Genomic DNA, 55,728 nt, shown 5'->3' on the forward strand with positions numbered 1-55,728 from the left:
CGATCATGCCGGAACGGCCCAGCGGTTCGCGAGCAGCCGGTAGCCGGGGAGCGCGTCCCACGACTGCATCGACTCGTAGGTGCGGACGTACCCGATGTGGGACATCCGCCAGACGCCGTCGTGGTCGCGGCGGTAGGTGTCCTCGTAGAACGCGGCGCCTTCGATGATCACCTTGTGGTCGGGCACGATGACCTTGTCGGTGAACGACCACCGCCCGGTCGCGGTGTCGCCGTCGACGTCGATCTCGGGCTGACCTGCGTGGTGCACCGTGATGATGCCGTTGCCGAGGCTCTGGGTGAGGAATCCGACGATGGCGTCGCGGCCTTCGAACTGCTTCCCGTCGCCCCCCACGGCGTGCGTCCCGTAGTTCGCGGTGGCGTCGGCGGTGAAGGTGCCGGCCACCTCGTCCCAGAGTTTCAGGTCCACCCCGCGCAGGTACCGGTACTTCAGCCGCTTGATCTCTTCGAGTACGACCAGGTCCATGCCACTAGCGTCCCGCACCGCTTGACCGATGACAAGAACATGTTCTACTTTTTTCCGGTGTCCGTGACCTCGTACGAGCTCTCGCACCTGGCCGCGCTCGAAGCGGAGGCCGTGCACGTCTTCCGCGAGGTCGCGGCGACCTTCGAGCGCCCGGTCCTGCTGTTCTCCGGCGGCAAGGACTCGGTGGTGATGCTGCACGCCGCCGCGAAGGCGTTCTGGCCCGCTCCCCTGCCGTTCCCCGTGCTGCACGTCGACACCGGGCACAACTTCGACGAGGTCATCCGGTTCCGCGACGAGACCGTCGCCGCCCTAGGCCTGCGCCTGGAGGTGGCCAGCGTGCAGGACGACATCGACGCCGGCCGCGTCGTCGAGGAGACCGGGCCGCGGGCCAGCCGCAACCGGCTGCAGACGGTGACGCTGCTGCGGGCGATCCGCGAGGGCGGGTTCGACGCCGTGTTCGGCGGCGCCCGCCGCGACGAGGAGAAGGCCCGCGCCAAGGAGCGCGTGTTCAGCTTCCGCGACGAGCACGGCCAGTGGGACCCGCGGGCGCAGCGCCCGGAGTTGTGGAACCTCTACAACGGGCGGCACCGGCGCGGCGAGCACATCCGCGTCTTCCCGCTGTCGAACTGGACCGAGCTGGACGTCTGGCAGTACATCCGGGACGAGCGGATCGCGCTGCCGCCGCTGTACTACGCGCACCGGCGCCCGGTGGTCCAGCGCGACGGCATGCTGCTCGCGGCCACCCGCTTCCTGTCCCTTGTGGACGGCGAGACGCCGTACGAGGCGACCGTGCGCTTCCGGACCGTCGGCGACGCCACCTGCACCGGCTGCGTCGAATCCTCCGCGTCGACACCGTCCGAAGTGGTCGCCGAGGTGGCGGCCACCCGGGTCACCGAACGCGGGGCCACGCGCGCCGACGACCGGATTTCCGAGGCGGGCATGGAAGACCGCAAGCGAGAGGGTTACTTCTGATGCAGCTGCTGCGGATCGCCACCGCCGGGAGCGTGGACGACGGCAAGTCCACCTTGATCGGCCGGCTGCTGTTCGACTCGAAGGCGATCTTCACCGACCAGCTCGCCGCCGTCGAGCGCGCCAGCCGGGACCGCGGCGAGGACTACCCCGACCTCGCGCTGCTCACCGACGGCCTGCGCGCCGAGCGCGAGCAGGGCATCACCATCGACGTCGCCCACCGCTACTTCGCCACGCCCAAGCGGAAGTTCATCATCGCGGACACGCCGGGACACCTGCAGTACACGCGGAACATGGTGACCGGCGCGTCCACCGCCGACCTGGCGCTGATCCTGGTCGACGCGCGCAAGGGCGTGCTGGAGCAGTCGCGGCGGCACGCGTTCCTGGCGTCGCTGCTCGGGATCGGGCACCTCGTGGTCTGCGTGAACAAGATGGACCTCGTCGGGTGGTCGCAGGAGCGGTTCGACGAGATCCGCGAGGACTTCCGCCGGTTCGCGATGAAGCTCGACGTCGCCGACCTGACGTTCGTCCCGGTTTCGGCGCTGCACGGCGACAACGTCGTCCACCGCAGTACCAGCATGCCCTGGTACGAAGGCACTTCGTTGCTGCACCAGCTCGAAGAAGTGCACGTCGCCTCCGACCGAAACCTGATCGACGCGCGGTTCCCGGTGCAGTACGTCATCCGCCGGTCCGACTTCCGCGGCTACGCGGGCACCATCGCGGGCGGGGTGTTCAAGCCGGGTGACGAGGTCGTGGCGCTGCCGTCCGGGTTCACGTCGAAGGTGCTCGCGGTCTGGGGCCCGGGCGGGCAACCCCTGGAAGAGGCGTTCACCGGACAGGCGGTGGCGGTCGAGCTGGCCGACGACCTCGACCTCGGCCGCGGGGCCATGCTGTGCCGCCCGGGCAACCGCGCGGAATCGGCCCGCGAGGTCGACGCCCTGGTCTGCTGGTTCTCCGAGCGCGCGGCCCTGACGCCGGGCGCGACCTACGCGGTGCGGCACACGACCACCGAGACGCGGGGCACGGTGGAGAAGCTGGAGTACCGCCTCGACGTCACCACCCTGCACCGCGACGAGACGGCGGAGGCGTTGCGGCTCAACGACATCGGCCGCATCCGGCTGCGGACGCGCAGCGCACTGCTGTTCGACCCGTACCGCCGCAACCGCGCCACCGGCGGCTTCCTGCTGGTCGACGAGCACACCGGCGACACGGTCGCGGCGGGCATGATCACCGGCGCGGTCGCCTCCCCGGTGGTCTGGCACACGGCGGCGGTGCGGCGCGAGGACCGCCCGACCCGCGGCGCGACGGTGTGGCTCACCGGGCTGTCGGCGTCGGGCAAGTCGTCGGTGGCGGTCGAGCTGGAGCGCCGCCTGGTCGCGGCGGGCCGCCCGGCGTACCTCCTCGACGGCGACAACCTGCGGCACGGGCTCAACGCCGGGCTGGGGTTCAGCCCGGAAGACCGGGCGGAGAACGTCCGGCGGGTGGCGGAGGTGGCGCGGCTGTTCGCGGACGCGGGCGTGGTGGCGATCGCGTCGCTGATCAGCCCCTATGCGGCGGACCGCGCCTCGGCTCGCGCCATCCACGACGGGCTGCCGTTCGTGGAGGTCTTCGTCGACACGCCCCTGGAGGTGTGCGAAGCCCGCGACCCGAAGGGGATGTACGCGAAGGCCCGCGCCGGGGAGATCACCGGCTTCACGGGCATCGACGCGCCTTACGAGCGTCCGTCGTCGCCGGATCTGGTGCTGCGCCCGGGCGACGGCGACCCGGCGGCGATGGCCGCGGCGATCCAGGCGCTGCTCGACGAGCTCGGCTGAAACCCGCTTGCCCGCGCACCTTAGGGTGGGCCTCATGACGACGGTCAGGAAGGTCCAGATCACCTTCGACTGCGCGGAGCCCGAGCGCGTCGCCCGGTTCTGGAGCGAGGTGCTGGGGTACGAACTGCACAGCTCGGGGCTGGCCTGCAGCGACCCCACGGGCGTGGGGCCCCGCCTGTACTTCCAGCGCGTACCGGAAGGCAAGGTCGTGAAGAACCGCGTGCACCTCGACGTCCGGGTCGGCACGGGCCTCGTCGGCGAAGCGCGGCTCGCGGCGCTCGAGGCCGAGTGCGCCCGGCTGGAGAAACTCGGCGCGGTCCGCGGGCAGCTCCTGCTCGCCGACGAGGAAAACGAGTCGTGCCAGAACATGCAGGACGTCGAGGGCAACGAGTTCTGCCTGGACTGACTCCTACTCCGCCGCCAGGACGAAGAACAGGAAGCTCGGGAAGGTGTCGAGGATTTCGAAGTCGCCTGGGAACAGCTCCCGGGCGGCCGGCACCGGGTGCGGCTCGCTGATCACCGCGATCCGGAACCCCGCCGCGGTGAAGGCGTCGGTCATCGCGTGCAGCGGCTTGTTCCAGAACGTCATGCGCGCCTTGCTGCCGTGCAGTTCGAACTCGTCGGTCCAGGTGTACCGCTCGAAGTAGTCCGGGCGGGGCCCTTCGGCGCGGTGCGTCAGGTTGACCATCATCGGGTGGTTGACCGACGCGATGAGCCGGCCGCCGGGCTTCAGGACGCGCCGCACCTCGGCCAGCGTCGGCGTCCAGTCCCGCAGGTAGTGCAGCACCAGGGACGCCACGACGTCGTCGAACTCCGCGTCGCCGAAGGGCAGCGGCTCGGCCAGGTCGGCGACCCGCAGGTCCGCGCCGTCGCCGAGGCGCCGCCGGGCGTGCGCCAGCATGCCCGCGCTCTGGTCGATCCCGGTGACGGCGGCGCCCCGCTCCCGCAGGGCCGCGAACAGCGGGCCCGAGCCGCAGCCGGCGTCCAGGATCCGCCGTCCGGCCACGTCCCCGGCCAGCGCCAGGGCCGCGGGCCGCTCGTAGTAGGCGTTCATCAGGCTGTCTTCGTTCTCGGCCGTGTACGCCTCGGCGAAGTCGTCGTATGCGGCAGTCATGCGGTCCATCCTGCCCGAATCAGCCGGACGGCGTCACGAAGCCGGAATCGTACGCCCGGACCACCGCCTGGGTCCGGTCGCGCGCCCCGAGTTTCGCCAGCACGTTGCCGACGTGCGTCTTCACCGTCTGGACACCCAGGTACAGCTCGCCCGCGATCTCCACATTGGACAGTCCGGCGGCCATCAGCCGCAGCACTTCGCGCTCGCGCTCGGTCAGCCCGGCCGACGCCAGGCCGTCGCCGGCCGGGGCGGGCGCGTGCTGGGCGGCCAGGCGGCGGATCGCGGCCGGGAACAGCAGCGACTCACCAGCCACGACCGTCCGGATCGCCGCGACGATCTCCTCCGGCCGGGCCCGCTTGAGCAGGAACCCGCTCGCGCCGGCGACGAGGGCGTCGTAGACGTAGTCGTCGTTCTCGAAGGTGGTCACCACGATCACCTTCGGCGGCTCGTCCACAGTGGACATCAGGTGCGTGGTGGCGCGGATCCCGTCCACCGCGGGCATCCGCACGTCCATCAGCACGACGTCCGGGCGCAGCCGGGCCACCAGCCCGGGCACCTCGGCGCCGTCGGCGGCCTCACCCACGACCTCGAGCCCGGCTTCGCTGTCGACGATCGCGCGCAGCCCGGCGCGGATCAGCGGCTCGTCGTCGACCAGCAGCACGCGCACGCTCATCGCCCGCTCCCCCACGGCACCCGCACCACGACCTCCCACCGCTCCCCCACCGGCCCGGCCGACAGTTCGCCGCCGAGCACCGCCACCCGCTCGGTCATCCCCCGCAGGCCACGGCCGCCGCCGGTCCGGTCCGGCCCGTTGCCCAGCGGGTTGCCGACCCGGGCGGTCAGCTCGTGCGCGCCGACGCCGACGACCACCGTCACCGGGACCCCACCGGCGTGGCGGACCGCGTTGGTCAGGCATTCCTGCAGGATCCGGTACACCTCGCGGGACACCACCGGCGGCACCGCGGCCAGGTCGCCGCCGATGTCGGCGGTGACCTCGGTGCCGGCCAGGCGGGTCGTTTCGAGCAGGGCCGGCAGCGCGGTCAGCGCCGGCTGCGGTGCCCGGCCCGCTGGTTCCTCGCGCAGCAGCCCGAGCACGTGGTCGAGGTCGTCGAGCGCGGTGCGCGCCGACTCCTCGATGGCGGTCAGCGCGCGCTCGGTGAAGGCCGGGTCGGTGTGCAACGTCCGCCGCGCGGCGCCCGCCTGGATCGTCACGACGCTCAGCGCGTGCCCGACCGAGTCGTGCAGCTCCCTGGCCAGGCGGTTGCGTTCGGCGAGCTGCTCGGTCCGCCGTTCGAGCCGGGCGATCCGGTCGGCGGCGGTCGTCCCGAGCAGGACGGTCGCGGCCCGGCGCAGCAGCCCGCCGACCACCCGCACGGCGTACACGAGCAGCACCAGGCCGCACAGGAAGGCGACCGGCAGCCACACCGACGCCCAGCCGGTCGGCACGGTGACCTGGTCGCCTTCGCCTGTCTGGAACAGGTGGCCGGTGAAGACGGCGCTGACCGACAGCCCGATCGCGACCGGCGCGGCGAGGCTGAAGAAGCTGACGGCGCACCCGGCGACGACGTGCAGCACGAACATCGCCGCGGCGCGCCGCCGCCCCGGCCGGGTGGGCGGTTTGGCGGGCGCGTCCGGCACCGGGTCGTCGAGCAGCTCGCGGACCGCGGTCGACTCCAGCACGTGAACCGCGGGCAGGAACGCCGTCCCGGCGAGGATGGTGAGGGTCAGCAGGCCGCCGACGACGGTGGCCCGCCCGAGGGTGGTGACGAAGGGCAGCAGCGACGGCACGGCGACGGCGGCGAACAGGATGTAGGGCACGCTGATGGCGCCGCCGAGGACGAGGTAGACCCAGCGGCGGTAGGTCGCCTTGCTCGTCAGGATGCGCACCGGCCGATCTTCGCAGCCCGGCACCCCGGCGCGCCTCCCTCCCGCGGTGGAGCCGGATCAGTCCCCGGATTCGGCCGGGGTGACCACGGTGCGGCGGAAGTGGGTGAAGATGACCGACGTCCGGACGTCGACGATCTCGCGGCGCTGGGTCAGCCGGTCGAGCACGAACCCGCTCAGCTGGTCGTTGTCGGCGACGGCGATGTGCAGCAGGAAGTCGTCGCTGCCGGACATGACGAAGACCGACAGCACCTCGGGCAGGCCCTCGACGAAGGCCCGGAAGGATTCGATGACGGCCCGGTCGGGCGGCCGCAGCCGCACGGCGACCATCGCCTGCACGGGCCGGCCGATCTTCTTCAGGTCGACGTCGACGGTGTGCCCCCGCACGACCCCGCGCCGGGTCAGGTCCCGCACGCGTTCGAGGCAGGTCGACTGCGCGATGTGCAGCCGGCGGGCAAGTTCCTTGTTGGTCTGCTTGGCGTCCTCCTGGAGGAGGGTCAGCAGCGCCGTGTCAAGTTCGTCCATCGCGCTCCTGCTCCCGGGCGTCGGCTCGTATTATTCGCCTTTTTGGCTTGATTGCCGAATCTAGCACGGCTTTACCCGGAAGGTTCCTGTTCGCTGGCTACCTTCAGCGGCATGATCACCGATTCCCCGCGCACTCGCCTCGCGGTGCCCGCGGTCCTGGGCGCCGCGCTGATCTGGAGCAGTTCGTTCGCGGTCACCAAGGTGGCGCTGGCGGAGGTCCCGCCGATGACGCTGGGCGCGCTGCGGTTCACCCTGGCGGCGGCGATCCTCGGCGTGGCGGTGCACGCGGGTCCGGGCCGGCAGCGCCTGCCGACGCTCCGGCAACGCGGGTTCATCGGCTTGACCGGGCTGCTGGGGATCACGGCGTACTTCGCGCTGGAGAACGTGGGCGTCGACCTGGCGACGGCGTCGGACGCCACGCTGATCGTGGCGTCCTACCCGATCGTGACGCTGGCGTTGTCGGGCCGCACGGCGTTTTCCGCGGTCCGGCTGACGGGCATGCTGGTGGCGATCGCGGGAGTCTGGCTGGTGGTCGGCGACCGGGACAGCGGACATTCCCTGTGGGGCGACGTGCTGTTGATCGCGGGCGGCGTGGTCTGGGCGGCGTACAACATCCTGGCCCGGCGGGACGGCTCGGGCGCGTCGCCGATCGTGGTGACGTACTACCAGACCCTCGCGGGGGCGGCCGGGTTCGTCCTGCTGTCACTGTCCGAAGTGGACCAGTGGGGTGTACCGAGTGGAGGGACCTGGCTGCGGGTCGGGTTCCTGGCGGGGCTCTGCTCGGTGGCGGCGTTCCTGTTGTACAACCACGGGCTTCGCGGGCTGGAGCCGAGCGTGGCGGTGAACCTGCTGAACGTCGTGCCGGTGGCGGGGCTGGGGTGGGCAGTGGTGCTGGCGGGCGAGACGCTGACGGCGACGCAGGTCCTCGGCGGCGCGGTCGTCATCGCCGGGGTGACGCTGAGCCTGCACGGGAAGAAAGCTAACGCTTGAGTTCCATCGCATCCGACAGAGCTTCGGCGTTCTCTCCTGGGAACAACTGCTTGATCCCGGCGATCGCGATGAGCCGGTTGCGCATTTCGGCGTCGCCGAGCAAGTCGAGGACTTCGAGCGCTCGCTGCAGGTTGTCGCTCTCCTTGAGGTTGTCGCCCGCTTTCTCGAACCACGAACTGGCTCGCTTGTCCGCAACATCAGAGCGCTGGTACAGGAGCGCCGCGATCGACGTGTTCACGACACCGGCCACGCCGGAGACGATCGACGCGTCCAAGCTGGCGAAGTACGCCATGACCGCACCCGCCAGAATGGTCGCGAAGCCCATCGCGCCGAGCACGAGACTGAACCAGAACGCGATCTTCGACCGGCTCAGCGCCTCATCGGCATAACGGGTATACCGGTTCACGTCACGAGAGGCTGCATCTACGGCGTTCGCGACGATTTCCGCCGCCACACTCTTCAGGCGAACCTGCTCGCCCCCTGGCGGGCCGGGCAATCCTCCGGCCCCATCGGGAACCTGCTGATGACGCTCGTCCGCAGCGGAAACGCGCTCCGACGTCCAGCGTTCCGCGTTTTCCTTCGCTTCCGAGACCTTGCTCGCGGCCTGCTCGCGTAGTTCGATACCGAGCCGACTCTCCAGGCCACTGTCGCGACTCTGCCGCCGCGCGAAGATGAGCGCCAACAGGAGCCCGACAAGGGGCACCGCCGCAGAGGACAAGAGTGTGGAGTAGCTCATGTCTCTCCTTGGCCGGACTCTCGTTCTGACGACAGTCAGTCGTCAGCGCAGGAAGAGCCGTTACAAGGCAAAGGGGTGGCCCCCGAACCGGAGGCCACCCCGAACCCGATCAGTAAGCCACCGCGCGGCTCTCCGCCGCGGCCACCAAACCGTTCACCCACAACGACTGCACCTTCGCCGCCTCCGCAGCCGACGGCTTCGCGTTCTTGCACGCCGTCCCCGGACCGTGGCCCGACATCAGCTCCGTGCACGGTCCGCTGTAGTGGTCCGGCAGCCCGAGGTTGTGGCCGAGCTCGTGCGCGGCGATGCGGGTCGGGTCGAAGCCCTCCGCCACCTGGCTCGTGTCCAGGTAGATCTGGCCGCGGCCGTGGCCGTTCGTGTTCGTGTACGAGCCGCCGCTGCTGATCTCGTGGAACACGATGGTGGCGCTCGTGTTCCGCTTGACCAGCTTCACGTCGGTGACCGCCGCGTTCCAGTTCGCCGCGCCCTGGTCGATCTGGGCGAGGTAGTCCGGCGCGCCCGAAGAGCTGTAGTACAGCGTCGTGACAGCCGCCGCCGAAGCGGCCGGGGCGGTGGCCAGCCCCAGGCCCAGCGGGGCCGCGACCGCCGTGGCCAAGGCCACGACCCGGCCGATCACGCGTCCGTTCATCGTGTCTCCTTCGTCCGGTTCAGGGAGCACTTCACCGTGGTTCGCGCGATCAGGTTAGAAGGCCACCACCGGCGCGGCCACGGCCGAAAGTCGTTCCCTCGCGGGAGGGAGCCCCCTCCCGCGGCCGGTTGAGCCGCCGGGCCCGGCCGCCGTGGTCTGCTCGGTCCCGACGGAAGGGAACCGATGGACATCCTGCTGGGCCTGCTGACCCTCCCCCTGTACGTGCTCCTGCTGTGGCCGCTGGTGGCCGCGTCGCGGCGGGTGCTCGGCGTCCGGATCGGCGCCGTCCGCGCCCTGTGCGCCGCCGCGTTCGGCTGGCTCGTCGCGGGCGGTATCGGGCAGGCGTTCCCGGTTTCCCTGCTGCACCACGGCGGCGCGGCGCTGGGCCTGCTGATTCCGTTGGCGGGCAGCGCTTTCCTCGCGACGCTGATCTTCCTGTTCGTCGCCGAGCTGGCCCTGCCGCACGGCATCGGGCTCGGCCGGCTGCGGGGCCGGCTCTCCCGCACCCGCCGGTACGCGCAGATCAGCCGGATCGCGGTCAAGCACGGCCTCGGCCGCTACCTGACCGGCCGGCGCGAACCCGGCCTCGCGCCGGGACGGCACGCCAAGCTCGCGCGGTCATTGCGCCGGGCCCTCGAGGAGGGCGGCGTGACGTTCGTGAAGCTCGGCCAGCTGCTCTCCACCCGCGCGGACCTGCTGCCCCCGGTGTTCGTCGACGAGCTCGGCCGGCTGCAGGACCAGGTCGCACCCGCCCGGGCCGAGGCCGTGTGGGCCGTCCTGACCGACGAACTCGGCGGCTCCCCCGACGACGTCTTCGCCGAGTTCGACCCGGAACCCCTGGCCGCCGCGTCGGTCGCGCAGGTCTACCGCGCCAAGCTGCGCAGCGGCGAGGACGTCGTCGTCAAGGTCCAGCGGCCGGGCGTGCGCGAGCAGGCGGACCGCGACATCGCCATCCTCCGGCGGGTGGCCGCGGCGCTCGAGGACCGCGCGGACTGGGCGCGTTCGCTCGGCGTCGCCGAGCTGGCCGACGGGTTCGCCGCGGCGCTGGCCGAGGAGCTCGACTTCACCATCGAAGCCCGCAACCTCACCGCGATCGCCGCCGCGGGCCGCCAGGACATCGCCCTCCCGAAGGTCCACAAAGGACTTTCGACCGAGCGCGTGCTGGTGATGTCCCGCCTGCACGGCCGACCGCTCGCCACGGCGAAAGACACCCTGCCGGCCGCCGAGCGCACCCGCCTGGCGCGCTCGCTCCTGCGCTGCCTGCTCGACCAGGTGCTGATCGGCGGCGTCTTCCACGCCGACCCGCACCCGGGCAACCTCATGCTGCTGGCCGACGGGCGGCTGGGCCTGCTCGACTTCGGCTCGGTCGGCCGGCTCGACACCGGCCTGCGCGGCGGCCTGCAGAACCTGGTGCTCGCCCTGGACCGCGGTGACCCGGCGGGCCTGCGCGACGGGCTCCTCGAAATCGTCGACCGCACCGGCGAGATCGACGAACAGCGCCTCGAACGCGCCCTCGGCGCCCTGGTCGCCCGGCACTTCGGCCCCGGCCGCACCCCGGACCTCGACCTGTTCACCGGCCTGTTCCGGGTGGTCGCGGACTTCCGGCTGAGCGTGCCGCCGCCGGTGGCCGCGGTGTTCCGCGCCCTGGCCACGGTGGAGGGCACCCTCGCCGCGCTGGACCCCGGCTTCGACGTCGTCGCCCAGGCCCGCGCGTTCGCCGCCGAGCAGGTCGGCGCCGGGCTACGGCCGGGCCCGCTGGGCCGCACGGCGATCGGCGAGCTGACGGCACTGCTGCCGGTGCTGCGCCGCATCCCCCGCCGCCTCGACCGGATCGGCGCGGCACTGGAAGAGGGCCGACTGTCGGTGAACGTCCGCCTGTTCTCCGACGAGCGCGACCGCGAGGTCGTCACCGGCCTGGTCCACGAGGTCCTGCTGGCGTGCACCGGCGCGGCAACCGGCCTGATGGCGGTCCTGCTGCTGACCGGCTCGGGCGGTCCGCGCATCGCCGCGGATCTGACGCTGCACCAGGTGTTCGGTTACAACCTGCTGGTGATCAGCGCCCTGGTGGGCCTGCGGCTGCTCTTCGTCGTCTTCCGGCGGTCCGGACGAGCGTCACGACCAGTCCGATGAGGCCGGCGAACAACAGGACCGCACCCCCGAGCAGCCACCAGCGCAGCGCGGGGTACAGGGTGTCTTCGAACGGCGCGCCCGGCAGGCCCGCGTCGGTGAAGGCGGTCGTGCGCGCCAGCGGCGCCGGGTGGGTGATCCGGCCGGTGCCGACGACGAACCCGGTGACCGCGGAAACCGGGACGACACCGAGGAAACGCGAATCGCGGGCGCGGCCCCGCTCGTCCCCGAGCAGGAACACCTGGCCCTCGTGCAGGCGCACGAGGTACGGCGTGGTGGCGGCCGCGTCCTGCGCGTACTGGTCCTGGCTGAGGTAGTTCTCGGTGATCGGCTTGCCGTCGACCGTCAGCAGTCCGCCGGTGCAGCAGGCGACGACGTCCCCGCCGACCGCGACGACCCGGAAGACGCTGAGCCCGGCACTGTCCGGGTGGGCGAACGCCCCGCGGTCGAACATGACCACGTCCCCGCGGTGGACCTCGTCACCCTCGCGGGCGCGCACGAGGGCCGAGCCGCCGGGTTTCAGCGTCGGGTTCATCGCCACGCCCGGAACCTGGTAGTCGCGGTAGGTGAAGAAGACGATCCCCACCTGGGCCACGGTGGCGCCGAGCCCGAGCACGGCAACGACGATCCACACCACCAGGGCGGGCGAAAGCAGGCGCGGCGCCGGCGGCCCGGGCGGCGCCGGGGGGAACGCGAGTTCGGTCACGCCGATCTATCGTCCGCTCACCTGCGGCGTTACCCCGTCCGCGGCGCGTACATGATGACCGCGACCCCCGCCAGGCACAGCAGCGCACCGAGCACGTCGTAGCGATCCGGCCGGTATCCGTCGGCGACCATCCCCCACCCCAGCGAACCCGCCACGAACACTCCGCCGTACGCGGCGAGGATGCGGCCGAAGTGGGCGTCCGGCTGGAGGGTCGCCACGAAGCCGTACACCCCCAAAGCCACGACGCCCCCGCCGATCCACAGCAGGCCGCGGTTTTCGCGGACGCCCTGCCAGACCAGCCAGGCGCCGCCGATTTCGCAGACGGCCGCGGCCAGGAACAGGAGGATCGACCGCAGGACCACCCCGGGATACTAGCTTCCGTGCCGTTCACGCTGTGTCACCCGGCCGCCGTCCTCCCGCTGGCGAGGCGGCCGCTGGTCCCGTCGGCGCTCGTCGCCGGGTCGGTCGCGCCGGACGTCTTCTGGTTCGTCCCGCGGCTGCCGGGGGTCGGCCTGACCCGGACCCACGAGTTCGCGTCGGTCCTCTGGCTCGACCCGTTCCTCGCCCTGGTCCTGCTCGCCGTCTTCCACGTGCTGCTGAAGCGACCGCTCCTGACGCTGGTGCCGCGACCGCTCGCCGAACGGCTCCCCCGCCACTTCAGCTGGAAGCACCCGGGCTGGATCGCCTTGTCCCTGGCGATCGGGGCCGCCACGCACGTCGGCTGGGATGCGTTCACCCACGAGCACGACGGGTTCGCGTTCCTGCGGATCCCGCTCGTCACCGGCGTCGACGTCGGCCGGCTGATCCAGCTGGTCAGCACGGTCGCCGGCGCCGCGGTGCTCGCCTGGTGGCTCGTGCGCTGGTACCGCGCGGCGCCGGTTCGCGCGGTACCGCCGGGCACCCGCCACCGCACGGCCGTCGTGGCGTTCCTGGGAGCCGGCGCGGTCACCGGCGTCCTGGTGCAGCTGCTGCCGTTCCTCGCCCACCATGACCCGATGACCCGCGCGGGCGTGGCCGGGAACGCGACCTATCGTGCGGTCACCGGCGCCGGCAGCGGGTTCCTGGTCGCGCTCATCCTCTACGCGCTGACCTGGCACGCGCGGTACACGTCGTTATACACCAAGCGGGCCACCTCGGAAGGTGACCCGCTCGACGCGAAACCGCTCAGACGGTGAAGCCGAGGGCGCGCAGCTGTTCGCGGCCGTCCTCGGTGATCTTCTCCGGGCCCCACGGCGGCATCCAGACCCAGTTGATCCGGAAGTCCTTGACCAGGCCGCCGCTGGTCAGCGCGGCGTTCGTCTGGTCCTCGATCACGTCGGTCAGCGGGCAGGCCGCCGACGTCAGCGTCATGTCGAGGGTGGCCGTGTTGTCCGGCTCGACGCGGATGTCGTAGACCAGGCCCAGGTCGACGACGTTGATCCCCAGCTCCGGGTCGACGACGTCGCGCATGGCCTCTTCGACGTCCTCGATCTTGGCGAGGTCGAGGTCCTGCTTCGCGGTGGTCTCGGCGTCGAGGTCGGCGGCGGTGCGCCCCTCACGAGTGGCGGTTTCTTCAGTCATGCCTTTTCAGCTCCACTGCTCGTCCGGGCGACGGCGTCCTTGAAAGCCATCCAGCCGAGGAGGGCGCACTTCACGCGGGCCGGGTACTTGGCGACGCCCGCGAAGGCGACCCCGTCCTCCAGCACGTCCTCGTCCGGCTCGACCTTTCCCTTGCCCTGCATCAGTTCCACGAAGGCGTCCATGGTGGTGAACGCCTCCTCGACCGTGTGGCCGACGACGAGGTCCGTCATGACCGACGTCGACGCCTGGCTGATCGAGCAGCCCTGGCCGTCGTAGGAGACGTCGGCGACCTTCCCGTCGTCGAGCTTGACCCGCAGCGTCACCTCGTCGCCGCAGGTCGGGTTGACCTGGAACGACTCGGCGTCGAACGGGTCGCGCAGGCCGCGCCCGTGCGGGTTCTTGTAGTGGTCCAGGATGATCTCCTGGTACATGCTCTCGAGGTTCACTGCGCCACCCCGAAGAACTTCTGCGCCTCGCGGATCCCGGCCACCAGGGCGTCCACTTCGGACAGATCGTTGTACAGGTAGAACGACGCGCGCACGGTCGCCGGGGCGTTGCACGCGCGGTGCAGCGGCCACGCGCAGTGGTGGCCGACGCGGACGGCGATGCCGAGGCTGTCGAGCACCTGGCCGGCGTCGTGCGGGTGCACGCCGTCGATCACGAACGACACGGTCGCGCCGCGGTCCTTCAGGTCCGTCGGCCCGATGATCCGGACGCCCGGGATCGCGCCGATGCCCTCGATGGCCGCCGCGGCGAGCTGGTGCTCGTGCGCGGCGATGCGGTCCATGCCGATGGCCGAGAGGTAGTCGACGGCCGCGCCGAGGCCGATGGCCTGCGACGTCATCGGGACACCGGCCTCGAACCGCTGCGGCGGCGGCGCGAAGGTCGAGCCCTCCATCCGGACCATCTCGATCATCGACCCGCCGGTCAGGAACGGCGGCATCGCTTCCAGCAGCTCGGTACGTCCATAAAGGACGCCGATGCCGGACGGGCCGAGCATCTTGTGGCCCGAGAACGCGGCGAAGTCCACGCCCAGCTCGTGGAAGTTCACCGGGAAGTGCGGCACCGACTGGCAGGCGTCCAGCACGGTGAACGCGCCGACGGCCTTGGCCTTCTCGACCAGCAGCGAGACCGGGTTGACCGTACCGAGCACGTTCGACTGGTGCGCGAACGCGACCACCTTCGTGCGCGGCGTGATCAGATCGTCCACATCGGACAGATCGAGGCGGCCGTTCGGCGTCACCTTGAACCACTTCAGCGTCGCCCCGGTGCGCTGGCACAGCTGCTGCCACGGCACGAGGTTCGCGTGGTGCTCCATCTCGGTGACGACGATCTCGTCACCCGGCCCGACCACGAACCGCGCGGCCTCGGGACCGGCGGTGGCGGCGTTGCCGAACGAATAGGCGACCAGGTTGATGCCTTCGGTGGCGTTCTTGGTGAACACCAGCTCCTCGGCGTCGGCGCCGACAAACTCGGCGATCTTCGCCCGCGCGGACTCGTACGCGTCCGTCGCTTCTTCGGACAGCTGGTGCGCGCCGCGGTGGACGGCAGCGTTCGACGTGAAGACGTAGTCGCGCTCCGCGTCGAGCACCGCCGTCGGGCGTTGCGACGTCGCCCCGGAGTCCAGGTACACCAAGGGTTTCCCGTCGCGGACCGTGCGCGACAGGATGGGGAAGTCGGCCTTCAGGGCCGCCACGTCCAGTGGCAAAGAACCGGCCGAGGTGGTGGTCATCGGGCCGACTCCTCTCTTCTCGGTGTGGGGTGGAACGTCAGAGCGCGGCGGGCTCGGGCTTGCCCACGTACTTGACGTAGCCGTTCTCCTCCAGCTCGTCCGCCAGCTCCTTGCCGCCCGACTCGACGATCTTGCCGCCGGCGAAGACGTGCACGAAGTCCGGCGTGATGTGCCGCAGGATCCGGGTGTAGTGCGTGATCAGCATGACGCCGACCTCGCTGTTGGCCTTGTACTCGTTGACGCCCTCGGAGACGATCCGCAGCGCGTCGACGTCGAGGCCGGAGTCGGTCTCGTCGAGGATGGCGAACTTCGGCTTGAGCAGCGCCAGCTGCAGGATCTCGTGGCGCTTCTTCTCGCCGCCGGAGAAGCCCTCGTTGACCGAGCGCTCGGCGAACTCCTGCGAGATCTCGAGCTTGCCCATCTCCTCCTTGACCTCCTTGACCCAGTGGCGCAGCTTGGGGGCCTCGCCACGGACCGCGGTGGCCGCGGTGCGGAGGAAGTTGGACATCGACACGCCCGGCACCTCGACCGGGTACTGCATGGCCAGGAACAGGCCGGCCCGCGCGCGCTCGTCGACGCTCATCTCGAGCACGTTCTCGCCGTCGAGCAGCACCTCACCCGAGGTGACCTCGTACTTCGGGTGGCCGGCGATGGCGTAGGACAGCGTGGACTTGCCCGAGCCGTTCGGGCCCATGATCGCGTGCGTCTCGCCCGACTTGATGGTCAGGTTGACGCCCTTGAGGATCTCCTTGGCGCCTTCCTCGGTGGTCACCGAGGCGTGCAGTTCCTTGATTTCCAGCGTTGCCATTCTTCGTTTTCCTAAGTCAGAGAGGGCGGTCAGGCGCCAACGGCTTCGAGTTCGGCTTCGATCGCCGCTTCGAGGCGCTCGCGCACCTCGGGGACGTCGATCTTGACCAGGATCTCGTGGAAGAACCCGCGCACGACCAGGCGCCGCGCGGCTTCTTCGGCGATCCCGCGCGACTGCAGGTAGAACAACTGCTCGTCGTCGAACCTTCCCGTCGCGCTCGCGTGGCCGGCGCCTTCGATCTCGCCGGTCTCGATCTCGAGGTTCGGCACCGAGTCCGCGCGCGCACCCGGCGTGAGCACCAGGTTGCGGTTGAGCTCGTAGGTGTCGGTGGCCTCGGCGGCCGCGCGGATCAGGACGTCGCCGATCCACACCGTGTGCGCGTCTTCGCCCTGCAGCGCGCCCTTGTACATCACGCGCGACTTGCAGTTCGGCACCGCGTGGTCGACGAAGAGGCGGTGCTCCTGGTGCTGGCCGGCGTCGGCGAAGTACACGCCGAGCATCTCGACGTCGCCACCGCGGTCCGCGAACGTCGCCGTCGGCGAGACGCGGACCAGGTCACCGCCCAGGGTGATGACGATGTGCTTGAGCGTGGCGTCGCGGCCGAGCTTGAGGTGCTGCTCGGAGACGTGCACCGCGTCGTCGGCCCAGTCCTGGATGCTGACGACGGTGAGCTTCGCGCCGTCCCCGACGACGAACTCGACGTTGTCGGCGTAGGTGCCGGAGCCGGCGTGGCTGATCACCACGGTGGCGTCGGCGAACTGCTCGAGCCGCACCTGCAGGTGGCCGTAGGCGACCTGGCCCGCGCCGGGGCCGGACACGTTCAGCTGCACCGGCAGCGCCGGCTTGGTCTCCTTCGGCACGGTGACCAGCGTCGCGCGCTCGAACGAGGAGTACGCCTGCGCGGCGATCCGGTCGCTCGGCACACCCGCGACGCCCAGCCGCGCGTCCCCGCGCTCGACGGACTCGACCTTGACCTCTTCAGAGGTCGCGAAGTCCACCTTCGCGGAGCCGGTGGCGACGGCGCTGCCGTCGTGGAGGCCGCGAAGGCGCTTCATCGGCGTGAAGCGCCAGTTCTCCTCACGGCCGCCCGGGACCTCGAAGGCCTCGACGTCGTAGGAGGTGAAGCGCTCCGCGCGGGAGGCGGCCGGGATGACCGCCCCCTCGCGGAGAGCCTCGGAAACGTTGTTCTCGGTAACCGACATGACTAGCCGACGGACCCTTCCATCTGGAGCTCGATCAGGCGGTTCAGCTCGAGCGCGTACTCCATCGGCAGCTCACGGGCGATCGGCTCGACGAAGCCGCGCACGATCATCGCCATCGCCTCGGCCTCGTCGAGGCCGCGCGACATCAGGTAGAACAGCTGGTCCTCGCTGACCTTGGACACCGTGGCCTCGTGGCCCATGGACACCTCGTCGTTGCGGATGTCCACGTACGGGTACGTGTCCGAGCGCGAGATCGTGTCCACCAGCAGCGCGTCGCAAACGACGCTGGAGCGCGAGTGGTGCGCGCGCTTCGCCACGCGGACCAGGCCGCGGTAGGAGGTGCGGCCGCCGCCGCGCGCCACCGACTTCGACACGATGGTCGAGGACGTGTGCGGCGCGAGGTGCTCCATCTTGGCGCCCGCGTCCTGGTGCTGGCCCTCGCCCGCGAACGCGACCGACAGGACCTCGCCCTTGGCGTGCTCGCCCATGAGGAACACCGACGGGTACTTCATCGTCACCTTGGAACCGATGTTGCCGTCGATCCATTCCATGGTCGCGCCCTCTTCGCACTTGGCGCGCTTGGTGACCAGGTTGTAGACGTTGTTCGACCAGTTCTGGATGGTCGTGTAGCGGCAGCGGGCGCCCTTCTTGACGATGATCTCCACGACCGCCGAGTGCAGCGAGTCGGACTGGTAGATCGGCGCCGTGCAGCCCTCGACGTAGTGCACGTACGCACCTTCGTCGACGATGATCAGGGTGCGCTCGAACTGGCCCATGTTCTCGGTGTTGATCCGGAAGTAGGCCTGCAGCGGGATCTCGACGTGCACGCCCTTCGGCACGTAGATGAACGAGCCGCCGGACCACACCGCCGTGTTCAGCGCGGAGAACTTGTTGTCACCGGCCGGGATGACCGAGCCGAAGTACTCCTGGAACAGCTCGGGGTGCTCGCGCAGGCCCGAGTCGGTGTCCAGGAAGATCACGCCCTGCTCCTCCAGGTCCTCGCGGATCTGGTGGTAGACGACCTCGGACTCGTACTGCGCGGCGACACCGGCGACGAGGCGCTGCTTCTCCGCCTCGGGGATGCCCAGCTTGTCGTACGTGTTCTTGATGTCCTCGGGCAGTTCCTCCCAGGAGGTGGCCTGCTTCTCCGTGGACCGCACGAAGTACTTGATGTTGTCGAAGTCGATCCCGGAGAGGTCGGCCCCCCAGTTGGGCATGGGCTTCTTCTCGAAGAGCTTGAGCGCCTTCAGTCGCGCTTCGCGCATCCACTCCGGCTCGGACTTCTTCGAGGAGATGTCGGTGACGACGTCCTCGTTCAGCCCGCGACGGGCGCTGGCGCCCGCCTCGTCGGAGTCCGCCCAGCCGAACGCGTACTTGCCAAGGGACTCGATGGTCTCTTCCTGGCTCAGTGGCGCGGTGGTGGGAGTGCGCTGCTCGGCAGCGGCAGTCATGCGGGTTTCCCTCCATTCGGGATCCGTGCTGTGTGCCCCTCGGGGGACACCGTTCTCGCCGGCTCGGGATGGGCCGGCTGACCCGCCGTGACGGGTACGTGGGTGGTGCACGCGGAGTCCCCGCGTGCGATGGTCGCCAGCCGCTGGACGTGGGTGCCCAGCAGCTGCGCGAACGCCTCCGTCTCGGCCTCGCAGAGCTGCGGGAACTCCGCGGCCACGTGGGCGACCGGACAGTGGTGCTGGCAGAGCTGAGCGCCGACGTTCTGGCCTGGTGCCGGGGCACCGACCTGGCGGGTCGACGCAGCGTAGCCTTCCCTGCTCAGCGCGGTCGCGAGGGCCTCCGCGCGCGCCGCCGGATCACCCGGTCCGGTGATCGCGGCGCGGTGCGGGCCGACGAGCTTCTCGATGCGGTGCTCGGCGAAGGCGCGGACGGCGTCCTCCCCGGCGTGCTCGGCCAGGAAGCGGATCGCGGAGACGGCCAGGTCGTCGTAGGCGTGCCCGAAGCGGGCGCGGCCCGGCTCGGTCAGCAGGAAGAGCTTCGCCGGACGACCCCGGCCTCGGGGTCCGCGGCGGGGCGCGTCGCGCGTTTCAGCTTCGCCATCCGCGAGAAGCGCGTCCAGGTGCCGGCGGACGGCCGTGGGGCTGATCCCGAGCTGCTCGGCGACCACGACGGCCGTCATGGGACCCTGTTCGAGCAGCAGCCTCGCGACCTCGTGCCGGGTCTTGCCCTCGGCGCTGACCTGCGACGGGACGTGCGGGTGCGCGGCGCGGGGCATGTCGCCGCCCGCCTGGTCACCCGCCTCCGTCTTTTTCACAACACAAGTGTGTCTTATTTCCGGATGACCCGCAAAGGCGGGCCCCGCGGCAGTGATCCGACTCACTCCGGGGCGGACCGATACCCTGCACCCGTGGCAGTGGGCGAACATCCTGCGCAGCAGGGACGGCAAGTGGCGGAGCTGGACACCGGGCGTGCCCATCCCGTCACGCTTTCGCCCGTCCGCCCGCGCGAGCCGCTGCCCCTGGAGGCCGCCGAGCTGCGCGGGCTGAACGTCGTCCGCCGCTTCGGCACGGTCGGGTCGCTCTTCCTCGCCGTCGGCTCCCTCGGCGCCGGCGCCGCCCCGGTGATCAACCCGGTGCAGGAGATCCCGGTGCTGCGGCTGTTCACCCGGATCCCGACGGTTTCGCTGGCCATCGCCATCTCCGGGATGGGCATCCTGGTGCTGAGCTGGCTGATGCTGGGCAGGTTCGCCCGCCCGGACCGCGCCCGGCTCGCGTCGCAGGGACAGCTGGCCCGCACCATCGCCCTGTGGGTGCTGCCGCTGCTGGTCATCCCGCCGCTGTTCTCCCGCGACGTCTACAGCTACCTCGCGCAGAGCGAGATCGTGCACCGCGGGATGGACCCCTACGTGCTGGGCCCGGCGCAGGCCCTCGGCGTCGCGGACCCGTTCACCGCGGGCGTGTCGAACATGTGGCGCGAGACGCCGGCCCCGTACGGACCGCTGGTGCTGCGCCTCGGCGGCTGGCTGGCGCCGCTGGCCGGCAACAGCATCGCGGTCGGCGTGCTGCTGCAGCGGCTGCTCGCGCTCGCCGGCGTGGTCCTCATCGTCTGGGCGCTGCCCCGGCTGGCCCGCCGCTTCGGCGTCCAGCCCGCGACCGCGCTGTGGCTCGGCGCGCTGAACCCGCTGCTGATCTTCCACTTCGTCGCCGGCGCCCACAACGACGCGCTGGCCGTCGGCCTGATGCTGGCCGGCCTCGAGGTCGGCATCCGGAAGCTGCCGATCCGGGTCAAGGGCGACACACCACCGCCGCTTGCGCGCGGCGAGCTGCTGTACATCGCGCTCGGCGTGGCCATCATCACCCTCGGTGTCGCGGTCAAGCTGCCCGCGGTGTTCGCGCTGCCGTTCTTCGCGGTCATGGTGGCGCGGCGCTGGCACGGCCGGCTCAAGGACCTGTTCCACGCCGGCGCGCCGATGGCGCTGTGGTTCGGCGTGGTGCTGGTGGCGGTGTGCTTCGGCACCGGCCTCGGCTTCGGCTGGGTGGGGGCGACGTTCAGCACGCCGGGCCTGGTCCGCTCCTGGATCTCCCCGACCGCCGAGCTCGCCAACCTCTCCGGCGTCCTCGGCATCGCGCTCGGCCTCGGCAACCACACCGACGCGCTGGTGCCGATCCTGGGCGTGCTCGGCTACCTCGTCGCGCTGGCGATCACGTTCAAGTTCCTCTGGGACAGCTTCAAGTGGCGCTACCGGCCGATCATCGGCCTCGGCGTCGCCCTCGGCGCGGTGATGATCCTGCAGATCAACCTCCAGCCCTGGTACGTGCTGTGGGCGGTCATCCCGCTGGCCGCGGCGGCCGGGACGTCCCGGTTCCGGGTGGCGGCGGCGGTCCTGTCGGCCGCCCTGCCGTTCCTGCTCCCGCCGACCGGCAGCACCTTCGACGGCCGTCCGTACGTGCTGCCGTTCGCCTACGTCGCGGCGATCGTCGTCTGCGGCGGCGGGATGCTGGTCGTGCGGCGCCTCGCGCCCGTGTTGCTGTCCCGGCCGTCCCCGCCGGTGCCCGCGCCCGCCGACGCCGTATCGTGACCCGATGTGAGTGTCCCTGCCGTCGAGATCAGCGGGCTGGTCAAAAGCTACGGCTCCACCCGCGCGGTCGACGGCCTCGACCTGCGGATGGAGCGCGGCAGCCTGCTCGCGCTGCTCGGCCCGAACGGGGCCGGCAAGACCACCACCGTCGAGCTCTGCGAAGGCTTTTCGAAGCCTGACGCGGGCTCGGTACGCGTGCTCGGCCTCGACCCGGTGCGCGAGTCGGCGGCCCTGCGCCCCCGCGTCGGGATCATGCCCCAGGGCGGCGGCGCGTACCCCGGCGTGCGCGCCGACGAAATGCTGCGGCTGGTGGCGTCCTGCGCCGCTTCGCCGCTCGACCCGGCCTGGCTGCTGGACGTCCTCGGGCTGGCTTCCGTGCGCCGCACGCCGTTCAAGCGCCTTTCCGGCGGCCAGCAGCAGCGCCTTTCCCTGGCGTGCGCCCTGGTCGGCCGGCCGGAACTGGTGTTCCTCGACGAGCCGACGGCCGGCATGGACCCGCAGGCCCGCCGGCTGGTCTGGGACCTCTTGGGCGCGTTGCGCGCCGACGGCGTTTCGGTGCTGCTGACCACGCACCTGATGGAAGAGGCCGAGGCACTGGCCGACACGGTCGTGATCGTGGACCACGGCAAGGTCGTCGTCTCGGGCGCACCGCAGTCGCTGACGATGGACGAGACCGGCAGCGCGGGCCTGCGGTTCAAGGCCCGCACCCGCCTCGACACGGCGTTGCTGACCGCGGCGCTGCCGGAGGGCTACGCGGTCCGCGAGTCCGCTCCGGGCACGTACGTGGTGGTCGGCTCGGTCGACCCGCAGGTGGTGTCGACGGTCACGGCGTGGTGCGCCCAGCAGGGCGTGCTGCCGGAGGAACTGCAGGTCGGCAAGCGGACCCTGGAAGAGGTCTTCCTCGAGCTGACCGGACGGGAGCTGCGGGCGTGACTTTTGCTGCGGGGACCTTCACCCCGGCACCCGGCCGGGGATCGCTGGGCCGGATGCTGCGCACCCATGCACGCGTCGAGGTCAGCCTGACGTTGCGCCACGGCGAGCAGGTGCTGCTGACGCTGCTGATCCCGCTGGCGTTGCTGATCGGGTTGTCCCTTTTGGACATCCTCCCGGCGTCCTCGCTGGGGTCCGTGCCGCGGGTGGATTGGATCACCCCGCGCATCCTGGCGCTGGCGGTGATGTCCTCGGCGTTCACCGGCCAGGCGATCGCCCTCGGGTTCGACCGCCGGTACGGGGTGCTGAAGCGCCTCTCGGCGACGGCGTTGCCGAGGTGGCTGCTGGTGGCGGGGCGCCTGGCGGCGGCCCTGGTGGTCGTGGTCCTGCAGTCGGTGATCATCGGCGTGGTGGCGGCGTTCCTCGGGTGGTCGCCTTCCCTTTCGGGTATTCTGTCGGCGGTTCTGCTCCTCGTCCTGGGCACGCTCGCCTTCGGCGCGCTGGGTGTGTTGCTGGGCGGGGCGTTGCGGGCCGAGGCGGTGCTGGCGCTGGCGAACATCGTGTGGTTCGTGCTGCTGCTGGCGGGCGGGATCCTGCTGGCGCCGTCGTCGCTGCCTTCGGGGCTGGCTCGCGTGGTGGAGCTGCTGCCGTCGGGGGCGCTGGCGGAAGGGATGCGGGCCGCTTTGGTGGACGGTTCGTTCGCGCCCGGGCCGATGGCGGTGCTCGCCGGGTGGGCGGTGGTCGCCGGGGCGGTGGCCTCGCGGACGACCAAGCTCACCTGACGACCAGCTCAGGCGAGTTCGTCGGGTCCCACTTCCAAGCCACCCCGACCCGCGCCCCCGGCGGCAGGCTTCGAGCGGGCAGATCGACGTACCTCGAAGACGAGACCGGCAGTATCCGGCGCGAGCCCGCGGGTGGCTCCTCCTGCATGTCGATCTCGGACGATCCCACGTAACTCCAGCACTTCGGGGGCACGCTGTCACTCGAGAACTGCACCCTGATCAACACTTCCCGAGCTCCTTGGCAGGTGATCGTGGTTTCGGTGTAGCTGGTGAACCGAGCGGGGTGTGCGTAGCGGCTCCTGGTGGCGAAGAAGCCGTATTCCCCTTCGTCGAGCGGAACCGCCAGCAGCACGTCGACGAGCCACGCGTCACCTTCTTCCGAGATCTTGACCGGCTTGACCTTGCCGATCGTGCAGTTGAGGTACGGCTCGACGTTGACCCGGCCGCTCCCGGCGTGGGAGATCCCCTGGAGCGCCGCCGCCCGGACGCGGAAGCGGTCGACCCCGTCGCTCGTGGCCCTGATCCAACGTTCGACCGTCCGGACCTCCCGCGTTCCCTTTCCGCTGACGAACGAGGTGACGACCAAGCGGTCCAGGTACACCGGGTCCCAGAGATCGTTGTGCGCTTCCCCTCGCGGGAGCGGCGTCTTCTGCGTCGCCATCCACAGCGTTCGCAGCTCGGACTCGTCACCCTCCAGGAAGCGACCCACCTTTTCGACGAGCTCCCAGGCAGGAACCCGGGACCCCCGGAGCATCTCGTTGACCGTCGTGTGGCTGACCCCGCCCACCCCGCCGGCGATCTTCCGGGTACTCGGCTTTCCCGCCTTGAGGTGCAACTTCCGGAGCGCCGACGCAAGCAGTTCTTCGGGTGTCACGGGCACCACCTCCACGAAGGGTGTGACCGCTCATCGTAAGAAGCTGTAAAACTACTGTAAACCGCCGTAACAGTGGGATTTTTACTTGATCTTACGTTCGCTGTCATCGTGGTTCGCCTACGTTAATGCGGACAAGGAAGTATCCCGATGCCCAAGTCGAACCGATCTTCGTCGCGCACTGATCGAGCACGAACCTTGGTCACCTTCGGCGGGACGACCGTCGTGTCACTGGGTTCGGCAGCCTGCCTTTTCGCGTGGCTGAACGGCGAATCGCTCACGGTAGCGGCCCTGACTTCCGGCGCGGCGGTGGCCGCCCTGCTGAACGCACTGGTCGCGATGGCGACGTTCCTGGCCGGGCACCCGCGGGACGCGAGCCGGAGAAATGCTGCCGAACCGGAGGGCGCCGATTTCCGCCGTCAGGACCAAGGTCCCTTGCGGCCGCCTTCGGGCTCTGGGCGTCCAGACCTGCCGGAAGCGTGATTTCCGTGCGCTCTACCATCGATACCGTGCCCTTCACCAGCCTCGTCGCCCGTCTGCCGTTTCCTTCCGCCGCCGTACAGCGGGCCGTCGGGATCGCCGCGGTCCTCGCGCAGGCGCTGATCGGGGTCACCGGATCCATCGTGCGCGTCACCGGGTCCGGGCTCGGCTGCCCGACCTGGCCGCAGTGCGTCGCGGGCAGCCTGGTGCCGAAGCACGACTCGGGGATCGACGCGCTCAACCAGTGGATCGAGTTCGGCAACCGGCTGCTGACCTTCGTCGTCGTCCTGGTCGCTGCCGTCGCGGTCATCACGGCGTGGCGAGTGCAGATCGATCACCCGGAGCGCAAGCGCCTGGTCAAGCTGGCCTGGACGATGCCCGGCGGCGTCGTGCTGCAGGCCGTCGTCGGCGGTCTCACGGTGCTCGCGAAGCTGGAGTGGTGGACGGTCGCGATCCACTTCCTCGCGACGACCCCGCTGGTCTGGCTGGCCGTCCTGCTGCTGCGCGCGTTCCGCGAAGGCGACGAGACCCCGCGCCTGCTGGTCCCGCCTGCCGGCCGCACGATCCTGGTCCTGCTCGCCGCCGTCATGTGGCTGGTGCTGGCGGCGGGCACCACGGTGACCGGCGCAGGCCCGCACAGCGGCGACATCAACACCCACCGCCTCGACGCCCCGGTGGAGGCGCTGGCCCAAGTCCACGGCGGACTGCTGGTGCTCTACCTGCTGCTGCTGGCGGTGTTCGGCCTGCAGCTGCTGCGCATCGGCGCCCCGAAGAGCCTCTGGCGGCGCTACACGGTGGTCTGGGTGGTCGCCGTCGCGCAGGGCGGGCTCGGTTCGCTGCAGTACGCGCTGGGCGTGCCGGAGGCGATGGTGTCGTTCCACGTGCTGGGCGCGATGGCGGTCATCATCGCGACGGCGTCGCTGTGGACGGGCAGCCGCGACCGCGGCCCGGTGACGTCGCTGACGGCGGCGCCGAAGGAGCTCACGGCCGCCTGACGGCTACGCGGCCTTAACTCCGCGTCGGCGTGGCCGTCCGGTGCGTGAGCTACTGTTCGCGCCATGACGTCGCGCACCGCGCCCAAGCCGCTCATCTCCCACCGCCGCGGCACCGGCGAGATGATCGTGCTCAAGACCTTCCTGCTGGTGCCGTTCGCGGCGCTCCTGATCGCGGTCCCCCTGGTGTGGGGCTGGGGCATGACCTGGATCGACCTGATCCTCGCGACGGGGTTCTACGTGTTCGCCACACTCGGCGTGACGGTCGGCTTCCACCGCTACTTCACCCACGGCGCGTTCAAGGCGTCCCGGCCGCTGCGCGTGGTGCTGGCGATCGCGGGCAGCATGGCGGTCCAGGGTTCGGTGATCTTCTGGGTGGCGAGCCACCGCCGCCACCACGCGTTCGCCGACCGCGAGGGCGACCCACACTCGCCGTGGCTGTTCGGCACTTCACCGGCGGCCCTGCTGCGGGGCTTCTGGCACGCGCACATGGGCTGGATGTTCGGCCGCGAGGTGACCAACGCGGACCGCTTCGCCCCGGACCTGGTGGCGGACTCGGACGTGCGCTGGGTGAACCGCTACTTCTGGCTCTGGATCACGTTGAGCCTGGCCCTCCCGGCGGGCCTCGGCGGCTTGATCTCGTGGTCCTGGTGGGGCGTGGTGACGGGGTTCTTCTGGGCGGGCTTGGTGCGGATCGCGTTCCTGCACCACGTGACGTGGTCGGTGAACTCGGTGTGCCACCTGATCGGGGAACGGCCGTTCGCCAGCCGGGACAAGGCGGCGAACTTCTGGCCGCTGGCGTTGCTGTCGATGGGCGAGTCCTGGCACAACTCGCACCACGCCGACCCGACGTGTGCGAGGCACGGGGTGCTGCGGGGGCAGGTGGATGTCTCGGCGCGGGTGATCTGGGCGTTCGAGCGCTTCGGGTGGGCGACGAACGTGCGATGGCCGCGGGCGGATCGGCTGGCCGCAAAGCGGGTCTGATCACTCAGGGTAGCCGAGGCTTCTCTACCGTGTCCGAGGATGCCCGGTATCTTCCCGCTACCTAGTGCAAAGAGGCGGGATGAAGCGAGTGAAGTTCAACAGCATCAGCCGGGCGCGGCGGACGATCGCGGTGATCGCGGCGGTCGCGGCCCTCTGCTTGGCCAGCGGCGGAGAAGGCGGCGGCAACACGGGGAACAGTGGTCACCCCATGCACCTCGCCGGAGGCGGCGGCAACACCGGAAACAGCGTGGACCTGGGCGGCAACACCGCCAACTGACCGATCCGGCCTGCCGAAGCACCGGCCTTGAAGTCCCCGTCACCAAGCGCGAACTCGCCTCGGTGACGGGGATTTTGCTTTCGCCCCGCCGCTCGCCACCCTTGCCTTTGGGGTGCACTAGTACGCATCATGCAGGTAGAGCACCGACGAAAGGATGCACGAGGTCGGGTCGTCCCCAAGCGGATCCAGCCTCCGGTTGCGTACCGCAAGGTGATCTTGAATATTGCAACTCTCCGTGTCGACGGATATGTGGAGGAGAGAGCACGTGGAGCACCGGAACGTTCGCAACGGCCGTGGCATCGAAGGAGGGGGCAACACAGGAAATTGAGCATGGCCCAGCGCCAGCTCTCTCCGGGGAGGAAGGAAGCCACACCGACGCGGTGTGGCTTCCTGTCCGTTCACGCCAGCTGCTGCCGCACCGCCGACGCGAACCGCACCGCCGCGCTCGGGTCCGCCTGGCGGAACCCCAGTGACGGCTCCGTCAGCTCCAGCTCCAGCAGCAACGGCTTCCCATCCGCGCCGCGCACCAGATCCACCCGTGCGTACAGCAGTTCCGCCCGCAAAATCCCCAGCAGGGCCGATGCCGCATCCAAGACGTCCTCAGCCAGCGCCACGGCGTCCGCGGGCGGCGACGCCGGTGCCAGCTCCTCCGACAGGTACAACCCCGAAGAGTCCATTTCGGACCCCAGCATCGCGCCCTTCGAGAAGGCGTGCGAGTAGATTCCCCCGAGGTAGACCAGAGCCAGCTCGCCGGAAGTGTCCACACTGGACTGGTACGGCTGGATCAGCGCCGCGTGGCCCTCGGCGTGCAACGCGGCGACGTGCGCGGAAGCGTCAACGCCGGCAGCGAACCGCGCCGCTCCGCGGGATCCCGCCCCCACCGCCGGCTTGACCACGAATTCCGACGACGGGAAGGAAGCCGGGGAACCCGGCACGACCAGCGAGGTGGGCACCACGGCCACCCCGGCGTCGAGCAGCTCCACCAGGTACGACTTGTCCGTGTTCCACCGGACGACGGCGGCCGGGTTGAACAGCGACGGGACCGATTCGCACCACGACAGGAACTCCGGGCGCCGGGACGCGTAGTCCCACGTCGCCCGCAGGATCACCGCGTCGGCGGAAGCGAAGTCGTACGCGGAATCCCAGGGCGCCCACGACACCGAAAAGCCCAGCGAGGACAACGCGGGCACGACGGCGTCGTCGTCGCCGTCACCCGAAGGGAGTTCTGCGCAGCTGACCAGGACCGCCGTGGGGCTCACTTGCCCGCCATCTTGCGGCGGTGCTCCGGGCCGATCTTCGTCGCCTTCACCGTCTCCGCGTCCCAGGCGGCCGGCGAGAGGTCCTCGACCGCCTCGACCAGGGCCTCGCCCGTCGCCACCGAAGGGACCACCACGTCGCCGAGGGCGCCGTCGGCTCCGACCAGGACCACGCGGGCCCCGGCCCGGCCGATGTTCTCCACCACCGCGCGGGACGGCTTGCCGTGCGCCTGCACGAACTTGCGGGCCGCGGCCAGCTGGGCGCCGGTCGGCGCAACGACGGTCTCTTCTGAAGTCACGTCCCGAACGATAACCAACGAAGCGCCGGAACGCGGAACAGCGTGGCGTCGGCCATAGTTGCACCCGGGAGAACCCGACCCGAGGAGGACGCATGCCCACCGCAGTCCAGGTGACGAAGACCGGCGGCCCGGAGGTGCTCGAACCGGCCGAAGTGGACGTCCGCGCGCCGCGGGACGGCGAACTGCTGGTCGACGTCGCCGCGGCCGGGGTCAACTACATCGACACCTACCAGCGGCAGGGCATCTACCCGATGGAGCTGCCGTTCGTCCCCGGTCTCGAGGGCGCCGGCACGGTCGTCGAGGCGGCCGAGGGCACCGGCTTCGCGCCCGGCGACCGCGTTGCCTGGCAGGGCTCGATCGGCAGCTACGCGGCCCGGAAGCTCGTCCCCGCCTCGGTGGCGGTCAGGGTGCCCGACGGCGTCTCGCTCGAGACCGCCGCCGCCACCATGCTGCAGGGCATCACCGCGCACTACCTGGTCGCCTCGACCTTCGAGGTCAAGCCGGGCCACGACGTGCTCGTGCACGCGGCCGCGGGCGGCGTCGGCCTGCTCCTGGTGCAGCTGGCCAAGGCGCGCGGCGCCCGCGTCATCGGCACGGTGTCGACCGAAGAGAAGGAACGGCTCGCCCGCGAGGCCGGCGCCGACGAGGTGATCCGCTACGACCGCGAGGACTTCGCGAAGCTCACCCGCGAGCTGACCGGCGGCGAGGGCGTCGACGTCGTCTACGACGGGGTCGGCAAGGACACCGTCGACGGCAGCCTGGCCAGCCTGAAGGTCCGCGGCCTCCTCGCGCTGTTTGGCGCGTCCAGCGGCCCGGTCCCCCCGCTCGACCCGCAGCGCCTCAACTCCGGCGGCTCGCTCTACCTGACCCGCCCGACGTCCGTGCACTACACGCGTACGCGCGAGGAGATCGACTGGCGGTCGAAGGAGCTGTTCGACGCCATCCTCGCGGGCGAGCTGACCGTCCGTGTCGGCGGCAAGTACCCGCTGGCCGACGCCCGGCAGGCCCACGAGGACCTCCAGGCCCGCCGCACCACCGGCAAGCTCCTGCTCATCCCCTGACGCCGGCACGCCGAAGGCCGCCCCGGGAAACCCCGCGGGCGGCCTTCGCGCGAGTCAGGCGGCGGGGACCGAGACGGCGTCGGTGACGAAGACGAGGGTCTCGTTCGGCTTGATGCCGCGGCCGCCCTCGCCGTACGCGAGGTCCGGCGGGATGATCAGCAGGCGGCGGCCGCCCTGCTTGATGCCCTCCAGGCCCTTGTCCCAGCCCGGGATGACCTCGCCGGCGCCCAGGTTGAGGTCGAACGTCTGGCCGCGGTCGAACGAGCTGTCCAGCTTCTTCTTGTCCGACCACGTCACCAGCAGGTAGTTCATCTTCAGCTGCTGGCCGGCCTTCGCGGCGCCGCCGGTGCCCTCGGACAGGTCCTTGGTGATCAGCTTCTTCGGCGGGTCGCAGTCGTCCGGGATGGTGATCGTCGGCACCTCGCCGAACTTCCCCGTCGTCTTGACGTCGTCCGCCGTGCACTCGCGGCCCTTGCTCTGGGTCGCCGGTGCGGCGCTCGACGGCGGGACCGACGGGCCCGCCGGGGCGGCCGTTTCGGTCTTGGCCTGCTGGCCGCACGCGGCCAGCGACAGCGCCGCCGCGGCGGCGACCACGATCTTCCCGATCTTCTGCATGCCGGGCACCCTAGCCAAGCACGGAGAGTGCCGGGACGTCGTCACCCGTGGTGACCACCCCGAGGCGCCGCGTGGCCCGCGTGAGCGCGACGTACAGGTCGTTGAGCCCGCGCGGCGAGCCCGCAACGACCTCGTCCGGCGCGACCAGCACCACCGCGTCGAACTCCAGGCCCTTGGCGCGCTCGACGGTCAGCACGCTCAGCCGTTCGCCCGGTGAGCCGAGCAGCGCCGAAACCGCTTCGAGGCGGCCGGGCGGCACCAGCACCGCGACCGTGCCGCCGTCCACTTCGGACAGTTCACGCGCCACCAGCCCGGGCAGCTCCGCGGCCAGGGAAGCCGGGCGCACCGACCACGGCGGCACCCCGGTCTCGCGCACCGAAGACGGCGCCGAGAGCGAAGGCGAAACCTCCGCGAGGACGCGCGCCGCGACGGCCATGATCTCGGCCGGCGTGCGGTAGTTCACGGTCAGCTCTTCCAGGCGCCACCGGTCCTCGACGTACGGCGAGAGCGCCTCGCCCCACGACCGCGCGCCCCCGGCCGCGCCGGTCTGGGCGACGTCGCCGACCAGCGTCATCGACCGGTTCGGCGAGCGCCGCATCAGCAGCCGCCAGTCCATCGCCGACAGCTCCTGGGCCTCGTCGACGATCACGTGCCCGAACGTCCAGGTCCGGTCCTGCGCGGCCCGCTGGGCGGCGGTCAGCTCGCTGCGCGCCTGCTGGCGCTCGGCGAACAGCTCGGCGTCGAGGACGTCGGAGACGCGCAGGAGCTCCTCGTCGATGATCTCCTCGTCCTGTTCGAGGATGTCGAGCACGCCCTCGGCGTACGCGCGGTCCTCGCGCTCACGGCGTTTGCGCTCGACGCGGGCCTCGGTGTCGTCGACGCCGATCAGCTCGGCCAGCTCGTCGAGCAGCGGCACGTCCGCGGGCGTCCAGCGCGCGTCGCGGGGGCTCTCCAGGAGGGCCTGATCCGCCGGGGACAGCAGCTTGCCGGCGGCCCGCGCGAGGCGTTCGCGGTCGGCGAACAGGTCGTCGAGCACGCCTTCCGGCGTCAGCACCGGCCACAGCTCGTCGAGGGCGGCGATGACGTGGTCGTCCGCGGCCAGCTCGGCGCGGATGTCCTGCAGGTCCTGCCCGTCGAGGAGGTCGGCACCCAGTTTGCGGGCGGCCTGGCGGGTCAGGGCGTCGAGGACGTCGGAGACGAACAGGCGCCGCGCCGGGTTGTGCGGCCGCCGCGAGCGACGGGCGCGGGTGCGGGCGTCGGTGCAGGTCTTGCGGTCCAGCCGCAGCACGTCGTGCTCGTACTCGATCTCCAGCAGGGGCTCGGGCACGCGCTGGCGGTCGCGAACCGCGTTGGCGAGCACCTCGGCCAGCACCAGGCGGCCCTTGACCTCGGTGGTCTCGCGGGGTTCGACGCCGTCGGCCTGCAGGCCCGGGTAGAGCTGCCCGATGGTGGCGAGCAGCACGCCGGTCTCGCCCAGCGACGGCAGCACCTGGCCGATGTAGCGCAGGAACGTGCTGTTCGGGCCGACGACGAGCACGCCGCGGGTGGTGAGCTGCTGGCGGTGCGTGTAGAGCAGGTAGGCCGCGCGGTGCAGCGCGACGGCGGTCTTGCCGGTACCGGGGCCGCCCTGGACGACCATGACGCCGCCGAGCGGCGCGCGGATGATGCGGTCCTGCTCGGCCTGGATGGTGGCGACGATGTCGCTCATCTCGCCGGTCCGGCGCTGTTCGAGCGCGGCCAGGAGGGCGGCTTCGCCGGCCAGCCCGAGGTCCTGGCCCTGGTCGGCGGCGGTGAGGTCGAGGACCTCGTCGTCGAATCCGGTGACCTTGCGGGTCAGCGACCGCAGGTGCCGCCGCCGTCGCACGCCGTCGGGGGACGCGGCGGTGGCGAGGTAGAAGGGCCGCGCGACGGGCGCCCGCCAGTCGACGAGCAGCGGCTTGTAGTCGTCGTCCTCGTCGAAGAGCCCGAGGCGGCCGATGTAGGTGGTTTCCTCGGCGCTCTCGGGGACGAAGTCGAGCCGCCCGAAGGCCAGCCCCTGCTCGACGGAACCGAGCTGGGCGAGCCGGTCGGTGTAGAGGGTGGTGGCGACGTCGCGTTCGGTGCGGGCCTGCGGGGTGCCGCCGGTCTGCCGCAGCGTCTCGTCGAGGCGGCGCTGGGCTTCGAGGCGCTCGGCGTCGAGCTTCGCGTAGAGGGTGGTGACGTACGCCTGCTCGCGGGCGAGCTCGGCGGAGAAGTCGTCCGAAGACAAAGATCCTGCTTTCGCCTCAAGGAAAAAGAGCCAACGAAGTGTAACGGCGGTCGCCGCGCGATCATTCCGAGCCGAGGGCGCAGTACGGGGAGACCTCGCCCGACCGGACGGCGGGCAGCACCTTCTCCCCAGGAGCGCACGACACTTCCTCTGGCAGCAGTTGCGCGCCTCCGGTGATGCGCCCGTCGGGGCCCCGGAACAGCACGGCGGCCCCGCGACTGGTCAGGGCCCGGCAGTTCGCCGAGTGGTACCGGACACCACCGGGGACGACGGTCGCGGTCACCGGCGTGAACCCGCCGAGGGCTTCGGGCGCGAGCCAGACCACGGGCCCGACCGCGGGCTGATCGAGCGCCACGCCGACCCGTTCGCCGGGCGTGAGGAGGGGCACTTCGACGGTCCGCGAGCCGGACGTCACGGGGATCCGGTAGGCGGCGAGGGCGCTGGTGTTCTCGAGCACCGCGGCACCCGGGCCCTGCTCGACGACCCGGACGACACCGCCGTCGGGGGCCGGGCCGGGGACCGCGGTGATCTTGGCCGGGATGGCGCAGCCGGTCCCGAGGAGCCGGTTCTGGTCGAGGTCGAGCCGGCCGCGGCCGAGGAGGGCGAGGAGCCCGAAGACGACGACCGCGGTGACCGCGATCCCGGCCCGTCTCAGAGCCGGAGTCAGAACGGCAGGCCGAGCGTGGGCAGCCCGATGGCCGAGTCCACCGCCAGCGCCACGAACACGATCATCAGGTACGTGTTCGACCGGTGGAACAGCGCCATCGGCTTGGTCTCCTCGCCGCGCCGCACCGCCGCCTGCAGGCTGTGCGCGTAGAAGAGGAACCAGCCGCCCGCCAGGATCGCGAACGTGCCGTACAGCCACGACGTCACCGGGAGCAGCAGCAGCGTCCACGCCACCATCACCCACGAGTAGATGACGATCTGGCGGGCGACGTGCTGGGCGGTGGCGACCACCGGCAGCATCGGGACGCCCGCGCGCTCGTAGTCCTCGCGGTACTTCATGCCCAGCGCCCAGGTGTGCGGCGGGGTCCAGAAGAAGATCACGCCGAACATCACGAACGCCGGCCACTGCACGGTGCCGGTGACGGCCGCCCAGCCGATGACCACCGGCATGCAGCCCGCCGCGCCGCCCCAGACCACGTTCTGCGACGTGCGCCGCTTCAGGCCGAGCGTGTACACGAAGATGTAGAAGAGGATGGTCGCGACCGCGAGGATCGCCGACAGCAGGTTCACCGTGAAATAGAGCACGGCCGCCGAGGCGACGCCCATGACGAGGCCGAAGATCAGCGCGCCGCGGCGCGGCACCGAGTCCTTGACCAGCGGACGGCGCTTCGTGCGGTTCATCACCTTGTCGATGTCCGCGTCGATCACGCAGTTGAGCGCGTTCGCGCTGCCCGCGGCCATCGTCCCGCCGACCAGCGTGGCCAGCACCAGCCACGGCGAGGGGATCTGACGGCCGGCGAGGAACATCGCCGGGATGGTGGTCACCAGGAGGAGCTCGATCACCCGCGGCTTGGCCAGCGCGGCGTAGGCGCCGACGACCCGGCGGAGGCTCCGCCGCTCACCGTGCGGTCGTTCCCCGGTCGGGTGCACGGCGCTGGTGTCTTCACTGCGTCCGTGCGCAGCGTTCACCGGCGACATTTCACTCCCTGCGTCAGGTTCGGGCGGGACCAGTCCGGGTAGCCGAAGAACCAGCCCTACTGAACCCTCGAACGATGTTAGACGTGGTGAATCCCGTGGGTGATCGCGGGTCCTCGACCGGCCGAAGCACTAGGCTGGCCGCGACGGGCCGCGATTGCCCCTGCGCATGGCCGCGAGCAGGAATATCGTCCCTTCGGGATCGATTGAGATAGGTAGCCGCGCGCACGGGTAACCGGAACGAGGAAGACCAGCCGCAACCATCATGACCGGGAGTTGGAGTTCAGTGTCCGAAACCGCCACTACCAGCGAGAACAACCCACTCCTCCGGCGCAACGTGCCCGCCGACTGGACCGACACCGACACCCGCGCCGTGGACACCGTCCGGGTCCTGGCCGCCGACGCGGTCGAAAACTGTGGCAGTGGCCACCCCGGCACGGCGATGAGCCTGGCGCCGCTGGCCTACACGCTGTTCCAGCGCACGCTGCGTCACGACCCGAACGACCAGCACTGGCCGGGCCGTGACCGCTTCGTCCTTTCGGCCGGTCACTCCAGCCTCACCCTCTACATCCAGCTGTTCCTCGCCGGCTACGGCCTCGAGCTCGAGGACCTCAAGCAGCTGCGCAAGTGGGGCTCCAAGACCCCGGGTCACCCGGAGTACCGCCACACCGACGGCGTCGAGACCACCACCGGCCCGCTGGGCCAGGGCCTGGCGAACGCCGTGGGCATGGCGATGGCCGCCCGCCGCGAGCGCGGCCTGCTCGACCCGGACGCCGCGCCCGGCGAGAGCATCTTCGACCACCACATCTACGTGATCGCCTCCGACGGCGACATCGAAGAGGGCGTCACCTCCGAGGCCTCGTCCATCGCGGGCCGCCAGGAGCTGGGCAACCTGATCGTCTTCTACGACGACAACAAGATCTCGATCGAGGACGACACCAACATCGCGCTGTCCGAGGACACCGTGAAGCGCTACGAGGCCTACGGGTGGCACACCCAGGTCGTCGAGGGCGGCGAGGACGTCGTCGCGATCGAGGAGGCCATCAAGGCCGCCAAGGCCGAGACGCAGCGGCCGTCGTTCATCGCGCTGCGGACCGTCATCGGCTACCCGGCCCCGAAGAAGATGGGCACCGGCAAGGCGCACGGCGCCGCGCTGGGCGGCGAAGAGGTCGCCGCGGTCAAGGAGATCCTCGGCTTCGACCCGAACCAGTCGTTCGTGGTCGAGGACGACGTGCTCAAGCACACCCGCCAGGCGGCCGAGCGCGGCCGGGCCGCGCACGCCGAGTGGCAGGAAAAGTACGAGGCCTGGGGCCAGGCGAACCCGGAGCGCAAGAAGATCGGCGACCGGATGAAGACCCGCTCGCTGCCGGAGGGCTTCGCCGACAACCTGCCGAAGTGGGAGCCGGACGCCAAGGGCATCGCCACCCGCAAGGCTTCCGGTGAGGTGCTCAACGCCCTCGCCGAGCCGCTGCCGGAGCTGTGGGGCGGGTCGGCCGACCTGGCCGAGAGCAACAACACGACGATGAAGGGCGCCGACTCGTTCGGTCCCGAGAAGGCCGCCACCGAAATGTGGCAGGCCAACCCGTACGGCCGGACGCTGCACTTCGGCGTCCGCGAGCACGCCATGGGCTCGATCCTCAACGGGATCGCGCTGCACGGCGGCACCCGCCCGTACGGCGCGACGTTCCTCATCTTCTCCGACTACATGCGCCCGCCGGTCCGGCTGGCCGCGCTGATGAAGGCGCCGGTCACCTACGTGTGGACGCACGACTCGATCGGCCTCGGCGAGGACGGGCCGACGCACCAGCCGATCGAGCAGCTCTCCGCGCTGCGCGCGATCCCGGGCCTCAACGTCGTGCGCCCGGCGGATGCCAACGAGACCGCGTACGCGTGGAAGGCGGTGCTGGAGGACATCCACCACCCGTCCGGCCTGGCGCTGACCCGCCAGAACGTGCCGGTGCTCGAGGGCACCAGCGCCGAGGGCGTCGCCAAGGGCGGGTACGTCCTGGCCGACTCCGACGGCACCCCGGACGTCGTCCTCATCGCCACCGGTTCCGAGGTCCAGCTGGCGGTCGAGGCCAAGAAGACCCTGGACGCCGACGGCGTCAAGGCGCGTGTCGTGTCCATGCCGTGTGTCGAATGGTTCGACGCGCAGGACGCGGCCTACCGCGAATCCGTCATCCCGGCCGCCGTGAAGGCCCGCGTGTCCGTCGAGGCGGGGATCGCCCAGTCGTGGCACCGCTTCACGGGTGACGCCGGGGTGAACGTTTCGATCGAGCACTTCGGTGCGTCGGCCGACGCGGCCACACTGTTCCGTGAGTTCGGGTTCACCGCGGAAGCCGTCGTCGAGGCCGCCCGTCGCTCGATCCAGAACACCAAGAATTCCTGAAGGGGATGACAGTAATGAGCAACGACAAGCTCGCGGCTCTGTCCGAAGCCGGCGTATCGATCTGGCTCGACGACCTTTCGCGTGAACGCCTGAACACCGGCAACCTGGCCGGCCTGATCCGCGACAAGCACGTCGTGGGCGTGACGACCAACCCGACGATCTTCGCCAACGCGATGTCGAAGGGCGACGCCTACGACGAGCGCACGCGCGAGCTCGCCGCCCAGGGCGCCGACGTCGAGGCGACCATCCGCGACCTGACCACGACCGACGTGCGCAACGCCGCGGACCTGTTCCGCGACGTCTACACCGCCACGAACGGCGTCGACGGCCGCGTGTCGATCGAGGTCGACCCGCGCCTGGCCAAGGACTCCGACAAGACGGTGGTCGAGGCGCAGGACCTGTGGAAGACCGTGGACCGGCCGAACGTGCTGATCAAGATCCCGGCCACCGAAGAGGGCCTGCCGGCGATCACGAAGACCCTGGCCGAGGGCATCAGCGTCAACGTCACGCTGATCTTCTCCGTCGAGCGCTACAAGAAGGTCATCGAGGCCTTCTTCGCCGGTCTGGAGCAGGCGAAGGCCAACGGCCACGACCTGCGCGGCATCCACTCGGTCGCCTCGTTCTTCGTGTCCCGCGTGGACACCGAGATCGACAAGCGCCTGGACGCGATCGGCACCGACGAGGCCAAGGCCCTGCGCGGCAAGGCGGCCGTCGCCAACGCGCGGCTCGCCTACGCGGCCTACGAGGAGCTGTTCTCCAGCGACCGCTGGAAGACCCTCGCAGCCGACGGTGCCCACGCGCAGCGTCCGCTGTGGGCCTCGACCGGTGTGAAGAACCCGGACTACTCCCCCACGCTCTACGTCGACGACCTGGTCGTGAAGGACACCGTCAACACGATGCCGGAGAAGACCCTAGACGCGGTCGCGGAGCACTCCGAGCTCAAGGGTGACCAGGTGACCGGGCGCGCCGCCGAGGCGCAGGAGGTGTTCGACAAGCTCGAGGCCGTCGGCATCGACATCCGCGACGTCTTCCTGACGCTGGAGAACGAGGGCGTCGAGAAGTTCGAGAAGTCGTGGACCGAGCTGCTGGACACCGTGAACGGGCAGCTCGAGCAGGCGAAGGGCTGAAGCACGACATGACGACAGGCGAAAAGACCGGCGTCGAGATCGTGGACGCCGCACTGGCGGAGCGTGCTGCGCCCCTGGCCGAGCGGCTGGTCGCCGACCAGGCCGCCTCGAAGCTGGCGGCGCAGGACGCGACGCTCTGGGGGCCGGACGCCGAATCCGAGGCGTCGATCCGGCTGTCGTGGACGACGCTGCACAAGTCGTCGCGACCGCTGATCGGCGAAATCGAGGCACTGCGAACAGAGTTGCGGTCCGAGGGCGTCGACCGGGTGGTGCTGGCCGGCATGGGCGGCTCGTCGCTGGCGCCGGAGGTGATCACCGCGACCGACGGCGTCGCGCTGACCGTCCTCGACACCACCGACCCCGGCCAGGTCGCGGACGCCCTCGCGGGCGACCTCGAGCGCACGGTGATCGTGGTGTCGTCGAAGTCGGGCGGCACCGTCGAGACCGACAGCCACCGGCGGATCTTCGCGAAAGCGTTCGCCGACGCGGGGATCGACGCGGCACGGCGGATCGTGGTCGTCACCGACCCGGGCTCGCCGTTCCAGGCACTGTCCGAAAAGGAGGGTTATCGCCGGACCTTCCTGGCCGACCCGCACGTCGGCGGCCGCTACTCGGCCCTGACCGCGTTCGGGCTGGTCCCGGCCGGGCTGGCCGGCGCGGACGTCGCCCGGCTGCTCGACCAGGCCGCTTCGGTGGCCGACGAGCTCGCCGCGGACTCCGCGGACAACCCGGCGGTCAAGCTGGCCGCCGCGTGGGCCGCCGCGCACGAGGCCGGTGCCGAGAAGGTCGTCCTCGCGGACACCGGCTCCGGCATCAAGGGCTTCCCGGACTGGGCGGAGCAGCTGATCGCCGAGTCCACCGGCAAGCAGGGCACCGGCCTGCTGCCGGTCGCGGTCGAAGGCCCGGAGGCGCCCGGCTTCGCCGACGCCGGGTCCGACGCCACGCCCACCGCGGTCGGCACCCCGCAGGGTGCGGCGAAGCTCGCCGTCACCGGCTCGCTGGGCGCGCAGTTCCTGCTCTGGGAGTTCGCGACCGCGCTCGCCGGGCGGCTGCTCGGGATCAACCCGTTCGACCAGCCCGACGTGGAAGCGGCCAAGAAGGCGGCGCGGGCGCTGCTGGACGACCCGGAGAAGCTCAAGGGCGGCGAGGAACCGTCCAACGTGGACGGTCCGGTCGAGATCTTCGGCAGTGCCGGCGTTTCCACGGACGGCAGCCTCACCGACGTGCTGACCGCGTTCTTCGCTTCGGCGCCGGACGCGGGCTACATCGCCGTGCAGGCCTACCTCGACCGCCTCGACGACGCGTCGACGTCCCTGCTGCGCGGCGAAATCGCCAAGCGCACCGGGAAGCAGACGACGTTCGGCTGGGGCCCGCGGTTCCTGCACTCCACCGGGCAGTACCACAAGGGCGGGCACCAGAACGGCGTCTTCCTGCAGCTCACCGGCGCGGTCGAGCACGACCTCGACGTGCCGGACCGGCCGTACACGCTGGGGCAGCTGCAGCACGCCCAGGCCCTCGGCGACGGGCAGGTGCTCGCCGAGCACGGCCGCCCGGTGCTGCGCCTGCACCTCACCGACCGGGCCGCGGGCCTCGCGGCCGTCGTCCGCGCGGTACAGGAGGCCGGCGCATGACGTGGACCAACCCCCTGCGCGATCCGCGGGACAAGCGGCTCCCGCGGATCGCCGGGCCGTCCAGCCTGGTGATCTTCGGCGTCACCGGCGACCTGGCCCGCAAGAAGCTGATGCCCGCCATCTACGACCTGGCCAACCGCGGGCTGCTGCCGGCGGGCTTCTCGCTCGTCGGGTTCGCCCGCCGGGACTGGGAGCACCAGGACTTCGGCGAGCTCGTGCACGACTCGGTCAAGGAGCACGCGCGGACGCCGTTCAAGGAATCGGTGTGGAACCGGCTCGCCGAAGGCATCCGGTTCGTCCAGGGCACCTTCGACGACGACGAGGCCTTCGACCGGCTCGCGCAGACGGTGAAGGACCTCGACGAGGAACGCGGTACCGGCGGCAACACCGCGTTCTACCTGTCGATCCCGCCCGGCGCGTTCCCGGTGGTGACCAAGCAGCTGGCCCGCTCCGGGCTGGCCAACGCGGACGCCAGCACCTGGCGCCGGGTCGTCATCGAGAAGCCGTTCGGGCACGACCTGAAGAGCGCCGAAGAGCTCAACGCGATCGTCAACGACGTCTTCCCCGAGGAGTCGGTGTTCCGCATCGACCACTACCTCGGCAAGGAGACGGTGCAGAACATCCTGGCGCTGCGCTTCGCGAACCAGCTGTTCGAGCCGATCTGGAACGCCAACTACGTCGACCACGTGCAGATCACCATGGCCGAGGACATCGGCCTCGGCGGCCGCGCGGGGTACTACGACGGGATCGGCGCCGCCCGGGACGTCATCCAGAACCACCTGCTGCAGCTGCTGGCCTTCACCGCGATGGAGGAGCCGCTGTCGTTCGAGCCGCGGGCCCTGCGCGCGGAGAAGATCAAGGTGCTCTCCGGTGTCACGCCGGTCGGGCCGCTGAGCAAGACCACCGCGCGCGGCCAGTACGCGGGCGGCTGGCAGGGCGGCAAGAAGGTGCCCGGCCTGCTGCAGGAAGAGGGCTTCGCGAAGGACTCGAAGACCGAGACCTACGCGGCGGTGACCCTCGAGGTGCAGAACCGCCGCTGGGCCGGGGTGCCGTTCTACCTGCGCACCGGCAAGCGGCTCGGCCGCCGCGTCACCGAGATCGCCGTCGTGTTCAAGCGGGCGCCGCACCTGCCGTTCGACTCGACGTCGACCGAGGAGCTGGGGCAGAACGCCCTGGTCATCCGGGTGCAGCCGGACGAGGGCATCACGCTGCGGTTCGGCTCGAAGGTGCCGGGGACCACGATGGAGGTCCGCGACGTCACGATGGACTTCGGGTACGGGCACGCGTTCACCGAGTCCTCCCCCGAGGCCTACGAACGCCTGATCCTGGACGTCCTGCTGGGTGAGCCGTCGCTGTTCCCGGTGAACGAAGAGGTCGAGCTGTCCTGGAAGATCCTCGACCCGATCCTGGACCACTGGGCGAAGGAAGGCGCGCCGGAGCAGTACGCGCCCGGCACGTGGGGCCCGGCCTCCGCCGACGAAATGCTGGAGCGCACCGGCCGGAAATGGAGGCGCCCGTGATCATCGACCTGCCGTCCACCACGACTTCGGCACTCAACAAGAAGCTGGTGGAGATCCGCGAACAGGGCGGGCAAGTCGCGCTCGGGCGGGTGCTGACGCTGGTGATCGTGGCCGACGACGACAGCAAGCTCGAAGAAGCGATCGAAGCCGCCAACGGCGCGAGCCGGGAGCACCCGTCGCGGGTGATCGTGGTGGCCAAGGGCGCCCGCACGGCGGCCCCGCGCATCGACGGCCAGATCCGCGTCGGCGGCGACGCCGGCGCGAGCGAGGTCATCGTGCTGCGGCTGTACGGCCCGCTGGCCGCGCAGGGCCAGAGCGCGGTGGTGCCGCTGCTGCTGCCGGACGCGCCGATCGTGTGCTGGTGGCCGGGAGCCGGCCCGAAGGACCCGGACAAGGACCCGCTCGGCGAGCTGGCCCAGCGCCGGATCACCGACTCGGCCGCGGAGAAGAACCCGGTCAAGGCGCTGACCACGCGGGCGAAGGCGTACACCGAAGGCGACACCGACCTGGCCTGGACGCGCCTGACGCACTGGCGCGCCCAGCTCGTGTCGGCGCTGGACCTGCCGCCGTACGAGAAGATCACCGGCGCGACGGTGACCGGCGAGGCCGATTCGCCGTCGACCGAGCTGCTGGCGGCCTGGCTGGCCGAGTACCTGAAGGTGCCGGTCAAGCGGGTCAAGAGCTCGGGCGCGGCCGGCATCATCTCGGTGACGCTCGACCGCCGCTCGGGCCCGGTGGAGCTGCACCGCCCGGACGGCCGCGTGGGCACGCTGACCCAGCCGGGCCAGCCGACCCGCCGGATCGCGCTGCAGCGGCGCAGCACGCAGGACTGCCTCATCGAGGAACTGCGCCGGCTCGACCCGGACGAGGTCTACGAAGCGGCCCTGCAGGGTCTGGGCAAGATCACGTCGGGCACGAACGGCAAGACGGGCGCGCCGGCCAAGGCGGACGTCACCTCGCCGGCCACCGCGGCCGGCTCGGCGGCTTCGGGTGCGCACAAATGAGCAAGACGGAAGTGGTCGTCTACGCGAACCAGGACCTGCTGGCCGCCGCGGCGGCGGCGCGCCTGGTGACCCGGCTGGTGGACGTCCAGGCGGCCAGGGGATCGGCGTCGCTGGTGCTGACGGGCGGCGGCACGGGCATCGCGGTGCTGTCCGAGCTGCGGGCCTCGTCGGCCCGCGACGCGATCGACTGGTCCCGCCTGGACATCTACTGGGGCGACGAGCGGTTCGTCCCGGCGGATTCGGACGAGCGGAACGAGAAGCAGGCCCGCGAGGCCCTGCTGGACCACGTCCCGCTGGACCCGAAGCGCGTCCACGCGATGGCGCCCTCGGACGGCGAGTTCGGCGACGACGTCGACGCGGCGGCCGCGGACTACGCCTCGCTGCTGGCGTCTCAAGCCGGACCGGAGGACCACGGCGACGTGCCGTCGTTCGACATCATGCTGCTGGGCCTCGGGGGCGAAGGGCACACGGCATCGGTGTTCCCGGAGTCCCCGGCGGTGTACGAGACGGAGCGTTCGGTGGTGGCGGTCCGGAACTGCCCCAAGCCACCCCCGACGCGTATTTCCCTGACCCTCCCGGCAATCCGCCGCGCCCGCGACGTGTGGCTGATGACGGCCGGCGAGGCGAAGGCGGACGCGGTGGCGCTGGCCTTGGCGGGCGCCGGTGAGGTGCAGCTGCCGGTGGCCGGGGCCCGCGGGCACCGCCGGACGCTGTGGCTGCTGGACCGGGCCGCGGCGGGGAAGCTGACGAAGGTGTATCAGCCGCCTACGGCTTGAGTTGTTTTCTCGGGTGAGGGCCCCTGCTTCGGCAGGGGCCCTCACCTCTTTCCCGCCCGCGTCACTCCGTTCGCCAGCCCCGCTCCAGCCGGGCGAAGATCTCCTCCGCCGCCCGCCGCCGGTGTGGGTGGGCCAGGATCAGCTCTCGCGACGCCAGCGCGAACCGCGCCAAGGCCGCGCACGCGATGTCGTCCTCCGGGGCGCCCGACTCCTCGGCTATCGCGCGGGCCAGGGTCGTCTCGTGGCGCATCCACATGCGTCTCGCGTAGTCGCGCAGGGTCGGGGTGCTTTCGATCAGCCTGATGAACTGCTCGTCCGGGCCGACCGCGATGTCCCGCAGCATGTACTCGCGCAGGGCGTCCACGATCGTGTGGGCCGGCGGGCGGCCGAGCACCGCCTGGACCAGTGCCGCCTCGATGTCGTCGTCCTGGTCGAACACCAGGGCTTCCTTGCTGGGGAAGTGCTTGAACAACGTCGTCACGGAAACGTCGGCCGCGTCCGCGATCTCCTTCACGCCGACCTGGTCGTAGCCGCGCTCCAGGAACAGCGCGAGTGCCGCGTCGGCCAGCGCCTGGCGGGTCTGCGCCTTCTTGCGCTCGCGGCGCCCGATCACTTCCGTCATGACCGCCAGCCTACGTGATGGTGGACTCACTTCGAAAGTTGAGTCGTTGCACTTTTTTAGTCACTATGGTTTTCTCGGATCAGGCCCCGGACGAGCCGGGGCCCCGAACCTCCAGGGGGAAGCCATGAACTCCATCGCGATCGTCGGCGCCGGCCTCGGCGGGCTCGCCTGTGCGCGCGTCCTGCAGCTGCACGGCCTCGACGTCACCGTCTTCGAACAGGAACCTTCGGCCGACGCCCGTCCCCAGGGCGGCACGCTCGACATGCACGGCGACACCGGCCAGGTCGCCCTCCGCACCGCCAAGCTGCTCGACGAGTTCCGCGCACTGGCGAGGCCGGAGGGCCAGCAGATGCGCGCCCTCGATCCCCGCACCGCCGAGGTCGTCATCGACGAGACGCCCGAGGGCGACTTCCGCCCCGAGATCGACCGCGGCCAGCTGCGCGGGATCCTGCTGGACTCCCTCGCCCCCGGCACCGTCCGGTGGGGCCGGGCGGTCGCCGACGTCGCCGGTGCCCGGCTGACGTTCGCCGACGGCGCCTCCCACGACTTCGACCTGGTCGTCGGCGCGGACGGCGCGTGGTCCCGCGTCCGGCGCGCGCTCACCGGCGTCCGGCCCGGGTACAGCGGGGTCACGTTCGTCGAGTTCGGCCTCGACGACGCGGATCGCCGTCACCCGGAGCTGGCCGCGCGGACCGGCCAAGGGACGATGATGACGAAGGTCGGCGGGAAGGCCCTCGTCGCCCAGCGCACCAGCAGCGGGCACATCCGCTGCTACGCGACGTTCTACGCGCCGGAGGACTGGGCCGCCGGCCTCGATTTCGCCGACGCGGCCGCGGTGCGCGCGCACCTGCTGGAGCGCTACGCCGGCTGGCACCCGGACGTGCTGGCGTACGTCCGGGACCACGACGGCGGGTTCACCCACCGGCCGCTGTACGTCCTGCCCGTCCCGCACGCCTGGACGACCACGCCCGGGCTCACGCTGCTCGGCGACGCGGCGCACCTGATGCCGCCGCTCGGGGTCGGCGCGAACCTGGCCATGCTCGACGGCACCGAGCTGGCGACGGCGCTGGCCACGGCACCGAGCGTCGAGGAGGCGGTCCGGGCGTACGAGGCCGGCATGCTGCCGCGGTCGATCGAGACCGCGAAGGCGTGCGCGTCGGGCCTGCACGACCTGCTGAGCGACGACCTCGGGTCGATGGCGGCCTGAGAGCTACCGCCGGGCGACCACACGTGGGTAACATGATTCCCACGATGTGGTCGTCTTGGCGCACAGTGGGAAACGACATTCCCACACTGAGTAGCACCCGTCGCCAGCTATCCCCCGGACGGCCCAGTCGATTACGGAATCCGGACGCCGGAGCACCGACTGCGGGTGAAACTAACCGTCTCCGTACGCCACCTCGTTAGCATCCGCACATTTGTCTGCCGCTGCGCGTCCCGATCCGGCCCTGAGCGCCTCTCACCAACAAGTCCACAAGACGAATGGGGTCGCCAGCGATGAGTACAGAGGGACTCTCGATTCCAGGCATCTCGATCGCGAGCTCGGGGCCGTCGGCCGCCGAGCGGGTGCGAAAGCGAGGGCTGAGCGTGTTCGGCTCGGTGCCGCGCCCCGCTGTCGTCACGTTCGCCATCGAGGCGGCCGCGGTCATCCTGGCCGTGCTCGACGTCTGGCTGGTGATCCCCGAGAAGGCCCAGCCCTACTCGATCTGGCTGTCCGGCGCCGCCTGCCTCGCGGTGGTGTTCCGGCGCAAGTTCCCGTTCCTCGCCGTGCTCGTCGCGGTCCCCGGCTTCCTGGCCGGCTGGGCGCAGCTCGCGTCGATGATCACGCTCGGCATGCTCGCCACCCGCCGCCAGCTGCACTGGCAGGTCTGGGTCGGCGCGGCGCTGGTGTGGATGTGCCGGTTCGTGCAGTGGCCGCTGGAGGACTTCGCCCAGCTCAGTTGGCGCGAGCACATCCTCGACGGCATCTACGGCGTGCTGGTCGCCGGTATGCCGATCGCCATCGGCCTGCTGATCGGCGCGCGGGCGGAGGTGTCGAACAAGCTCGCCGAGCTGGCCACGAGCCGCGACCGCGAGCGCCGCTTCCACGCCGACGCCGTCCGCGCGGAGGAGCGCGCCCGGCTGGCCCGCGAGATGCACGACGTCGTCTCGCACCAGATCACGCTGATCGCCATGCAGGCGGGCGCGCTGCAGGCCCAGACCACCGACGACCGCGCGCAGGAGACGGCGCAGGTCATCCGCACGCTGTCGAAGCGGACGCTGGAGGAGCTGCGGTCGCTGCTGAGCGTGCTGCGTGCGGGCCCGGACGACGACGGCCCGCGCCCGGGCATCAACGACCTCGACCGGCTGATCCGGACGTCGGAGGTCCCGGTGCACCTGTCGGTGGAGCACCTGCCGGAGGCCCTGCCCAACCAGGTGTCGGCAGCGGCGTACCGGACGGTCCAGGAGTGCCTGACGAACGTCCACAAGCACGCCCCGGGCGCCACGGCGACGATCCGCATCCAGGGCGAGCACGGCGCGCTCAAGATCGAGGTCCGCAACGAGCGGGCGAACCGCCCGGGCGAGGCGTTGCCCTCGGGCGGCCACGGCCTGACGGGCCTGGCCGAGCGAGCGCGCCTGCTGGGCGGAAGTTTCGAGACATCGGGCACGGAGGACGGCGGCTTCCGCGTGCGGGCGCGGTATCCGCTGGACCGCTGACCTCCGGCCCCCGGTATCCAGCTTACCGGCGGACACCGACGATTCCAGACGGCTTGCGGCCGCGAGCGGAGGATTTCGGACGAAAACGACCGAAATCCTCCGCTCGCAGCATTTCCGGGCCGAAAACTGTCGGTGGCCCCCGGTAGCGTGGAAATCGGGGGCTGCTCAGTGCCGGAACACGAATGCCCCTCGCCAGGACCAGTGATACACCAGCCCCCGTCCCGCGCCGATCACGTGTGGCTGGAGGGGCATCAAGCGTGACTGGAGGGGCATCTCGCGTGATCCGAGGGGCATCGCGGTGATGCCTTCCCCGTCACGCGTGATGCCCCGGAGCGCACGCGTGATGCCCGGCTGATCACGTGTGATGCCCCGGAAAGCACGGCGAGGGCCGGGTGGGCGCACGACAAGCCACCCCGAGGTGACCCGGGGTGGCTTTCGGCTGGAAACCGCTTAGATGATTTCCCGGCGCTTGCGCAGGCGGTCGAGCGCCTCCGCCAGGATGGCCTCGCCGTCGGCGTCGCTGCGCCGCTCCTTCACGTAGGCGAGGTGCGTCTTGTACGGCTCGGTCCGCGGCGCGGCCGGCGGGTTCTTCTCGTCCTGGCCGCCGGGGAGACCGCAGCGGGGGCAGTCCCACTCGTCGGGGATCTCCGCGTCGAGCGCGAACGACGGGCGAGCCTCGTGCCCGTTGGCACACCAGTAGGAGATGCGGCGGCGCGGCGCCGACTCACCCCGTTCCGATTCGCCCGTAGGACCGGCACCCACCCGGGTGCCCCGAATCGCGTTACCGCCAACCATGAATCCTCACACCTAGGAATCGGCGGCGCGCCCCCCAATAGGCACGCCGAATCGCTGCGTCCCGCCGTCTCGACCCGGTCGCGGCCGACGGACGGGACGCCGGACGCCTCACACCTTGAGCAGCAGACCCAAGCCCACGATGCTGATCAGCCAGACCGCGCCCAGCAGCAGGGTGATCCGGTCGAGGTTCTTCTCGGCCACACTCGACCCGGCCAGGCTGGACTGCATCCCACCGCCGAACAGCGACGACAGGCCACCGCCCCGGCCACGGTGCAGCAGCACGGCGACCACCAGCAGGACGCTGGAGACGATCAACAGGATTTGCAGGAACAGCTTCATGTCATCCTCTGGGCTCTAGGAGAATGCAGGGGTACGGCATGGTCGTTTCCGACCACCACCGTACCCCTGGACTCGTCCACTGCTGTGTGACGGACCGGATACACAGGCTACCCGGTCGTGGCCTCGATCAGGGCAGCGGCCCGCCCGCGGCGAGTGCGCAGAGTTTCGTGAACTCCTCACCGTCCAGGCTCGCTCCGCCGACCAGGGCACCGTCGATGTTCTCGCAGGCGACCAGCTCGCTGATGTTGCCCGATTTGACCGATCCCCCGTAGAGCACCCGGACGGACGAAGCGACCTCGTCGCCGTACTTCTCCAGGAGGGTCGCCCGGATGGCCTTGCAGACCTCCTCGGCGTCGGCCGACGACGCGACCTTGCCGGTGCCGATCGCCCAGACCGGCTCGTACGCGACCACCACGCCGGAGACCTGTTCGGCCTTGAGGCCCTTCAGGCCCTCGATCAGCTGCGTCGTGGTGTGGTGGATGTGCTCGCCGGCCTCGCGGACCTCGAGCTTCTCCCCGATGCAGAGGATCGGCGTGATGCCGTGCTTGAGCGCGGCCTTGACCTTCTTGTTGACCAGTTCGTCGGACTCGGCGTGGTATTCGCGCCGCTCCGAGTGCCCGACCGTGACGAACTTGCAGCCCAGCTTGGCCAGCATCGGCCCCGAGATATCGCCGGTGTACGCGCCCGAATCCTGCGGCGCCACGTCCTGCGCGCCGTAGGTCAGGGACAGCTTGTCGCCGTCGACCAGGGTCTGCACGCTGCGGATGTCGGTGAACGGCGGCAGCACCGCCACGTCGACCTTCGCGTAGTACTTCTCCGGCAGCGCGAAGGCGATCTTCTGGACCAGCGCGATCGCCTCGAGGTGGTTCTGGTTCATCTTCCAGTTGCCGGCGATGAACGGCTTGCGTGCCACTAGTTCTTCTCCTCCAGGGCCGTCACGCCCGGCAGTTCCTTGCCCTCGAGGTACTCCAGCGAGGCCCCGCCGCCGGTGGAGATGTGCGAGAAGCCGTCCTCGGGCAGGCCCAGCTGCCGCACCGCGGCCGCCGAGTCGCCGCCGCCGACCACGGTGAACGCGTCGCTCTTCACCAGCGCCTCGGCCACCGCACGCGTGCCGCCCGAGAACGCCTCGAACTCGAACACGCCCATCGGGCCGTTCCAGAACACCGTCTGCGCGTCGGCCAGCTTGCCCGCGAACAGCTCGCGGCTGCGCGGGCCGATGTCGAGGCCCTGGCGGTCGGCCGGGATGGCGGTGGCGTCGACGGCTTCGTGCTCGGCGTCGGCCGAGAACTCCGTCGCCGCCAGCACGTCGACCGGCAGCACCAGTTCGACGCCGCGCTTCTCGGCCTCGGCGAGGAAGCCCTTGACCTGGTCGAGCTGGTCTTCCTGCAGCAGCGACTGGCCGACCTCGTGGCCCTGGGCCTTGAGGAAGGTGTACGCCATGCCGCCGCCGACGAGCAGCCGGTCGACCTTCGTCAGCAGGTTCGCGATGACGCCGAGCTTGTCGGACACCTTCGCGCCGCCGAGCACGACCACGTACGGCCGCTTCACGTCGTCGGTCAGCTTCTTCAGCACGTCCAGCTCGGCCAGCACCAGGCCGCCCGCGTACGCCGGGAGCACCGAAGCGACCTCGTAGACCGAGGCCTGCTTGCGGTGCACGACGCCGAAGCCGTCGGAGACGAACGCGCCGCCCGGGACCAGCGCGCCGAGCTCGGCGGCCAGTTCGGAGCGGTCCACGGCGTCCTTGCTGGTCTCGCGCGCGTCGAAGCGCACGTTCTCCAGCAGGACGACACCGCCGTCGGCGAGGCCGCCGGTCAGCGCCTTCGCGGACTCCCCGACCAGGTCACCGGCCAGGGCGACCTCGGCGCCGAGCAGCTCCGACAGCCGCTTCGCGACGGGCGCGAGGGTGTACTTCGGGTCCGGCTCGCCCTTCGGGCGGCCGAGGTGCGCGGTGACGACGACCTTCGCGCCCGCGTCGGCGAGCTTCTTGATCGTCGGCAGCGCGGCGCGGACCCGGCCGTCGTCGGTGATGCGGTCCCCGTCGAGCGGGACGTTCAGGTCGGACCGCACGAGCACGTACCGGCCCTGAACGCCCTCGCCCAGCAGGTCGTCGAGGTTCTTGACGCTCATCGGGTTCAGGCGAGCTTCGAACCGACGAGCTTGACCAGGTCGGCGAGGCGGTTGGAGTAGCCCCACTCGTTGTCGTACCAGCCGACGACCTTGACCTGGTTGCCGATGACCTTGGTCAGCGGCGCGTCGTAGATGCAGGACGCCGGGTCGGTGACGATGTCGGCCGAGACGATCGGGTCGTCCGAGTAGCGCAGGATGCCGGCGAGGGGGCCCTCGGCGGCGGCCTTGTAGGCGGCGTTGATCTCCTCGACCGTGGCGGCCTTCGACAGCGTGACGGTGAGGTCGGTGGCCGAGCCGGTCGGGACCGGGACGCGCAGCGCGTAACCGTCCAGCTTGCCCTGCAGCTCCGGCAACACGAGGCCGATGGCCTTGGCGGCGCCGGTCGAGGTCGGGACGACGCTCAGGGCGGCGGCGCGGGCGCGGCGCAGGTCCTTGTGCGGGGCGTCCTGGAGGTTCTGGTCCTGGGTGTACGCGTGGACCGTGGTCATCAGGCCCTGCTCGATGCCGAAGGCGTCGTTGAGGACCTTGGCCAGCGGGCCGAGGCAGTTGGTCGTGCAGGACGCGTTCGAGATGATGACCTGCGAGCCGTCGTACTTGTCGTCGTTGACGCCGAGCACGATGGTCAGGTCCTCGCCCTTGGCCGGCGCGGAGATGATGACCTTCTTGGCGCCACCGGCGATGTGCGCCTTGGCGGCGTCGGCGTTGGTGAAGAAGCCGGTCGACTCGAGGACGACGTCGACGTTCAGCTCGCCCCAGGGCAGGTTGGCCGGGTCGCGCTCGGCGAGGGCCTTGATGGTCTTGCCGTCGACGACGATGCCCTCGTCGCTGACGCTGACCTCACCCGGGAACCGGCCCAGGATGGAGTCGTACTTCAGCAGGTGGGCCATGGTGGCGACGTCGCCGAGGTCGTTGAAGGCGACGACCTCGATGTCCTGGCCGCTGGCCTGCACGGCGCGGAAGAAGTTGCGGCCGATGCGGCCGAAGCCGTTGACACCTACGCGAACGGTCACTGCTGCCACTCCTCTGAGGATCGGCCGGCACCCCGGCCGTGACTTGCGGGCTCGCGGCCACCCTAGCGTGCGGGCATGCGCGTCCCTGACTGCCCTGACGAGACTTCCACCACTTGGCGAACGGGTCAAGAATCGATTAAGAACCGACTCCGCTCCGGAGCGTTCCGGCCGGGTGGACCACGGCGGACCACCGCACGCCGCCGGTCCAGCCGCCGGGACCGGTTCCGGCTGATCAAACCGGGTGCACGGCGACCCGCGAGCGGAGTCGTGGCAGCCCTGAGCCAGGACCTTGACCGATTCAGCCCGCAAGCGCTTCCCGAGGGGTGCCGGAGCGGCCCGCGCGACGGCACGTGAGGTCGGTGACTCGACCGATCCAGCGACCTCTCGCGGACGGTCCCCCCGATCGGGCTCATCCGGCCAGCTCCCGTTCCAGCGGGGTGCGGAACCGCGGTACCGCGCGCACGTCGCCGAACCAGGCCGCGCACTTCTCCGCCGCCGCCTCGATCGCCGCGGCGGCCTCGGCGCCCACGTCCTCCAGCAGCCGGAACACCACCTCGCCGGTGGCCCGCTGGGCCCAGCCGCCGACCACCCTCCCGGACGCCCAGACCGTCGGGCCGACGTTGCCGCTGCGGTCGAACAGGGCCGCCCGGTGGGGGCCGAGGAACCAGTCGCGGTCCTGCCAGCCCATCGGGGTCGGGTCCAGCGCCGGGAGGAACGCCACCCACGGCGGTGGCGACGGCACCGGATCGACGTCGTCCGCCAGGACCACCCCCGGCGCGCCGCCGAGGTCGACCTCCACGGGCGACAGCGCCGCCAGCGCCTTCTTCGTCTGGCCCGCCGTCCAGCCCGTCCACCACCGCAGGTCGGTGACCGGGGCCGGGCCGTACGCCCGCAGCCAGCGCCGGGCCAGCTCGGCCCGGGCCGCCTCCGGCTCCCACGCGCGCAGCCCGCCCGGCACCCATTCGTCCAGGACCTGCCAGACGTACTGCGTGCTGGTCCAGCCGCCGCGGGGCCGGCCCCGTGCGATGCGGCCGCCCGCGGCCAGCAGGAACAGCACGCGGCTCGTCACGTTGCCGATCGCCTCGTACGGTTTGCCCGCCGCCATCAGCAGCTGCTGGCGCAGGCGGGGCTCGTCCTCGCTCAGCTGCTGCGCGGTCGCCGAACCGCGGGCGCGCAGGGCCGCCTCGGCCGACGCCTCGACGTCCTTCAGCCACGCGGCCGGCTCGGGGACGTTCTCCGGGTACCCCTGCTGCCCGAGGTGCTGTTCGAGCAGTTTCCGCTGCTTCACGAGGATGTCCGCCGAACAGCCGGCCTGCACCAGGGCCGCGGTCTCCAGGTCCGTCACGAACACCGTGCGGCGCATGCCCAGCAGCCGCAGCAGCGAACGCTCGTCGTACAGCGCCCGCTCGACCTCGGCCACCGCGGGGCCGGCGAGCCGCGCCGACGCCGAGAGGTGGACGGTCGCCGGGTCGGTCGCGTGCAGCGCGACGACCCCGGCGACGGCGTCGGTCACCGAGGCCGCGGGCGCGGCCAGGTGGTGCCGGACGGCGAGGCGGGCCCGGCGCTGGTCGGTGCTGATCTTCGGAGGCACCCGCTTTTCCTACCACCCGCCACCGACAAAACCGCCTGTCGTCGCGGCCGGCCAGGCGATAGCCTCGCGGCATGGTCTCCGGTGCGCACCTCGCGGCGTTCGCCGCGCTGACGTTCCTCATGGTCGTCGTCCCCGGGCCGAGCGTACTGTTCACGATCAGCCGCGCGCTCACGGTCGGGCGGCGCGACGCCCTGCTGACCGTCCTCGGCAACGCCACGGGCGTGTACACGCAGGTGGTCGCGGTGGCGTTCGGGCTCGGCGCGCTCGTGACGACGTCGGCGGCGGTGTTCACCGCGATCAAGGTGGCCGGCGCGCTCTACCTGGTGTACCTGGGGATCCAGGCGGTCCGCCACCGCCGGAAGCTGACCGACGCGATGGCCGCGAAGGTGCGCGCGACGCCCGGGCGCGTGCTGACCGTGCTGCGCGACGGCTTCGTCGTCGGCTTCGCGAACCCGAAGTCGATCGTGTTCCTGGCGGCGCTGCTGCCGCAGTTCGTCGACCCCGCCGCCGGGTCCGTCCCCGCCCAGATGCTGGTCCTCGGCCTGTGCCTGCCCGCCATCGCGCTGGCCACCGACAGCGCGTGGGCGCTGGTCGCCGGCACCGCCCGCGCGTGGTTCGCCCGCTCGCCGAAGCGCCTCGAGATGGTCGGCGGCACCGGCGGCCTCGTCATGATCGGCCTGGGCACCGGCCTGGCCTTCACCGGCCGGGGTGACTGAGCACCAGGTCGAGCAACCCCGGGAACGCGGCGTCGAATTCGGGACGGCGCAAGCGGTTCAGCCGCCGCGGGCCTTCGTCGCGCTGTTCGATCAGGCCCGCCGCGCGCAGCACGGCGAAGTGGTGGCTGCGGGTCGCCTTGGCCACCGGCAGGTCGAACGTCCCGCACGCCTTCGTCCACTCCGGCACGGCCGCCAGCTCGCGCAGGATTTCGCGGCGCACCGGATCGGCGACGGCGGCCAAGGCGTCCTGCAGCGTGACCTCCGCCGGCCGGACGTGGGTGAGCCCGCGGGCCCGCGCGGTGTTCGATGACTGTCGTACACTCATCAGGTCGACCTCCATCGAACACTCTAGGAGCAGCCGTGCCGCGACACCTCGACGCCACCTTCGGCCCGGACGCGCGCAACCGGCTCGCCGAAGCCACCGAACCCGGCCGCGAAGGCGCACTGGCCGCCCTCGAATCCTTCTACTACGCCTTCAACCAGCGCGATCTCGCCGTGTTCCGCCGCGTCTGGACGACCGATCCCCCGGACGACCCGGTTCTCCGCCTACGAAGCGGGTCGTTGGGTGCAGGTCCACCACCACGGCAGCATCGACGACGCCGCCGAGCTGGCCGCCTACCAGCGGGCGATCCGCGGTTAGGCCAGCGCCTTCACCAGCTCCGGCCACCACTCCCGCGGCAGCCCGCCGAGCGGGACGACGACCTGGTCGGCACCGGCGGCCCGGTACTCCCGCAGGCGCGCGGCGACCCCGTCGAAGTCACCCCACACGGTGAGGGCGTCGACCAGCCGGTCCGACCGGTCCGCGATGTCCGCGTCGGTGAAGCCCATCCGCCGGAAGTTGGCCGCGTAGCCCGGCATCCCGGCCAGGAACCCCAGCGAACCGCCGCGCACCACCTCACGCACGCGAGCCACGTCGGTCTCCGCGACGACGTTGAGCAGCACCGCGAGCTGCCGGTCAGCGCCCAGGATCTCCCGGGCCGAAGCGACGTAGTCCGTCGTCACCAGGTACGGGTACGCGCCCGATGCGCGGTCCCGCGCCAGCTCCAGCATCCGCGGGCCGAGCGCGGACAGGATCCGCGCGGACCGCGGGACGACGTCCTCGATCTCGTCGAGGTAGTCGCCGAGCGTGGCCAGCGGACGCGCCCCGTGCGCCCCGCCCAGGCCGACGACGAACCGCCCGGCGGGCAGGTCCGCGTAGGCCGCGGTCACGGCCGCCGACGGCACCCGGTCCACCGACAGGATCCCGCTCGCCACCTGGATCCGCGAGGTGCGCCGGACGACCTCGGTGATCTGCGGCAGGTTGTTGCCCTGCCCGCCGGCCAGCCAGAGCGTGTCGTAACCCAGCTCCTCCAGCTCGGCCGCCACGTCCGTGCCGGTGTCCAGTGCGCTGTGCGTGGCCCCCAGCGGCCCGAGTTTCGTCATGCGCCCGGCAACCACGGGGCCCGGGAAGATGTTCCCGTCAGGCCGGTTGTTCGTCCTCAGCGGAATCGGCAGGATCTTCGGCCCGCGTGAACATCCGGGTCGCCGACAGCCGCGCGACGCCGTCCGGTTCGCCCAGGTCCTCCAGGGAGTTGCGGATCGTCGAGTCCACCGACAGGTACTTGCGGCCCGCGCGCAGGTCGGCGTCGTTGCGCAGCCGCACGATGAGCGGGAACTCCGCCAGCGCGCCCGCGTCGAACAGGCCCGTCGTGTAGATCAGCTGCACGCCCAGCGCCTCGGCCACCGCCCGCTGCAGTTCCAGGAGGTACCCGGCCGACGCGCGGCCGATCGGGTTGTCCAGGAACAGCACGCCGGAATGCCGGTTGCGGACCTTGCCGCGGTTGTTGGCCCGCAACGCGGCGAGCGTGCAGTACAGGATGATCGCCGCGGTCAGCTGCTGGCCGCCCGAAAACACGTCGCGGATCTCCGAGACGCGCTGGCGTTCGGTGCGCAGCACCGAGTCCGGCTTGAGCATGTCGACGCGGAAGCCCTTGGGCGCCGCGGCCCGGACCCCGCGCAGCACCAGGGAAAGCCCGTCGCGCTTGACGTCCCGGCCGTCGGCCGTCTTGCCCACCGCGGCTTCGTCGACGACCTCGCCGAGCTTCTCCGTCAGCGCGTTGTCCTCCAGCTCGGTGAAGCGGATGCGGAGGAACTCCTGCCCGGACCAGTCGCCGAGGCCGTCCGGCAGCCGCGAGACGCGCTGGGCCGACCGCAGCGTCCGGAGTGCACCGTCGACCATGCCCTGCAGGCGGGTGATGATGCCGCCGCGGTGCCGGTCGATCTGGGCGAGGTCGTCGGTGAGCGACCGCAGCCGCGGCCGCAGCGCCTCGGCCCACTCGGCGGCGTGCGCGGGCAGCTGGTCGCGCTTGACCGAGATGACCTGCTGCCGCACCGGCGTGCTCAGCTTCTCGAACCGCTTCTCCGTCGCGTACTGCGCGAGCTGGTCCGCGGCCGCGCGCACCCGCCGGTCGCCGGTGTCGGCGGCTTCCTGGGCCTCGTTGAAGGTCGCGTTCAGCCGCGCGTGCTGGGCGCGCGCGGTCTCGACGTCGCCGTCGTAGGCGGCCGCGTCGGCGTCGGTGACCAGGTGCCCCATCGACTCGGCGAGCAGCGAGAAGCCCGAGGCGGAACTGCGCGCGGACTCCAGGGTGGCTTCCGCCGCGGCCCGGCGCTCCTGCAGCTCTTCCCACTTGCGCGCGGCCGCGGACGCTTCCAGCCCGGCCGCGTCGATCAGCTCCAGGCCGTGCTCGATGTCCCGGGGCTTCTCGCCGGTGACACCGTTCTGCAGCGGCAGCGCGTCCAGCTCCGCACGCCGGGTCGAAACGAGCCCGATCGCTTCGGTGCGTTCGTCCTCCAGGCCGTCGACGACGCGGCGGGCGCGCGCCAACGCGGCCGCGCGGGCCGACGCGTCGGAGCCGTCGGGCGTCTCCAGGAGCTCGGCGGCCCGGGCCCGGACGGCCTCGTCCAGTGACTCGACGGCCGAGCCCGCGGCGGCTTCGGCGGACTCGGCCTGTTCCAGCTCGCTCCGCAGGTCGCTGCCGACCTCCACCTTCGCGTAGGCGTCGGACGCCGACGCGTACGTCCGGCGCAGCGCGTCGACCGGCTCCGACGGCGCCGGGCCGTCGGTGGCGTCGGCCGCTCCGGGCACTTCGGCGAGTTCGGCGCGCGCGGTGGTCGCGGTCCGCCGGTGGCCGTCGGCGGTGCGCTGCTCCTCCCCCGCCTGCTCGCGCAGCCGCGCGGCCTTGCCCGCCGCGTCGGACGCCTGCAGGTCGGCCCGCTCGGCGATCTCGGTGGCGCGTTCGGCTTCTTCGGTCCACTCGGCGATCCGCGCGCTGCGGACGCCCAGCTCACCGAGCCGCCGCGCCTTCTCCTCGGCCTCGGCGGCGGCCGCGCGCAGCTCCGGGACGCGCTCGCGCAGCGACGCGGCTTTCTCGCTCAAGCGCGCGAACTCCGCGTCGGCCTGTTCCAACGCGGTCCGGGCGGTCTCGCGCGCGGTCCGGGCGGCCTGGGCCTGCTCGGCGAGGGTGGCGATCGCGCCCGGCGGGTAGTCCTCGCGCCACGTCGTGAGCTTCCACGTCAAGGCGCCGTCGGCGGACAGCTTGGCGGACAACGCTTCGAGGCGCCGCTGCCGCTCGGTGTGCCG

57 protein-coding genes (2 of these 57 running past the window's edge) are annotated in these 55,728 nt (G+C 71.2%); 23 read left to right on the forward strand and 34 right to left on the reverse strand.

What is annotated here, in order from left to right:
* Positions 1-7 carry the 5' portion of a hypothetical protein gene (locus OO60_RS33030; RefSeq protein WP_003071345.1) on the reverse strand. Its footprint begins 1,184 nt before the window's first position, so the window shows 7 of its 1,191 coding nt (coding positions 1-7); the start codon lies at positions 5-7; its stop codon lies beyond the left edge, outside the window.
* The gene (locus OO60_RS33035) at positions 4-483 is read right to left on the reverse strand and encodes a nuclear transport factor 2 family protein (protein ID WP_003071348.1); all 480 of its coding nucleotides are present in this window, start codon (positions 481-483) and stop codon (positions 4-6) included. The genes OO60_RS33030 and OO60_RS33035 overlap by 4 nt, the downstream gene beginning before the upstream one ends.
* A 39-nt stretch (positions 484-522) precedes the next feature.
* Here OO60_RS33035 and cysD point away from each other — a divergent pair, with 39 nt between their 5' ends.
* From cysD to OO60_RS33050, 3 genes are read left to right on the forward strand one after another with little or no spacing between them, the layout of a single operon-like run.
* Positions 523-1,455 (forward strand): sulfate adenylyltransferase subunit CysD, encoded by a 933-nt coding sequence (gene cysD / locus OO60_RS33040; RefSeq protein ID WP_033262855.1) that lies wholly within the window; start codon positions 523-525, stop codon positions 1,453-1,455.
* Positions 1,455-3,266 carry an adenylyl-sulfate kinase gene (cysC, locus tag OO60_RS33045; protein ID WP_033262805.1) on the forward strand — a complete coding sequence of 604 codons (1,812 nt, stop codon included), beginning with the start codon at positions 1,455-1,457 and terminating at the stop codon, positions 3,264-3,266. Before cysD ends, cysC begins: the two co-directional genes overlap by 1 nt.
* 34 nt (positions 3,267-3,300) lie before the next feature.
* The gene (locus OO60_RS33050) at positions 3,301-3,672 is read left to right on the forward strand and encodes a VOC family protein (RefSeq protein WP_003071353.1); all 372 of its coding nucleotides are present in this window, start codon (positions 3,301-3,303) and stop codon (positions 3,670-3,672) included.
* A 3-nt stretch (positions 3,673-3,675) separates the two neighbouring features.
* On the opposite strand, the gene OO60_RS33055 is transcribed toward OO60_RS33050, so the two are convergent.
* The 4 genes from OO60_RS33055 to OO60_RS33070 are packed head-to-tail and all read right to left on the reverse strand — an operon-like array spanning position 3,676 to position 6,789.
* A complete protein-coding gene (locus OO60_RS33055) occupies positions 3,676-4,380 on the reverse strand; it encodes a class I SAM-dependent methyltransferase (RefSeq protein WP_003071355.1) in 705 nt (234 codons plus the stop codon).
* A 19-nt stretch (positions 4,381-4,399) separates the two neighbouring features.
* Complete coding sequence (locus OO60_RS33060) at positions 4,400-5,053, reverse strand: response regulator (RefSeq protein WP_003071356.1); 654 nt, start codon at positions 5,051-5,053, stop codon at positions 4,400-4,402.
* On the reverse strand, positions 5,050-6,267 hold the full coding sequence (locus OO60_RS33065) for a sensor histidine kinase (RefSeq protein WP_003071358.1): 1,218 nt from the start codon (positions 6,265-6,267) through the stop codon (positions 5,050-5,052). The genes OO60_RS33060 and OO60_RS33065 overlap by 4 nt, the downstream gene beginning before the upstream one ends.
* 57 nt (positions 6,268-6,324) lie before the next feature.
* The gene (locus tag OO60_RS33070) at positions 6,325-6,789 is read right to left on the reverse strand and encodes an Lrp/AsnC family transcriptional regulator (protein ID WP_003071362.1); all 465 of its coding nucleotides are present in this window, start codon (positions 6,787-6,789) and stop codon (positions 6,325-6,327) included.
* Positions 6,790-6,900: 111 nt separating this feature from the next.
* On the opposite strand from OO60_RS33070, the gene OO60_RS33075 reads away from it, so the two are divergent.
* The gene (locus OO60_RS33075; protein WP_003071365.1) at positions 6,901-7,779 is read left to right on the forward strand and encodes a DMT family transporter; all 879 of its coding nucleotides are present in this window, start codon (positions 6,901-6,903) and stop codon (positions 7,777-7,779) included.
* On the opposite strand, the gene OO60_RS33080 is transcribed toward OO60_RS33075, so the two are convergent.
* Complete coding sequence (locus OO60_RS33080) at positions 7,769-8,515, reverse strand: TRADD-N-associated membrane domain-containing protein (RefSeq protein WP_003071368.1); 747 nt, start codon at positions 8,513-8,515, stop codon at positions 7,769-7,771. The genes OO60_RS33075 and OO60_RS33080 overlap by 11 nt on opposite strands.
* 109 nt (positions 8,516-8,624) lie before the next feature.
* Entirely contained in the window at positions 8,625-9,164 is a 540-nt protein-coding gene (locus OO60_RS33085; RefSeq protein WP_003071370.1) for a snapalysin family zinc-dependent metalloprotease, read from the reverse strand.
* A 183-nt stretch (positions 9,165-9,347) separates the two neighbouring features.
* Here OO60_RS33085 and OO60_RS33090 point away from each other — a divergent pair, with 183 nt between their 5' ends.
* Positions 9,348-11,294, forward strand: a complete 1,947-nt coding sequence (locus OO60_RS33090; RefSeq protein ID WP_003071373.1) for an ABC1 kinase family protein — start codon at positions 9,348-9,350, stop codon at positions 11,292-11,294.
* Here the strand turns inward: OO60_RS33090 and lepB are convergent.
* Both lepB and OO60_RS33100 read right to left on the reverse strand, forming a co-directional pair.
* Positions 11,218-11,997, reverse strand: coding sequence for a signal peptidase I (gene lepB / locus OO60_RS46055; protein ID WP_240490643.1), 780 nt, complete (start codon positions 11,995-11,997; stop codon positions 11,218-11,220). The two genes, OO60_RS33090 and lepB, sit on opposite strands and share 77 nt — an antisense overlap.
* Before the next feature lie 29 nt (positions 11,998-12,026).
* Entirely contained in the window at positions 12,027-12,359 is a 333-nt protein-coding gene (locus OO60_RS33100; RefSeq protein ID WP_003071379.1) for a YnfA family protein, read from the reverse strand.
* A gap of 18 nt (positions 12,360-12,377) precedes the next feature.
* Here OO60_RS33100 and OO60_RS33105 point away from each other — a divergent pair, with 18 nt between their 5' ends.
* Entirely contained in the window at positions 12,378-13,172 is a 795-nt protein-coding gene (locus OO60_RS33105; RefSeq protein ID WP_003071382.1) for a DUF4184 family protein, read from the forward strand.
* Here OO60_RS33105 and OO60_RS33110 read toward each other — a convergent pair.
* The 7 genes from OO60_RS33110 to OO60_RS33140 are packed head-to-tail and all read right to left on the reverse strand — an operon-like array spanning position 13,162 to position 19,526.
* A complete protein-coding gene (locus OO60_RS33110) occupies positions 13,162-13,557 on the reverse strand; it encodes a metal-sulfur cluster assembly factor (RefSeq protein ID WP_003071384.1) in 396 nt (131 codons plus the stop codon). The two genes, OO60_RS33105 and OO60_RS33110, sit on opposite strands and share 11 nt — an antisense overlap.
* Positions 13,554-14,003 carry a Fe-S cluster assembly sulfur transfer protein SufU gene (gene sufU, locus OO60_RS33115; protein WP_003071387.1) on the reverse strand — a complete coding sequence of 150 codons (450 nt, stop codon included), beginning with the start codon at positions 14,001-14,003 and terminating at the stop codon, positions 13,554-13,556. The genes OO60_RS33110 and sufU overlap by 4 nt, the downstream gene beginning before the upstream one ends.
* Positions 14,000-15,289 carry a cysteine desulfurase gene (locus OO60_RS33120; RefSeq protein WP_003071389.1) on the reverse strand — a complete coding sequence of 430 codons (1,290 nt, stop codon included), beginning with the start codon at positions 15,287-15,289 and terminating at the stop codon, positions 14,000-14,002. The genes sufU and OO60_RS33120 overlap by 4 nt, the downstream gene beginning before the upstream one ends.
* A 37-nt stretch (positions 15,290-15,326) precedes the next feature.
* Positions 15,327-16,097: a Fe-S cluster assembly ATPase SufC gene (sufC, locus tag OO60_RS33125; RefSeq protein WP_003071392.1), complete on the reverse strand. Its 771-nt coding sequence runs from the start codon at positions 16,095-16,097 to the stop codon at positions 15,327-15,329.
* Positions 16,098-16,126: 29 nt separating this feature from the next.
* Positions 16,127-17,299 carry a Fe-S cluster assembly protein SufD gene (gene sufD, locus OO60_RS33130; RefSeq protein ID WP_003071395.1) on the reverse strand — a complete coding sequence of 391 codons (1,173 nt, stop codon included), beginning with the start codon at positions 17,297-17,299 and terminating at the stop codon, positions 16,127-16,129.
* Positions 17,300-17,301: 2 nt separating this feature from the next.
* Positions 17,302-18,750 (reverse strand): Fe-S cluster assembly protein SufB, encoded by a 1,449-nt coding sequence (sufB, locus tag OO60_RS33135; protein WP_003071399.1) that lies wholly within the window; start codon positions 18,748-18,750, stop codon positions 17,302-17,304.
* On the reverse strand, positions 18,747-19,526 hold the full coding sequence (locus OO60_RS33140) for a helix-turn-helix transcriptional regulator (protein WP_155848873.1): 780 nt from the start codon (positions 19,524-19,526) through the stop codon (positions 18,747-18,749). Before OO60_RS33140 ends, sufB begins: the two co-directional genes overlap by 4 nt.
* Positions 19,527-19,697: 171 nt before the next feature.
* On the opposite strand from OO60_RS33140, the gene mptB reads away from it, so the two are divergent.
* The 3 genes from mptB to OO60_RS33155 are packed head-to-tail and all read left to right on the forward strand — an operon-like array spanning position 19,698 to position 23,041.
* Entirely contained in the window at positions 19,698-21,329 is a 1,632-nt protein-coding gene (mptB, locus tag OO60_RS33145) for a polyprenol phosphomannose-dependent alpha 1,6 mannosyltransferase MptB (protein ID WP_003071405.1), read from the forward strand.
* A 6-nt stretch (positions 21,330-21,335) separates the two neighbouring features.
* Complete coding sequence (locus tag OO60_RS33150; protein WP_003071410.1) at positions 21,336-22,262, forward strand: ABC transporter ATP-binding protein; 927 nt, start codon at positions 21,336-21,338, stop codon at positions 22,260-22,262.
* A 53-nt stretch (positions 22,263-22,315) separates the two neighbouring features.
* A complete protein-coding gene (locus tag OO60_RS33155; protein ID WP_003071414.1) occupies positions 22,316-23,041 on the forward strand; it encodes an ABC transporter permease in 726 nt (241 codons plus the stop codon).
* On the opposite strand, the gene OO60_RS33160 is transcribed toward OO60_RS33155, so the two are convergent.
* A complete protein-coding gene (locus OO60_RS33160) occupies positions 23,034-23,915 on the reverse strand; it encodes a hypothetical protein (RefSeq protein WP_156081338.1) in 882 nt (293 codons plus the stop codon). The genes OO60_RS33155 and OO60_RS33160 overlap by 8 nt on opposite strands.
* 147 nt (positions 23,916-24,062) lie before the next feature.
* On the opposite strand from OO60_RS33160, the gene OO60_RS46680 reads away from it, so the two are divergent.
* The 4 genes from OO60_RS46680 to OO60_RS33175 all read left to right on the forward strand — a co-directional run bounded on the left by OO60_RS46680 (position 24,063) and on the right by OO60_RS33175 (position 26,645).
* Positions 24,063-24,395, forward strand: a complete 333-nt coding sequence (locus OO60_RS46680) for a hypothetical protein (protein WP_156081339.1) — start codon at positions 24,063-24,065, stop codon at positions 24,393-24,395.
* Positions 24,396-24,421: 26 nt separating this feature from the next.
* The gene (locus OO60_RS33165) at positions 24,422-25,387 is read left to right on the forward strand and encodes a COX15/CtaA family protein (RefSeq protein ID WP_003071420.1); all 966 of its coding nucleotides are present in this window, start codon (positions 24,422-24,424) and stop codon (positions 25,385-25,387) included.
* Positions 25,388-25,450: 63 nt separating this feature from the next.
* Positions 25,451-26,368, forward strand: a complete 918-nt coding sequence (locus OO60_RS33170; protein WP_003071421.1) for an acyl-CoA desaturase — start codon at positions 25,451-25,453, stop codon at positions 26,366-26,368.
* Between the two features lie 79 nt (positions 26,369-26,447).
* Positions 26,448-26,645, forward strand: coding sequence for a hypothetical protein (locus tag OO60_RS33175; protein WP_155848872.1), 198 nt, complete (start codon positions 26,448-26,450; stop codon positions 26,643-26,645).
* Positions 26,646-27,043: 398 nt separating this feature from the next.
* Here OO60_RS33175 and OO60_RS33180 read toward each other — a convergent pair whose 3' ends face one another.
* The gene (locus OO60_RS33180) at positions 27,044-27,904 is read right to left on the reverse strand and encodes an ATP-grasp domain-containing protein (RefSeq protein ID WP_003071424.1); all 861 of its coding nucleotides are present in this window, start codon (positions 27,902-27,904) and stop codon (positions 27,044-27,046) included.
* Complete coding sequence (locus tag OO60_RS33185; protein ID WP_003071425.1) at positions 27,901-28,200, reverse strand: hypothetical protein; 300 nt, start codon at positions 28,198-28,200, stop codon at positions 27,901-27,903. The genes OO60_RS33180 and OO60_RS33185 overlap by 4 nt, the downstream gene beginning before the upstream one ends.
* A gap of 92 nt (positions 28,201-28,292) precedes the next feature.
* Here OO60_RS33185 and OO60_RS33190 point away from each other — a divergent pair, with 92 nt between their 5' ends.
* Positions 28,293-29,261: a quinone oxidoreductase family protein gene (locus OO60_RS33190; RefSeq protein ID WP_003071427.1), complete on the forward strand. Its 969-nt coding sequence runs from the start codon at positions 28,293-28,295 to the stop codon at positions 29,259-29,261.
* Positions 29,262-29,315: 54 nt separating this feature from the next.
* Here the strand turns inward: OO60_RS33190 and OO60_RS33195 are convergent, their stop codons facing one another.
* The 4 genes from OO60_RS33195 to OO60_RS33210 all read right to left on the reverse strand — a co-directional run bounded on the left by OO60_RS33195 (position 29,316) and on the right by OO60_RS33210 (position 33,768).
* A complete protein-coding gene (locus OO60_RS33195; protein ID WP_003071430.1) occupies positions 29,316-29,876 on the reverse strand; it encodes an FKBP-type peptidyl-prolyl cis-trans isomerase in 561 nt (186 codons plus the stop codon).
* Positions 29,877-29,886: 10 nt separating this feature from the next.
* The gene (locus OO60_RS33200; RefSeq protein WP_003071433.1) at positions 29,887-32,124 is read right to left on the reverse strand and encodes a HelD family protein; all 2,238 of its coding nucleotides are present in this window, start codon (positions 32,122-32,124) and stop codon (positions 29,887-29,889) included.
* Between the two features lie 61 nt (positions 32,125-32,185).
* Entirely contained in the window at positions 32,186-32,581 is a 396-nt protein-coding gene (locus OO60_RS33205) for a hypothetical protein (RefSeq protein WP_003071436.1), read from the reverse strand.
* 206 nt (positions 32,582-32,787) lie between these two features.
* Positions 32,788-33,768 carry a heme o synthase gene (locus OO60_RS33210; protein WP_003071439.1) on the reverse strand — a complete coding sequence of 327 codons (981 nt, stop codon included), beginning with the start codon at positions 33,766-33,768 and terminating at the stop codon, positions 32,788-32,790.
* 283 nt (positions 33,769-34,051) lie between these two features.
* On the opposite strand from OO60_RS33210, the gene tkt reads away from it, so the two are divergent.
* Genes tkt through pgl form a run of 6 tightly spaced genes read left to right on the forward strand, consistent with a single transcriptional unit; the run spans position 34,052 to position 42,212 of the window.
* Positions 34,052-36,154 (forward strand): transketolase, encoded by a 2,103-nt coding sequence (tkt, locus tag OO60_RS33215; protein ID WP_003071442.1) that lies wholly within the window; start codon positions 34,052-34,054, stop codon positions 36,152-36,154.
* Positions 36,155-36,168: 14 nt separating this feature from the next.
* Complete coding sequence (gene tal, locus OO60_RS33220; RefSeq protein ID WP_003071445.1) at positions 36,169-37,281, forward strand: transaldolase; 1,113 nt, start codon at positions 36,169-36,171, stop codon at positions 37,279-37,281.
* A gap of 8 nt (positions 37,282-37,289) precedes the next feature.
* Positions 37,290-38,912, forward strand: coding sequence for a glucose-6-phosphate isomerase (locus OO60_RS33225; RefSeq protein ID WP_003071447.1), 1,623 nt, complete (start codon positions 37,290-37,292; stop codon positions 38,910-38,912).
* Entirely contained in the window at positions 38,909-40,432 is a 1,524-nt protein-coding gene (zwf, locus tag OO60_RS33230) for a glucose-6-phosphate dehydrogenase (RefSeq protein ID WP_003071449.1), read from the forward strand. Before OO60_RS33225 ends, zwf begins: the two co-directional genes overlap by 4 nt.
* Positions 40,429-41,436, forward strand: coding sequence for a glucose-6-phosphate dehydrogenase assembly protein OpcA (opcA, locus tag OO60_RS33235; protein ID WP_033262857.1), 1,008 nt, complete (start codon positions 40,429-40,431; stop codon positions 41,434-41,436). The genes zwf and opcA overlap by 4 nt, the downstream gene beginning before the upstream one ends.
* Complete coding sequence (gene pgl / locus OO60_RS33240) at positions 41,433-42,212, forward strand: 6-phosphogluconolactonase (RefSeq protein ID WP_003071455.1); 780 nt, start codon at positions 41,433-41,435, stop codon at positions 42,210-42,212. The genes opcA and pgl overlap by 4 nt, the downstream gene beginning before the upstream one ends.
* 61 nt (positions 42,213-42,273) lie before the next feature.
* Here the strand turns inward: pgl and OO60_RS33245 are convergent, their stop codons facing one another.
* Positions 42,274-42,834, reverse strand: a complete 561-nt coding sequence (locus OO60_RS33245) for a TetR/AcrR family transcriptional regulator (protein WP_003071458.1) — start codon at positions 42,832-42,834, stop codon at positions 42,274-42,276.
* Positions 42,835-42,958: 124 nt separating this feature from the next.
* On the opposite strand from OO60_RS33245, the gene OO60_RS33250 reads away from it, so the two are divergent.
* Together OO60_RS33250 and OO60_RS33255 are read left to right on the forward strand one after the other, a co-directional pair.
* Positions 42,959-44,041: an FAD-dependent oxidoreductase gene (locus OO60_RS33250; protein WP_003071463.1), complete on the forward strand. Its 1,083-nt coding sequence runs from the start codon at positions 42,959-42,961 to the stop codon at positions 44,039-44,041.
* A 290-nt stretch (positions 44,042-44,331) separates the two neighbouring features.
* Complete coding sequence (locus OO60_RS33255) at positions 44,332-45,531, forward strand: sensor histidine kinase (RefSeq protein ID WP_205624123.1); 1,200 nt, start codon at positions 44,332-44,334, stop codon at positions 45,529-45,531.
* A 450-nt stretch (positions 45,532-45,981) separates the two neighbouring features.
* On the opposite strand, the gene OO60_RS33260 is transcribed toward OO60_RS33255, so the two are convergent.
* The 6 genes from OO60_RS33260 to OO60_RS33285 form a co-directional block, all read right to left on the reverse strand.
* Positions 45,982-46,326: an RNA polymerase-binding protein RbpA gene (locus OO60_RS33260; RefSeq protein ID WP_033262808.1), complete on the reverse strand. Its 345-nt coding sequence runs from the start codon at positions 46,324-46,326 to the stop codon at positions 45,982-45,984.
* 108 nt (positions 46,327-46,434) lie between these two features.
* A complete protein-coding gene (gene secG / locus OO60_RS33265) occupies positions 46,435-46,665 on the reverse strand; it encodes a preprotein translocase subunit SecG (RefSeq protein ID WP_003071471.1) in 231 nt (76 codons plus the stop codon).
* A gap of 127 nt (positions 46,666-46,792) precedes the next feature.
* Positions 46,793-47,578, reverse strand: coding sequence for a triose-phosphate isomerase (tpiA, locus tag OO60_RS33270; RefSeq protein WP_003071474.1), 786 nt, complete (start codon positions 47,576-47,578; stop codon positions 46,793-46,795).
* The gene (locus OO60_RS33275; protein WP_003071477.1) at positions 47,578-48,792 is read right to left on the reverse strand and encodes a phosphoglycerate kinase; all 1,215 of its coding nucleotides are present in this window, start codon (positions 48,790-48,792) and stop codon (positions 47,578-47,580) included. The genes tpiA and OO60_RS33275 overlap by 1 nt, the downstream gene beginning before the upstream one ends.
* A 5-nt stretch (positions 48,793-48,797) precedes the next feature.
* Positions 48,798-49,802, reverse strand: a complete 1,005-nt coding sequence (gene gap, locus OO60_RS33280) for a type I glyceraldehyde-3-phosphate dehydrogenase (RefSeq protein WP_003071480.1) — start codon at positions 49,800-49,802, stop codon at positions 48,798-48,800.
* 409 nt (positions 49,803-50,211) lie between these two features.
* Entirely contained in the window at positions 50,212-51,393 is a 1,182-nt protein-coding gene (locus OO60_RS33285; RefSeq protein WP_003071484.1) for a winged helix DNA-binding domain-containing protein, read from the reverse strand.
* 71 nt (positions 51,394-51,464) lie between these two features.
* Between OO60_RS33285 and OO60_RS33290 the strand changes: the two genes are divergently transcribed.
* Positions 51,465-52,109, forward strand: a complete 645-nt coding sequence (locus OO60_RS33290) for a LysE family translocator (RefSeq protein WP_003071487.1) — start codon at positions 51,465-51,467, stop codon at positions 52,107-52,109.
* On the opposite strand, the gene OO60_RS33295 is transcribed toward OO60_RS33290, so the two are convergent.
* The 3 genes from OO60_RS33295 to OO60_RS33305 all read right to left on the reverse strand — a co-directional run.
* Positions 52,090-52,434, reverse strand: a complete 345-nt coding sequence (locus tag OO60_RS33295; protein ID WP_033262858.1) for an ArsR/SmtB family transcription factor — start codon at positions 52,432-52,434, stop codon at positions 52,090-52,092. The genes OO60_RS33290 and OO60_RS33295 overlap by 20 nt on opposite strands.
* Positions 52,435-52,745: 311 nt before the next feature.
* Positions 52,746-53,531 (reverse strand): TIGR03620 family F420-dependent LLM class oxidoreductase, encoded by a 786-nt coding sequence (locus OO60_RS33300; protein WP_003071497.1) that lies wholly within the window; start codon positions 53,529-53,531, stop codon positions 52,746-52,748.
* Positions 53,532-53,568: 37 nt separating this feature from the next.
* Positions 53,569-55,728 carry the 3' portion of a coiled-coil domain-containing protein gene (locus tag OO60_RS33305; RefSeq protein WP_033262809.1) on the reverse strand. The gene runs 2,298 nt beyond the window's last position, so only the last 2,160 of its 4,458 coding nucleotides appear in the window; its start codon lies off the right edge, out of view; its stop codon occupies positions 53,569-53,571.

It is taken from the genome of Amycolatopsis vancoresmycina, assembly GCF_000716785.1.
Lineage (GTDB): Bacteria > Actinomycetota > Actinomycetes > Mycobacteriales > Pseudonocardiaceae > Amycolatopsis > Amycolatopsis vancoresmycina.

Excerpts from the sequence above, each read along its gene's own strand:
- OO60_RS33035 (WP_003071348.1), bottom strand. The coding sequence starts at position 483 with ATGGACCTGGTCGTACTCGAAGAGATCAAGCGGCTGAAGTACCGGTAC.
- cysD (WP_033262855.1), top strand. The coding sequence starts at position 523 with ATGTTCTACTTTTTTCCGGTGTCCGTGACCTCGTACGAGCTCTCGCAC.
- cysC (WP_033262805.1), top strand. The coding sequence starts at position 1,455 with ATGCAGCTGCTGCGGATCGCCACCGCCGGGAGCGTGGACGACGGCAAG.
- OO60_RS33050 (WP_003071353.1), top strand. The coding sequence starts at position 3,301 with ATGACGACGGTCAGGAAGGTCCAGATCACCTTCGACTGCGCGGAGCCC.
- OO60_RS33055 (WP_003071355.1), bottom strand. The coding sequence starts at position 4,380 with ATGACTGCCGCATACGACGACTTCGCCGAGGCGTACACGGCCGAGAAC.
- OO60_RS33060 (WP_003071356.1), bottom strand. The coding sequence starts at position 5,053 with ATGAGCGTGCGCGTGCTGCTGGTCGACGACGAGCCGCTGATCCGCGCC.
- OO60_RS33070 (WP_003071362.1), bottom strand. The coding sequence starts at position 6,789 with ATGGACGAACTTGACACGGCGCTGCTGACCCTCCTCCAGGAGGACGCC.
- OO60_RS33075 (WP_003071365.1), top strand. The coding sequence starts at position 6,901 with ATGATCACCGATTCCCCGCGCACTCGCCTCGCGGTGCCCGCGGTCCTG.
- OO60_RS33080 (WP_003071368.1), bottom strand. The coding sequence starts at position 8,515 with ATGAGCTACTCCACACTCTTGTCCTCTGCGGCGGTGCCCCTTGTCGGG.
- OO60_RS33085 (WP_003071370.1), bottom strand. The coding sequence starts at position 9,164 with ATGAACGGACGCGTGATCGGCCGGGTCGTGGCCTTGGCCACGGCGGTC.
- OO60_RS33090 (WP_003071373.1), top strand. The coding sequence starts at position 9,348 with ATGGACATCCTGCTGGGCCTGCTGACCCTCCCCCTGTACGTGCTCCTG.
- OO60_RS33110 (WP_003071384.1), bottom strand. The coding sequence starts at position 13,557 with ATGACTGAAGAAACCGCCACTCGTGAGGGGCGCACCGCCGCCGACCTC.
- OO60_RS33120 (WP_003071389.1), bottom strand. The coding sequence starts at position 15,289 with ATGACCACCACCTCGGCCGGTTCTTTGCCACTGGACGTGGCGGCCCTG.
- sufC (WP_003071392.1), bottom strand. The coding sequence starts at position 16,097 with ATGGCAACGCTGGAAATCAAGGAACTGCACGCCTCGGTGACCACCGAG.
- sufD (WP_003071395.1), bottom strand. The coding sequence starts at position 17,299 with ATGTCGGTTACCGAGAACAACGTTTCCGAGGCTCTCCGCGAGGGGGCG.
- sufB (WP_003071399.1), bottom strand. The coding sequence starts at position 18,750 with ATGACTGCCGCTGCCGAGCAGCGCACTCCCACCACCGCGCCACTGAGC.
- OO60_RS33140 (WP_155848873.1), bottom strand. The coding sequence starts at position 19,526 with ATGCCCCGCGCCGCGCACCCGCACGTCCCGTCGCAGGTCAGCGCCGAG.
- OO60_RS33155 (WP_003071414.1), top strand. The coding sequence starts at position 22,316 with ATGCTGCGCACCCATGCACGCGTCGAGGTCAGCCTGACGTTGCGCCAC.
- OO60_RS46680 (WP_156081339.1), top strand. The coding sequence starts at position 24,063 with ATGCCCAAGTCGAACCGATCTTCGTCGCGCACTGATCGAGCACGAACC.
- OO60_RS33170 (WP_003071421.1), top strand. The coding sequence starts at position 25,451 with ATGACGTCGCGCACCGCGCCCAAGCCGCTCATCTCCCACCGCCGCGGC.
- OO60_RS33175 (WP_155848872.1), top strand. The coding sequence starts at position 26,448 with ATGAAGCGAGTGAAGTTCAACAGCATCAGCCGGGCGCGGCGGACGATC.
- OO60_RS33190 (WP_003071427.1), top strand. The coding sequence starts at position 28,293 with ATGCCCACCGCAGTCCAGGTGACGAAGACCGGCGGCCCGGAGGTGCTC.
- OO60_RS33195 (WP_003071430.1), bottom strand. The coding sequence starts at position 29,876 with ATGCAGAAGATCGGGAAGATCGTGGTCGCCGCCGCGGCGGCGCTGTCG.
- OO60_RS33210 (WP_003071439.1), bottom strand. The coding sequence starts at position 33,768 with ATGTCGCCGGTGAACGCTGCGCACGGACGCAGTGAAGACACCAGCGCC.
- tal (WP_003071445.1), top strand. The coding sequence starts at position 36,169 with ATGAGCAACGACAAGCTCGCGGCTCTGTCCGAAGCCGGCGTATCGATC.
- OO60_RS33225 (WP_003071447.1), top strand. The coding sequence starts at position 37,290 with ATGACGACAGGCGAAAAGACCGGCGTCGAGATCGTGGACGCCGCACTG.
- zwf (WP_003071449.1), top strand. The coding sequence starts at position 38,909 with ATGACGTGGACCAACCCCCTGCGCGATCCGCGGGACAAGCGGCTCCCG.
- pgl (WP_003071455.1), top strand. The coding sequence starts at position 41,433 with ATGAGCAAGACGGAAGTGGTCGTCTACGCGAACCAGGACCTGCTGGCC.
- OO60_RS33245 (WP_003071458.1), bottom strand. The coding sequence starts at position 42,834 with ATGACGGAAGTGATCGGGCGCCGCGAGCGCAAGAAGGCGCAGACCCGC.
- OO60_RS33250 (WP_003071463.1), top strand. The coding sequence starts at position 42,959 with ATGAACTCCATCGCGATCGTCGGCGCCGGCCTCGGCGGGCTCGCCTGT.
- OO60_RS33255 (WP_205624123.1), top strand. The coding sequence starts at position 44,332 with ATGAGTACAGAGGGACTCTCGATTCCAGGCATCTCGATCGCGAGCTCG.
- OO60_RS33260 (WP_033262808.1), bottom strand. The coding sequence starts at position 46,326 with ATGGTTGGCGGTAACGCGATTCGGGGCACCCGGGTGGGTGCCGGTCCT.
- secG (WP_003071471.1), bottom strand. The coding sequence starts at position 46,665 with ATGAAGCTGTTCCTGCAAATCCTGTTGATCGTCTCCAGCGTCCTGCTG.
- OO60_RS33275 (WP_003071477.1), bottom strand. The coding sequence starts at position 48,792 with ATGAGCGTCAAGAACCTCGACGACCTGCTGGGCGAGGGCGTTCAGGGC.
- OO60_RS33290 (WP_003071487.1), top strand. The coding sequence starts at position 51,465 with ATGGTCTCCGGTGCGCACCTCGCGGCGTTCGCCGCGCTGACGTTCCTC.
- OO60_RS33295 (WP_033262858.1), bottom strand. The coding sequence starts at position 52,434 with ATGAGTGTACGACAGTCATCGAACACCGCGCGGGCCCGCGGGCTCACC.
- OO60_RS33300 (WP_003071497.1), bottom strand. The coding sequence starts at position 53,531 with ATGACGAAACTCGGGCCGCTGGGGGCCACGCACAGCGCACTGGACACC.